The organism is Rhizobium aethiopicum, from assembly GCF_900094625.1.
GTDB classification, from domain to species: domain Bacteria; phylum Pseudomonadota; class Alphaproteobacteria; order Rhizobiales; family Rhizobiaceae; genus Rhizobium; species Rhizobium aethiopicum.
The window spans coordinates 1-57,671 of the sequence record NZ_FMAJ01000004.1 but is presented as its reverse complement, the minus strand read 5'-3'; the positions used below and the strand labels follow the sequence as shown (position 1 = coordinate 57,671).

The 57,671-nt window shown below is 58.3% G+C and carries 46 protein-coding genes and 4 pseudogenes (1 of these 50 running past the window's edge); 26 read left to right on the top strand and 24 right to left on the bottom strand.

What is annotated here, in order from left to right; all coding sequences use genetic code 11:
- Positions 1-589: the start of an ABC transporter substrate-binding protein gene (locus tag GA0061105_RS10055; RefSeq protein WP_245304252.1), read on the bottom strand. Its footprint begins 929 nt before the window's first position; only the first 589 of its 1,518 coding nucleotides appear in the window; it begins with the start codon at positions 587-589; its stop codon lies off the left edge, out of view.
- Positions 590-797: 208 nt separating this feature from the next.
- On the opposite strand from GA0061105_RS10055, the gene GA0061105_RS10050 reads away from it, so the two are divergent.
- From GA0061105_RS10050 to GA0061105_RS10005, 10 genes are all read left to right on the top strand, one after another.
- Positions 798-1,583, top strand: a complete 786-nt coding sequence (locus GA0061105_RS10050) for an IclR family transcriptional regulator (RefSeq protein ID WP_092749855.1) — start codon at positions 798-800, stop codon at positions 1,581-1,583.
- A gap of 74 nt (positions 1,584-1,657) precedes the next feature.
- Positions 1,658-2,380, top strand: a complete 723-nt coding sequence (locus tag GA0061105_RS10045) for an RraA family protein (RefSeq protein WP_064695208.1) — start codon at positions 1,658-1,660, stop codon at positions 2,378-2,380.
- Between the two features lie 477 nt (positions 2,381-2,857).
- Positions 2,858-4,180 (top strand): sn-glycerol-3-phosphate ABC transporter substrate-binding protein UgpB, encoded by a 1,323-nt coding sequence (gene ugpB / locus GA0061105_RS10040; RefSeq protein ID WP_092749853.1) that lies wholly within the window; start codon positions 2,858-2,860, stop codon positions 4,178-4,180.
- A 58-nt stretch (positions 4,181-4,238) separates the two neighbouring features.
- Positions 4,239-5,123: a sn-glycerol-3-phosphate ABC transporter permease UgpA gene (gene ugpA, locus GA0061105_RS10035; RefSeq protein WP_064695206.1), complete on the top strand. Its 885-nt coding sequence runs from the start codon at positions 4,239-4,241 to the stop codon at positions 5,121-5,123.
- A 12-nt stretch (positions 5,124-5,135) separates the two neighbouring features.
- Positions 5,136-5,984 carry a sn-glycerol-3-phosphate ABC transporter permease UgpE gene (gene ugpE / locus GA0061105_RS10030; protein WP_064695205.1) on the top strand — a complete coding sequence of 283 codons (849 nt, stop codon included), beginning with the start codon at positions 5,136-5,138 and terminating at the stop codon, positions 5,982-5,984.
- 1 nt (position 5,985) lies between these two features.
- Positions 5,986-7,032 (top strand): sn-glycerol-3-phosphate import ATP-binding protein UgpC, encoded by a 1,047-nt coding sequence (locus GA0061105_RS10025; protein ID WP_092749851.1) that lies wholly within the window; start codon positions 5,986-5,988, stop codon positions 7,030-7,032.
- Between the two features lie 60 nt (positions 7,033-7,092).
- Positions 7,093-7,842, top strand: coding sequence for a glycerophosphoryl diester phosphodiesterase (locus GA0061105_RS10020; protein ID WP_092749849.1), 750 nt, complete (start codon positions 7,093-7,095; stop codon positions 7,840-7,842).
- Positions 7,843-7,851: 9 nt separating this feature from the next.
- Positions 7,852-8,637: a DeoR/GlpR family DNA-binding transcription regulator gene (locus GA0061105_RS10015; RefSeq protein WP_092749847.1), complete on the top strand. Its 786-nt coding sequence runs from the start codon at positions 7,852-7,854 to the stop codon at positions 8,635-8,637.
- Positions 8,634-9,428 (top strand): HAD family hydrolase, encoded by a 795-nt coding sequence (locus GA0061105_RS10010; RefSeq protein WP_092749845.1) that lies wholly within the window; start codon positions 8,634-8,636, stop codon positions 9,426-9,428. The genes GA0061105_RS10015 and GA0061105_RS10010 overlap by 4 nt, the downstream gene beginning before the upstream one ends.
- A gap of 80 nt (positions 9,429-9,508) precedes the next feature.
- Complete coding sequence (locus tag GA0061105_RS10005; protein WP_092750333.1) at positions 9,509-10,042, top strand: NUDIX hydrolase; 534 nt, start codon at positions 9,509-9,511, stop codon at positions 10,040-10,042.
- Positions 10,043-10,143: 101 nt separating this feature from the next.
- Here GA0061105_RS10005 and GA0061105_RS10000 read toward each other — a convergent pair whose 3' ends face one another.
- The 13 genes from GA0061105_RS10000 to GA0061105_RS09940 all read right to left on the bottom strand — a co-directional run bounded on the left by GA0061105_RS10000 (position 10,144) and on the right by GA0061105_RS09940 (position 22,423).
- The gene (locus GA0061105_RS10000; protein WP_092749843.1) at positions 10,144-11,058 is read right to left on the bottom strand and encodes an ABC transporter permease; all 915 of its coding nucleotides are present in this window, start codon (positions 11,056-11,058) and stop codon (positions 10,144-10,146) included.
- Complete coding sequence (locus tag GA0061105_RS09995) at positions 11,055-12,155, bottom strand: ABC transporter permease (RefSeq protein ID WP_092749841.1); 1,101 nt, start codon at positions 12,153-12,155, stop codon at positions 11,055-11,057. Before GA0061105_RS09995 ends, GA0061105_RS10000 begins: the two co-directional genes overlap by 4 nt.
- Positions 12,152-13,672 (bottom strand): ABC transporter ATP-binding protein, encoded by a 1,521-nt coding sequence (locus GA0061105_RS09990; RefSeq protein ID WP_092749839.1) that lies wholly within the window; start codon positions 13,670-13,672, stop codon positions 12,152-12,154. The genes GA0061105_RS09995 and GA0061105_RS09990 overlap by 4 nt, the downstream gene beginning before the upstream one ends.
- Positions 13,673-13,675: 3 nt before the next feature.
- Positions 13,676-14,776 carry a BMP family ABC transporter substrate-binding protein gene (locus GA0061105_RS09985; RefSeq protein ID WP_092749837.1) on the bottom strand — a complete coding sequence of 367 codons (1,101 nt, stop codon included), beginning with the start codon at positions 14,774-14,776 and terminating at the stop codon, positions 13,676-13,678.
- Positions 14,777-14,795: 19 nt separating this feature from the next.
- On the bottom strand, positions 14,796-16,175 hold the full coding sequence (locus tag GA0061105_RS09980; protein WP_092749835.1) for an amidohydrolase: 1,380 nt from the start codon (positions 16,173-16,175) through the stop codon (positions 14,796-14,798).
- Position 16,176: 1 nt separating this feature from the next.
- Positions 16,177-16,836 carry a glutathione S-transferase family protein gene (locus GA0061105_RS09975; protein ID WP_092749833.1) on the bottom strand — a complete coding sequence of 220 codons (660 nt, stop codon included), beginning with the start codon at positions 16,834-16,836 and terminating at the stop codon, positions 16,177-16,179.
- Positions 16,833-17,681, bottom strand: coding sequence for an aromatic ring-hydroxylating oxygenase subunit alpha (locus GA0061105_RS09970; RefSeq protein WP_092749831.1), 849 nt, complete (start codon positions 17,679-17,681; stop codon positions 16,833-16,835). The genes GA0061105_RS09975 and GA0061105_RS09970 overlap by 4 nt, the downstream gene beginning before the upstream one ends.
- Entirely contained in the window at positions 17,678-18,319 is a 642-nt protein-coding gene (locus GA0061105_RS09965) for a Rieske 2Fe-2S domain-containing protein (protein WP_092749829.1), read from the bottom strand. Before GA0061105_RS09965 ends, GA0061105_RS09970 begins: the two co-directional genes overlap by 4 nt.
- Positions 18,320-18,464: 145 nt before the next feature.
- Positions 18,465-18,743, bottom strand: coding sequence for an acylphosphatase (locus GA0061105_RS09960; protein ID WP_092749827.1), 279 nt, complete (start codon positions 18,741-18,743; stop codon positions 18,465-18,467).
- Between the two features lie 323 nt (positions 18,744-19,066).
- A complete protein-coding gene (locus GA0061105_RS09955; RefSeq protein WP_092749825.1) occupies positions 19,067-19,432 on the bottom strand; it encodes a GtrA family protein in 366 nt (121 codons plus the stop codon).
- Entirely contained in the window at positions 19,429-20,130 is a 702-nt protein-coding gene (locus GA0061105_RS09950) for an HAD family hydrolase (RefSeq protein WP_245304248.1), read from the bottom strand. The genes GA0061105_RS09955 and GA0061105_RS09950 overlap by 4 nt, the downstream gene beginning before the upstream one ends.
- A 2-nt stretch (positions 20,131-20,132) precedes the next feature.
- Positions 20,133-21,119: a UbiA prenyltransferase family protein gene (locus tag GA0061105_RS09945; RefSeq protein WP_092749823.1), complete on the bottom strand. Its 987-nt coding sequence runs from the start codon at positions 21,117-21,119 to the stop codon at positions 20,133-20,135.
- A 362-nt stretch (positions 21,120-21,481) separates the two neighbouring features.
- The gene (locus GA0061105_RS09940; protein WP_092749821.1) at positions 21,482-22,423 is read right to left on the bottom strand and encodes a nucleotidyltransferase and HEPN domain-containing protein; all 942 of its coding nucleotides are present in this window, start codon (positions 22,421-22,423) and stop codon (positions 21,482-21,484) included.
- Between the two features lie 304 nt (positions 22,424-22,727).
- Between GA0061105_RS09940 and GA0061105_RS09935 the strand changes: the two are divergent.
- The 3 genes and pseudogenes from GA0061105_RS09935 to GA0061105_RS09925 all read left to right on the top strand — a co-directional run bounded on the left by GA0061105_RS09935 (position 22,728) and on the right by GA0061105_RS09925 (position 28,173).
- Positions 22,728-23,868: pseudogene (locus GA0061105_RS09935) on the top strand (RHE_PE00001 family protein).
- Positions 23,869-24,391: 523 nt separating this feature from the next.
- On the top strand, positions 24,392-26,800 hold the full coding sequence (locus tag GA0061105_RS09930) for an AAA family ATPase (RefSeq protein ID WP_092749819.1): 2,409 nt from the start codon (positions 24,392-24,394) through the stop codon (positions 26,798-26,800).
- Complete coding sequence (locus GA0061105_RS09925; RefSeq protein ID WP_092749817.1) at positions 26,800-28,173, top strand: McrC family protein; 1,374 nt, start codon at positions 26,800-26,802, stop codon at positions 28,171-28,173. Before GA0061105_RS09930 ends, GA0061105_RS09925 begins: the two co-directional genes overlap by 1 nt.
- Positions 28,174-28,259: 86 nt before the next feature.
- Here the strand turns inward: GA0061105_RS09925 and GA0061105_RS09920 are convergent, their stop codons facing one another.
- The 5 genes and pseudogenes from GA0061105_RS09920 to GA0061105_RS09900 form a co-directional block, all read right to left on the bottom strand.
- Complete coding sequence (locus GA0061105_RS09920; RefSeq protein WP_092749815.1) at positions 28,260-28,697, bottom strand: hypothetical protein; 438 nt, start codon at positions 28,695-28,697, stop codon at positions 28,260-28,262.
- Positions 28,681-29,013 carry a hypothetical protein gene (locus GA0061105_RS09915; protein WP_141130192.1) on the bottom strand — a complete coding sequence of 111 codons (333 nt, stop codon included), beginning with the start codon at positions 29,011-29,013 and terminating at the stop codon, positions 28,681-28,683. The genes GA0061105_RS09920 and GA0061105_RS09915 overlap by 17 nt, the downstream gene beginning before the upstream one ends.
- 247 nt (positions 29,014-29,260) lie before the next feature.
- A pseudogene (locus GA0061105_RS33300) lies at positions 29,261-29,464 on the bottom strand (hypothetical protein); the annotation flags it as partial.
- Between the two features lie 10 nt (positions 29,465-29,474).
- A complete protein-coding gene (locus GA0061105_RS09905) occupies positions 29,475-29,894 on the bottom strand; it encodes a hypothetical protein (protein ID WP_092749809.1) in 420 nt (139 codons plus the stop codon).
- Positions 29,885-30,202, bottom strand: a complete 318-nt coding sequence (locus tag GA0061105_RS09900; protein ID WP_167358535.1) for a PadR family transcriptional regulator — start codon at positions 30,200-30,202, stop codon at positions 29,885-29,887. The genes GA0061105_RS09905 and GA0061105_RS09900 overlap by 10 nt, the downstream gene beginning before the upstream one ends.
- A gap of 305 nt (positions 30,203-30,507) precedes the next feature.
- Here GA0061105_RS09900 and GA0061105_RS09895 point away from each other — a divergent pair, with 305 nt between their 5' ends.
- From GA0061105_RS09895 to GA0061105_RS09885, 3 genes are all read left to right on the top strand, one after another.
- On the top strand, positions 30,508-35,268 hold the full coding sequence (locus tag GA0061105_RS09895) for an ATP-binding protein (protein WP_141130191.1): 4,761 nt from the start codon (positions 30,508-30,510) through the stop codon (positions 35,266-35,268).
- A complete protein-coding gene (locus tag GA0061105_RS09890) occupies positions 35,265-36,692 on the top strand; it encodes a hypothetical protein (RefSeq protein WP_092749804.1) in 1,428 nt (475 codons plus the stop codon). Before GA0061105_RS09895 ends, GA0061105_RS09890 begins: the two co-directional genes overlap by 4 nt.
- An 89-nt stretch (positions 36,693-36,781) precedes the next feature.
- On the top strand, positions 36,782-37,783 hold the full coding sequence (locus tag GA0061105_RS09885; RefSeq protein ID WP_141130190.1) for a DUF4238 domain-containing protein: 1,002 nt from the start codon (positions 36,782-36,784) through the stop codon (positions 37,781-37,783).
- Between the two features lie 285 nt (positions 37,784-38,068).
- On the opposite strand, the gene GA0061105_RS09880 is transcribed toward GA0061105_RS09885, so the two are convergent.
- The 4 genes from GA0061105_RS09880 to GA0061105_RS09865 are packed head-to-tail and all read right to left on the bottom strand — an operon-like array spanning position 38,069 to position 40,303.
- Positions 38,069-38,980, bottom strand: coding sequence for an ImmA/IrrE family metallo-endopeptidase (locus tag GA0061105_RS09880; RefSeq protein WP_092749800.1), 912 nt, complete (start codon positions 38,978-38,980; stop codon positions 38,069-38,071).
- A 4-nt stretch (positions 38,981-38,984) separates the two neighbouring features.
- Positions 38,985-39,476 carry a helix-turn-helix domain-containing protein gene (locus GA0061105_RS09875; protein WP_092749798.1) on the bottom strand — a complete coding sequence of 164 codons (492 nt, stop codon included), beginning with the start codon at positions 39,474-39,476 and terminating at the stop codon, positions 38,985-38,987.
- A 2-nt stretch (positions 39,477-39,478) separates the two neighbouring features.
- Positions 39,479-40,105: a hypothetical protein gene (locus tag GA0061105_RS09870; RefSeq protein WP_092749796.1), complete on the bottom strand. Its 627-nt coding sequence runs from the start codon at positions 40,103-40,105 to the stop codon at positions 39,479-39,481.
- A gap of 3 nt (positions 40,106-40,108) precedes the next feature.
- Positions 40,109-40,303 (bottom strand): transcriptional regulator, encoded by a 195-nt coding sequence (locus tag GA0061105_RS09865; protein WP_092749794.1) that lies wholly within the window; start codon positions 40,301-40,303, stop codon positions 40,109-40,111.
- A 176-nt stretch (positions 40,304-40,479) separates the two neighbouring features.
- Here GA0061105_RS09865 and GA0061105_RS09860 point away from each other — a divergent pair, with 176 nt between their 5' ends.
- The 9 genes from GA0061105_RS09860 to GA0061105_RS09790 all read left to right on the top strand — a co-directional run bounded on the left by GA0061105_RS09860 (position 40,480) and on the right by GA0061105_RS09790 (position 56,547).
- The gene (locus GA0061105_RS09860) at positions 40,480-41,334 is read left to right on the top strand and encodes a multiubiquitin domain-containing protein (protein ID WP_092749792.1); all 855 of its coding nucleotides are present in this window, start codon (positions 40,480-40,482) and stop codon (positions 41,332-41,334) included.
- The gene (locus GA0061105_RS09855) at positions 41,331-42,740 is read left to right on the top strand and encodes a ThiF family adenylyltransferase (protein WP_092749791.1); all 1,410 of its coding nucleotides are present in this window, start codon (positions 41,331-41,333) and stop codon (positions 42,738-42,740) included. Before GA0061105_RS09860 ends, GA0061105_RS09855 begins: the two co-directional genes overlap by 4 nt.
- Positions 42,737-43,108 (top strand): ubiquitination-like system serine protease family protein, encoded by a 372-nt coding sequence (locus GA0061105_RS33295; RefSeq protein WP_342587644.1) that lies wholly within the window; start codon positions 42,737-42,739, stop codon positions 43,106-43,108. Before GA0061105_RS09855 ends, GA0061105_RS33295 begins: the two co-directional genes overlap by 4 nt.
- Positions 43,109-43,490: 382 nt before the next feature.
- Positions 43,491-44,534 (top strand): M48 family metalloprotease, encoded by a 1,044-nt coding sequence (locus tag GA0061105_RS09840; RefSeq protein ID WP_092749787.1) that lies wholly within the window; start codon positions 43,491-43,493, stop codon positions 44,532-44,534.
- On the top strand, positions 44,531-45,136 hold the full coding sequence (gene dcd, locus GA0061105_RS09835) for a dCTP deaminase (protein ID WP_092749785.1): 606 nt from the start codon (positions 44,531-44,533) through the stop codon (positions 45,134-45,136). Before GA0061105_RS09840 ends, dcd begins: the two co-directional genes overlap by 4 nt.
- Before the next feature lie 1,391 nt (positions 45,137-46,527).
- Positions 46,528-51,456: an nSTAND1 domain-containing NTPase gene (locus GA0061105_RS09815; RefSeq protein WP_092749777.1), complete on the top strand. Its 4,929-nt coding sequence runs from the start codon at positions 46,528-46,530 to the stop codon at positions 51,454-51,456.
- Positions 51,457-51,723: 267 nt separating this feature from the next.
- A complete protein-coding gene (locus tag GA0061105_RS09810; RefSeq protein ID WP_092749775.1) occupies positions 51,724-52,842 on the top strand; it encodes a patatin-like phospholipase family protein in 1,119 nt (372 codons plus the stop codon).
- Entirely contained in the window at positions 52,839-55,451 is a 2,613-nt protein-coding gene (locus GA0061105_RS32360; RefSeq protein WP_141130189.1) for a caspase family protein, read from the top strand. Before GA0061105_RS09810 ends, GA0061105_RS32360 begins: the two co-directional genes overlap by 4 nt.
- 10 nt (positions 55,452-55,461) lie before the next feature.
- Positions 55,462-56,547 carry a ComEC/Rec2 family competence protein gene (locus GA0061105_RS09790; protein ID WP_245304247.1) on the top strand — a complete coding sequence of 362 codons (1,086 nt, stop codon included), beginning with the start codon at positions 55,462-55,464 and terminating at the stop codon, positions 56,545-56,547.
- Positions 56,548-56,605: 58 nt separating this feature from the next.
- Here GA0061105_RS09790 and GA0061105_RS09785 read toward each other — a convergent pair.
- Positions 56,606-57,008 (bottom strand): annotated as a pseudogene (locus tag GA0061105_RS09785) (Tn3 family transposase); the annotation flags it as partial.
- 356 nt (positions 57,009-57,364) lie between these two features.
- Here GA0061105_RS09785 and GA0061105_RS09780 point away from each other — a divergent pair.
- Positions 57,365-57,577: pseudogene (locus GA0061105_RS09780) on the top strand (helix-turn-helix domain-containing protein); the annotation flags it as partial.
- Positions 57,578-57,671 lie beyond the last annotated feature (94 nt).

Sequence of the window (57,671 nt, the reverse complement as noted above, 5' to 3'; positions counted from 1 at the left end):
GGCCGGGCGTCCATGCTTCCAGCTTATACGGTCCGGTTCCGGCCGGGCTGCGCGTCTTGCCGTCATTCGGCGTCGCCGGCGAACCGATGTCGACGGCTGACATCTTGTTCGGCAGGATCGGTTCGACGACGTCGGTTTTGATGAGAACGGTCGTCGGGTTGGGAGCCTCTGCATTCAGCTTGACGCCCTTCAAGGTGGCCAGTCCGACTTCGCAGGCCAATACCGGGTCTTGAGCCCGCTTGAGCGCGGCGACGACTGCATTGGAATCAAACAGCTTGCCGTCGTGGAACGTCACGCCCTCGCGCAGCTTGAACTCCCAGGTCAGATCGTCGACCTGTCGCCAGCTGGTGGCAAGGCTTGGAACGACCGATCCGTCTGCCGGGCTGAGGTTGACCAGCGCTTCGGTGATGTTGTTGTGCAGGATGCGGGAATTTCCCGAAAGATCAGTGTCGCAGGGATCCAGCGACTTCGGTTCGTCCGTCACCACAACCGTCAGCTTGTCCTCGCCGGCATAGGCCGATATTGCGACGCCCGCCGCCAAGGAGACTGCAAGCCCAATGCGTAATGCGTGGATAATCCTTGTCGCCATAATAGCCTCCTCCCGTTCCGGCCGAGCGCGTCGCGCGCGCCGGCGTCCACCGCAACAGCCGTTCGGCTGTGCAGGATTTCTTCGGCGCCTGACGGCTTTACTTCCTCCCGCAAGCGCGTAGTGTCAAATACGACACTTGCGGTTGACAACATGGTTGCCGACCCCGGATAAGTCAAGATGATTAATTCTCTAATGGAATTCTAAATTCATGAATGAACCGAAGCATGGTTCTCCGGTGGTGGAAAAGACGGCGCATCTGCTCGAGGCGGTCGCCGATGCCAAAACGGGCATTTCCCTTGGGGCTTTGGTCGATCAGTTGCGCGTGCCCCGCTCAACGGTCTACCGGATCCTGAATTCGCTCACCGCGCACGGCCTGGTCGCGCGGGTCAACGGCGGAGCCTCCTACGAACTGGGCCCGAAATTCGTCGAGCTTGCCCGCAAGATCTCGCCCGGCGCCGACCGGGTGACGCTCATCGAGGCGGCCAGGCCGATACTTGCGGCGGCGGCGGAGCGGATAATGGAGTCCTTCAAGCTGGCCGTCCCCGAAGGGCGTGAAATGATGACGATATTTGCGGCCTCGAGTCCCGGCGATTATGCTTTGTTTATCAAGGTCGGGGGACGCTCACGCAAACACGTTGGAGCAGCCGGAAAGCTCGCTCTCGCCTATTCGGACTATAGCGAAGCTGCAGCCTACTGCGCCGGCGGGCTGGAGGCCAAGACCCCCTATACGATCACCGATCCGGAGGCGTTGAAAGAGGCGCTCATGGAAATTCGCCGCAACGGATATGCCGAGGACAATCAGGAGTCCAACCTCGGTTTGCGCGCTTTCGCCGCGCCGGTATTCGATGATGGGGGTCGTTTGATCGCCACCGTCAGCGTGCCTTTCATTGGTGAGGCAACGCCGGACCGAGCTCGCTCGATCAGGCGCGAGGTTCTAGAGGCGGCCGCCATGCTGACCAAAACCGTTGATGGGCTTCATCCGATGTCCAAATAAGAAGTGCTAAATTCCCAATTGAACTGCGGTGGTTGGTTGTGGTAGTTCTTTCCCCAAATAAGGGGAGGGATCTCATGACGGCTTTGGACTCATCGGTTTACGCAAAACTTCTGCGGACGAATTCGGCGAGCCTCAGCAGTTTGCTGCTGAAGCGGGGGCTCAGGAACACCGCGGTTCGCGGCGTGCGGGCGCTTGCGGCGACCGAAGTGCCGATGATCGGCCCGGCAGTCACCGTCCGTTATATTCCGGCCCGTGAGGATATCGACGGTTCGACCTATAGTTCCGACCCCTCAAACCAGCAGCGCAAGGCGATCGATACGATCCCGGAGGGCCACGTCCTCGTATTCGATTGCCGCTCGATCGCCGAGATCGCGGGCATAGGCGCGGTGTTGGCCCGTCGCCTTGTCTATCGCGGTTGCGCCGGCCTCGTGCTCGACGGAGGCGTTCGCGACACCGCCGATATCGCCCAACTCGGGCTTCCCACCTATTGCCTGGGGCCGGCGGCTCCCGCCAATCTGGTTGCCCACCACGCATCGGATATGAACCAGCCGATTGCCTGCGGTGGCGTTGCGGTCTACCCGGATGACATCGTTTTCGGCGACAGCGAAGCCGTCATCATTATTCCCCGAGAATATGTGAGCGAAATCGCTGATGAGGCCGTTGCGATGGAGGAGCAGGAGGAGTTCCTGAAGCAGGAGATCGAATCCGGCAAGCCAACACTCGGCGTCTATCCACCCAACACGGAGACACTGGCGCGGTTCGACGCATGGCGCAAGGCTCGTGCTCACGCCGTCTGAGGCGCTTGCAGAAGCAAAGTCGCCTAAGCACTTTCTACCGATGCGAAATGCTCCGCTCATGTTTTTCTGAAAGGCGTTGGCACAAGCCGCGCGCATCCGACACCCAGTAAAGCGATCCTGAAAGCGGCGCCGAGCGCTTGGGAACCGCGGCGCAATATTCAACTCCCTTATTTCGCCAGGCCGGCCATCTGACGATGGCCCGGGCTTGTTTTTACGCGTCCCCAACAGAAACCGTATTTCTGCGCCGACTGACACAAGATGTTCATGTGAACATTATATCTCAATATTCGAACGGGATGGCGGGGAAATCCGCAGGTGCCGATCACGCGTCGCGACCGAGATGTTGTTCGCACTCAGTATACGAGCGTTGTTCGATGTTCATTTGAACATCGGTTGTTGCAAAGTGAAACTCGGCTGCTACCATTGCCGCGCGTCTGGAGCGGGAGGCTGCGGACCGAGAGAAAGTGGGAGAGACTAATGAACAAGATCGCTTTTTTCCTGTCCGCAGGGTTGACCAGCCTGTCCTTGTCCGTTCCGGCGACGGCCGCCACAAAGATCCAGTGGTGGCACGCGATGGGCGGCGAGAACGGCGCGAAGCTGGAGCAGATTGCCAAGGGCTTCAACGCGTCTCAGTCCGATTATGAAATCGTGCCGGTTTACAAGGGCACCTACGACGAGACGCTGACGGGTGCGATTGCGGCGTTCCGCGCCAATCAGCAGCCGGCCATCGTGCAGGTCTATGAAGTTGGGACCGGCACCATGATGGCGGCGCAGGGGGCCGTCTATCCGGTGTACCAGTTGATGAAGGACCAGGGCGAGCCCTGGGACCAGAACCAATTCATTGCGCCGGTCGTCGGCTACTACTCAGACACCAGCGGCAACGTCCTGTCCCTGCCGTTCAATTCGTCCACGCCGATCATGTATTACAACAAGGATGTCTTCAAGAAGGCTGGCCTCGATCCGGAGGCGCCGCCAAAGACATGGGCTGATGTGGAAGCCTTCTCGCGCACGATCATCAAGTCGGGCGCTGCCAAATGTGGCTTCACCAGCGCCTGGATCTCCTGGATCCAGACTGAAAATCTCAACGCCCTCCACGATAAGCCCTACTCCACCAAGGCAAACGGGTTCGGCGGTCTGGACGCGGAATTTACCTTTAACAACGATCTGACGATCCGCCACTGGGGGAACTTGAAGAAGTGGCAGGATGAAGGGCTCTTCAAATTCGGCGGACCGGTCGGCGGCGACAACGCCCCGCCGATGTTCTATTCGCAGGAATGCGCGATGTATATGAACTCGTCCGCAGGCCGGGCGGGCGTCATCAACAACGCCAAAGGCTTCAAGGTCGGTTTTGCGCCGATTCCCTATTACGATGATATCATCAAGCAGCCGCTCAACTCGATCATCGGCGGCGCCACGCTCTGGACGCTGAAAGGCCGCCCGGATGCGGAATACAAGGGTGTGGCCAAATTCTACACCTACCTGCAGAAGCCGGACGTTCAGGCCGATTGGCATCAGTTCTCGGGCTACCTGCCGATCACGGAAGCTGCCTATAAGCTCAGCCAGGAACAGGGATATTATGAAAAGAATCCTGGCGCAGATGTCGGCATCAAGCAGTTGACGCGGGTGACGCCGACCGAAAACTCCAAGGGCATCCGCTTCGGCAATTACGTCCAGGTCCGCGGCATCATCGATGACGAATTCGCGGCATTGCTGGGCGGAAAGAAGACCGCCAAGGAAGCGGTTGATTCGGTTGTCGCGCGTGGCAACGAACAGCTTCGCGATTTTGAATCCGCCAACTAAGGGCTCGGGGCAGGGGCCGGTCAACCGGCCCCTGCCTTTCCGTCATTTGTGAGGGCCCATGCAAACCAAACGAACCGTCTTTCCCAATAGGGTTTTGCCTTATCTGCTTATTGCTCCCCAGCTTTTGATAACGATCGTCTTCTTTCTGTGGCCGGCGGCAACCGCCTTCTGGCAATCCTTTCTTCGCCAGGATGCCTTTGGTTTTAAAACGAGCTTCGTCTGGTTCCAGAATTATCGCCGGCTCTTTGCCGACCCGCTCTATATGGACGCCTTCGGCCACACACTGGTCTTCGCGCTTCTGGTAACCGTGTTGTCGACGACGATCGCGCTCATTCTGGCTGCCGCGGCCATGCGTGTGCTGCGCACATCGCGCCTTTACTCGACCTTGCTGATCTGGCCCTACGCCGTCGCGCCGGCGATCGCCGGTATCCTCTGGTGGTTCATGTTCAATCCGTCGATCGGCATCGTCGCCTATATGCTGCGCAGCATGGGGATCAACTGGAACCATCTGATCAATCCCGACGATGCGATGGTCCTGATCGTGATCGCCGCCACCTGGAAACAGATTTCCTACAACTTTCTGTTTTTCCTGGCCGCGCTGCAATCCGTGCCGCGCTCGCTCCAGGAAGCCGGCGCCATCGACGGCGCCGGGCCGGTGAAGCGCTTCTGGACGATCGTGTTCCCGTTGATCTCGCCGACAACCTTCTATCTGGTCGTCATCAACATCGTTTACGCCATGTTCGACACCTTCGGCATCGTTCATGCGACGACGCAGGGAGGGCCGGCGCGCGCCACCGAAATTCTCGTCTACAAGGTTTATTTCGATGGCTTCATCGGCCTCAACCTGGGCTCCTCCGCAGCGCAGTCCGTCATACTCATGCTGATCGTTATCGCTCTCACCGCGATCCAGTTCCGCTTCATCGAACGCCGCGTGCAATATTGAGGAGCGTCAAAGTTGGTTGAAAATCGCCCTTTCCTGAATTTTCTGGCTCACCTCGTCCTGATCCTCGGCGTCACGATCGTGGTCTTCCCGGTCTATATCGCCTTCATCGCATCGAGCCACGGTCCGAACGACTTTCTGTCTGGCGTCGTGCCGCTGGTGCCGGGACCGCACCTGATCGAAAACTATTCGACCATGCTGTCTTCGGGCATGACGAGTTCTGGCGCACCGCCGATCGGACCGATGCTGTTCAACTCGTTGATCATGGCGGTGGGTGTCGCGGTCGGTAAAATCGCCATTTCCATCCTTTCTGCCTTCGCCATCGTCTATTTTCGATTTCCCTTTCGCACGCTCTCCTTCTGGATGATCTTCATCACCCTGATGTTGCCGGTCGAGGTGCGCATCGTACCGACCTACAAGGTGGTCGCCGACCTCGGAATGCTGAACAATTATGGCGGTCTCATCATTCCGCTGATCGCATCGGCGACCGCCACCTTCCTGTTTCGTCAGTTTTTCCTCACCGTGCCCGACGAGCTGATGGAAGCCGCACGCGTTGACGGGGCGGGGCCGATGAAATTCTTCCGAGACATCCTGTTGCCGCTGTCGGTGACCAATATCGCAGCCTTGTTCATCATCCTCTTCGTGCTCGGCTGGAACCAGTATCTGTGGCCGCTCATCGTCACGACCGACCAGAGCCTCTACACCGTCGTCATGGGTATCCAGCGCATGGCCGCGGTCGCGGATGCTGTGCCGCGCTGGAACCTCGTCATGGCAGCGGTCATCCTTGCCGCCTTGCCGCCCGTCCTCGTCATCGTCGCCATGCAACGCCTTTTCGTCAAAGGCCTGGTCGAAACGGAGAAATGAAATGGCCCCGATCAATATCGTCGACGTCAAGAAAAACTACGGTACTGTTCCCGCCGTCAAAGGCATCAACCTGGCTGTCGACGACGGCGAATTCATCGTGCTGGTCGGCCCTTCCGGCTGCGGCAAGTCGACCTTGCTTCGCATGATCGCCGGATTGGAATCAATCACCGACGGCCGGGTCGAGATCGGTGGCCGCAACGTCAACAAGGCGGAGCCGGCCGAGCGCGATATCGCCATGGTCTTCCAGAACTATGCGCTTTATCCGCATATGACGGTGCGCGGAAACCTTGAATATGGTTTGAAGAACCGCGGCACGGCACGGGCGGAAATCGATCGCCGCGTCAAGGAGGCGGCCGACATCCTCGAAATCGGGCCGATGCTGGATCGCAAGCCGCGCGAATTGTCGGGAGGACAGCGCCAGCGCGTCGCGATGGGGCGAGCCATCGTGCGCGAGCCGGCGGCGTTTCTTTTCGACGAGCCCCTGTCCAACCTTGACGCCAAGCTGCGTGTGCAGATGCGGGTCGAAATACGCCGGCTGCAACGCCGCCTGAAGACCACCAGCATCTACGTCACCCATGACCAGCTAGAAGCGATGACCCTCGCCGACCGGCTCGTCGTCATGAATGGCGGGCTGGTCGAACAAGTGGGATCGCCAGTCGAGGTCTATGACCGTCCCGCAAGTTTGTTCGTTGCCGGCTTCATCGGCTCTCCGCCGATGAACCTCGTGCCGATTGAGGTGCTGAGTGCGGCCGATGCCGGGAACATCCTGGCATTGCCCGACGGCACGGACATGGTCGGGCTTCGACCAGACGCCCTGTTCGTCGCAAAACCGGTTGAGCCTTCCGTCCGCCTGAACGCCACAGTCGAATTGCTCGAGCCGATCGGCGGCGAAAGCAATCTGCATGTCAGATTGGGGGAGGGGCAGCAGACGGTCGTCCTGACGGTTCAGGGCCGGCCGAACTTCGCCGAGACTGCCAAGATCGAGATCTTCGCGCGCATTGATCAGATGCATCCCTTCAACAGCAGGACTGGACGACGCACGGACTGAAACGGCCGTATTGCGAGATACGAAGGTCTGCAGCGGACAAAATTGAGGAAAGAGAAGGACATGCCAAACTCAGAGCCGCGATCCGGACCCGTCCCCGGTGAAGTTCAGGCACATCGAGGCGCATCCGCTGTCGCGCCGGAGAACACGATCGCGGCTTTTCGGGCGGCTGCCGACCAGGGCGCCGAATGGGTCGAACTCGACGTCGCCCTTCTTGGCGACGGCACACCGGTCGTCATCCACGACGTGTCGGTCGACCGCTGCTCTTCCTCGACCGGCAAGCTCAGCGATCTCACCGCATCCGACCTTCACAAGATCGACGCCGGCGCGTGGTTCGATCCGCGCTTCAAGGGCGAACCCCTTCCGACCCTTGCCCAGGTGCTGTCCGCATTGGGTGAGCTGGGGCTGAATGCCAATGTCGAGATCAAGCAGCATCCGCACCACAAATCGCTCGATCAGCTGGTGAAAACCGTTGACGACCATTTGAAGGCGCGCGCGCCACAGACCAAGATCATGATATCGAGCTTCGACGCAGCTGCGCTCAAGCGCATGCACGAAATCGATCCCGATTACGAGCTTGCCATGTTGTGGAGCAAATTGCCGGATGACTGGAGTGAAATTCTTCAGTCACTTCCCGCAAGGACGGTCCACCTGGGATACAAGTCTCTCAGCATCGGTTTCCTCGAGGAGGCGGCGCAGCAGCAGATCAAGGTGCGGGCATGGACCTGCAACGATCCGAAGCTGCTCGCATCTTTTTGGCCTGTCGGGCTGACCGGCGTGATAACAGACGACCCGAGTGTCTATCTCTCATAGGAAATAGCGATGAGGCAGCGGGTCATATCGAGCCGGCAACGCGAAATACTTGCGCTGATCGAAACGGAGGGCGTCCAATATATCGATGATCTGGCGCGCCGGTACGATCTGACGACCCAGACGATCCGCCGTGATATCAATGCCCTTTGCGACCTCGGGCACGCCCGTCGCTTTCACGGCGGTGTTGATGTGCCGGTCGAAGGCAGCAATATTTCGCTCAACGCCCGCGCCCAGCTGAACCGTCGGGCCAAGCGCCTGATTGCAAAACGGGTCGCCGCCGATATCGGCCCGGAGGCGACGGTATTCCTTGGGATCGGCAGCACGGTTCAATTCGTTGCCGAGGCGTTGCGCGATCACCAGGGGCTGACCGTCATCACCAACAACATCCATGTCGCGTTGACCCTTTGCGAATCGCCGAGTGTCGAGGTCCATCTTACCGGCGGCCTTCTGCGCCATGACGACCGCGACGTCGTGGGCAGCGATGTGATCAAATTCGTCGAAAAATTCTATGCGACTTATGCCGTCGTCGGTGCCGGTGCGCTGAGCCCGGTGAACGGCCTGATGGACTTCAGCGTTAGCGAGGCGCAGATCACCAATGCGCTTCTGGAGAATTCGCAAACGCGTCTCTTGGCCGCAGACGTCAGCAAATGGACCCGCCATGCGGCGGTGCGCGTCGCGCCTTTCCATAAAATCACCCGCTTTTACACGGACCGGCTGCCGTTCGATCCGTCGGTTGCTGCTGTACTGGCCGAGAGCAGCATGGGGGTGGTGACCTGCGGCGAGGACATGACGTGACGTTCGTAGATCTGGCACCCTCTGCGCATGAATTGCAGCATGTGCGTTATCTCTTCACCGATATCGATGATACGCTGACGACGGAAGGTAAGCTTCTGCCGCGCACCTATGACGCCCTTTGGGAGCTCAGCCGGGCCGGCATCGCCGTCGTGCCGGTCACGGGTGGTTCCGCCGGCTGGTGCGAACACATCGTGCGTGCCTGGCCTGTTGCCGCGGTCATTGGCGAAAGCGGCGCTTATGCCGTTACCCGCCGTAACGGTGAGGTTGTTTTCGATTACTGGGAGAACGCCTCACTGCAGCGCGAGCGTCAAAGCCGGCATCTTGGTGTTATCAAAAAGCTGATCTCGGAAAAAGGCGGCACCTTCAAGATCGCCCACGACCAGGTGTTCCGCTTGGCTGACGTTGCAATCGACATTAAGGGTCATGATACGCAGGAAGTCGAAGATCTCGCATCCAGTATCAGGGCAATCGGCGGGACCGTCGCCATCAGTTCCATCCACATCAACACCTGGATAGGCGATTATGACAAACGCGCCATGAGCGAGCGCGTCCTTGCCGGCATATTCGGGGTCGACCCCGCTGAATTACCTTCCGTTACGGCCTTCGTCGGCGATTCTCGAAACGATGCGCCGATGTTCGGCTTCATCCGGAATTCCTTCGGCGTCGGCAATATTGTTCCCGTTCTTCCCTATCTGCGACATGTCCCGAAATGGATATCTTCAGAGCCCGCAGGACTTGGATTTGCCGACATTGCCAGGACTATCCTGGATGCCAGGGCCACGGGTGATTGAGGCGCCGGCAGCCTGGAAGCAAGCAGGGCCCGCCGATAAAAAGTGGGCCCGGGTCGCAGGATGAGTTGAAGCCGAACGCCATGAAGTCTACGAAAAAACGCAGCAAGCCCCGGCCAGACAGATCTCAGCCATTGCTGCGGCAGCTCGCCGCTGTTCCTGCGAAGCTGTTCGCCGGTGCGTTTCGCCAACAATATGGCGCCCTCTGCTTTCGCTATTGCGATGGCGGACCGAGGATCGAAATCCTGGTCATTACATCGCGCGAGCGGGCGCGCTGGGTCATACCGAAGGGATGGCCGATGAAGGGGAAGAAGCCTTTCGAAGCGGCGGCGATCGAAGCCTGGGAGGAGGCAGGCGTGCGCGGGACAGTGAGGAAGAAACCTGTTGGCTGCTATACTTATCTGAAAGAACTGGACGACGGCGATGTGGCGCCATGCATCGTCGACGTGTTTCAGATCGAAATCACCGAGATCAGCAATGACTTCAAGGAGCAGGGCCAGCGTATTCTCGAATGGGTCAGCCCTGATGAAGCGGCGCGACGCGTCCGAGAGGTCGAACTCAAGTCATTGCTCGTCGAATTTGAAGCTCGCGGTCGCAAGACGCCTGGCCCAGGCTGATACGATTGTTGGGCCCCCAGCTCCGGGTACGACCGACCGTGGTCGCTCTCCGAGAGCAGGGCGACACCGCTCCAACTGCCATTAGCCCGGCCGGGTCGTCATCATGCTCGCTCGAACGGCTCGCCGAGCGAGGCGACGCCATTGAGCTTGAGCAGGCGGCGATCCGCCGAAATGATGCCGAGCACGATGATCGTCACCATATAGGGCAGACACGCGAGCAACTGCGAGGGAACGTCGAGCCCGGTCGCCTGGGCGGCAAGCCCCATAAGCGATACCGCGCCGAACAGACATGCGCCCAGAAAGATGCGGCCGGTCAGCCAGGTTCCGAACACGACGAGTGCAATCGCGATCCAGCCGCGGCCGGCAACCATGCCATCCGCCCATAGCGGTGTGTAGATCGTCGCCGCATAGGCGCCGGCACAGCCCGCCATCATTCCGCCGACGGCTACTGCGGCGAAGCGGATGGCGATGACCGGATAGCCGATGGCATGCGCCGCTTGCGGGTTTTCGCCAACGGCGCGGATGATCAGTCCGACCTTGCCATATGCAAACATCGCCCAGATCGCGACGGTCACGACCAGCGAAAGCCAGACGACGATATCCTGGGTAAACAGGCCGCCGATGACGGGAATATCAGAAAGACCGGGAATGGTGATCTTCGGCAGCGCCCTGACCGTCAGGCTCTCATAGGTTTTGCCGAACAACGCCGACAGCCCCTGCCCGAGAATCCCGATCGCAAGCCCGGTCGCGACCTGGTTTGCATTGAAGCCGAGGACGATTGCCCCAAAAATCAGGGACAAAAGCGCGCCGCCGAGGCCGGCGGCGAGAAAAGCCAGAAAATGACCGCCGCCATGATAGACGATGATGAAGGCGATGACGGCGCCGAATGCCATCAGCCCCTCGACGCCGAGATTGAGCACGCCGGCACGCTCGACGATAAGCTCTCCGAGCGCTGCCAGGAGAAACGGTGTCGCAGCCGCCAGCATGCCGGTCAGAACGAACTCGACGGCGTTCATGTCGGGCTCCTGGTCGATGCGGGCCGCCAGACAAAACGGTAGCGGACGAAGGCGATGGCCACGAGATAGGCAAGGAGCAGGCTGCCCTGGAAAACCCGGACCGCCGCAATCGGCAGATTGGCAGAGACCATGGCGTTGTCACCGCCGATGTAGAGCGCAGCCATGACAACCGCGGAGATAACGATGCCGATCGGGTGCAGCCCGCCGAGATAGGCGACGATAATCGCCGCATAACCGTATCCGGTCGAGATCGAGCGTTGCAGCTGGCCGAGCGGACCGGCGACTTCGGCTGCACCGGCAAGACCGGCTGCAGCTCCGCCGATCAGCAGCGAAAGCCAGATTGCCCAGCTTTCCCGGAATCCAGCATAGCTCGCCGCGCGCGGCGCCAGGCCGCCGACCTGCAATTTATAGCCGATGAAGCTCTTCTGCATGAAGACCCATGCGGCGATCGACAGGAGGACGGCGAGGATGAGCGCGACATTGACGCGTGTTCCCTCGATCAGGATCGGCACCATCGCGTCATATTGGAACATGACGGACTGCGGAAAATTGAAACCGTTCGGGTCCTTCCAGGGACCGAGCAGCAGATAATTGAGGAGTTGCACGGCAACGAAACTCAGCATCAGCGAAACGAGAATTTCGTTGGCATTGAGCCGGACGCGCCAGAAGGCGGTCAGCGACGCCCAGAACGCCCCGCCCAGCATGCCGAGCAGCAGCATTGCCGGCCAGATCCATTGGCCGGTTGCCTCGGGCCACCAGATCGGAATGGCGGAGGCGAAGATCGCACCGTGCACGAATTGTCCTTCGGCACCGATATTGAACACCTTGGCGCGAAAGCCGATCGCAAGCCCCTGCGCGATGAGGAGCAGGGGAGCGGTCTTCAACAGCACTTCGGAGAACGATGCCCACGAGTAAAAGGGCTCGATCAGCATTGCATAGATCACCGCAGCCGGATCGCGCCCCATGGCGACGTAAAGTCCGAGATTGAAAATGACGGTGACGACGAGGGCGATGGGCGGCGCCAGAAGGGTGGCGGCAAGCGATGCTCGCTCCCGGCGGACCAGAGTTGGAAAGGCGGCAAGGAAGGGTCGGCTCATGCGATGGCTTTCTCTTGCTGCGGCAGGGCCCCGATCATGTAGCGGCCAATCTCTTCGGGGTTGGTGTCACGCGTGACCAGCGGCGGGCTCAACGTGCCGTGATACAGGACCTGTATGAAGTCGCTGAGTTCGAACAGTTCCTCGAGCTCCTCGGAAATGACGAGGATCGCCATGCCCTCATTGCGAAGGCGCATAAGCCGCTTGCGGATTGCGGCGGCCGCGCCGATATCGACGCCCCAGGTCGGCTGAGCGAGGAAAAGGAGCTTCGGCGCCAGCATGATCTCGCGTCCGACAATGAATTTTTGCAGGTTGCCGCCGGAAAGCGACCCGGCCTCTGCCCCTGGACCGCGCGTGCGCACGTCATAGTCCCGGATGCAATCATCGGTGAAGGCTCTCGCCCGGACCGTGTCGAGCAGGCCATGCCTGACGAGGTTTAGCGGATGGGCGGTCAGCAGGCTGTTGAGGGTGAGCGACATCTCAGGAACCGCACCGCGGCCGAGCCGGTCCTCCGGCACGAAGGCGAAACCGAGCCGCCGGCGGGCGGCAGAGTCGAGTGCGCCGACGTCGCGGCCCATCATGAAGATCTGGTCGCGCTGATCCCGCGGCAATAGGGTTTCGCCCGAAATGAGCGCTGCGAGTTCGCTTTGGCCGTTTCCGGAAATCCCGGCAATGCCGAGGATTTCGCCGGCGCGTACGGTGAGGCTGACATTCGAAAGCGGCGCGGCCAAAGGGTCCGCCCGGTAATCTAGCCCGACAAGTTCCAGGCGCTTTTCGCCTTCGGCCAACCGCAGCGCAGGCATCGGTTCCGGCATGTCGCGGCCGATCATCATGCGGGCAAGCTCGTGGGCATCATGCTCGCGGGGATCGACATGACCGGTGACGCGTCCGCCGCGCAGGATCGTCGCGCGATCGCAGAGCGACTGGATTTCTTCCAGCTTGTGGGAGATGAACAGGATGGACACACCGCCGTCGCGCAGCCGCCGCAATGTCTCGAAGAGTTTTTCCACCGCCTGCGGCGGCAGCACAGAGGTCGGCTCGTCAAGGATAAGCAGTTTCGGATCGGTCATCAGGCATCGGATGATTTCCACCCGCTGTCTCTCGCCGACGGAAAGCGAATGGACGTGGGCGAACGGATCGACCTCAAGGCTGAACTCATGTCCGAGCTTGCGAATGCGTTGCGCAAGTTCGCTCTTTTTGCCAGAGACGATCAGGCGGATGTTCTCGACGACTGTCAGGCTCTCGAACAGTGAGAAGTGCTGGAACACCATGCCGATACCGGCGCGCCTTGCCTCTGCGGGAGAGGCAAGGCTGAGGGCTTTCCCGTTCCAGGCGACGGTGCCGCTGTCCGGCTGTTCGACGCCGTAGATCAGCTTCATCAGCGTCGACTTGCCAGCCCCATTTTCTCCGAGGATGGCATGGATGGATCGTGGAGCCACGTCGAGATCGATTTGCTGATTGGCATCGACCGGGCCGTAGCTCTTGGTAATGCCGCGCAGCGACAGGAGCGGGCTTGCCATGGCTTACTTCGGCAGCGGCGTCGTGACACCCTTGACGTGCCAGTCCATCGCGACGATCTGGGCGTCCGTCAGCGTCGTACCCGAGGCGGCACCTTCGCTGCCATCGGCCTTGGTGATCGGACCGGTAAACGGCGAGAAGCTGCCATCGGCAATCTTCGCCTCGATTTCCTTGATCTTGATCATCGTATCGGCCGGGATGGCCGGGTTCCAATCGACGACTTCGACCACCTTGTCGGCAACACCGAGGAAGGCATTGGCGCCCTTGAAGGTGCCGGCAAGATGGGCGTCGACCGACGCTTTGAAAAACGGCGACCAGTCGGTTGCGATGCAGCCGAGGTAGGTCTTTTCGGCATATTTCTTCATTGATGAGTTGAGGTTGAAGGCATAGACGCCGGCTTCTTCGCAGGCCGAGATCACCGACGGCGTATCCTGGGCATTGGAGAAGATCACGTCGCAGCCCTGCGAGATCAGCGCCTTGGCAGCTTCCTGCTCCTTGGCCGGATCGAACCAGGAATTGACCCAGACGACAGACACTTCGATATCCGGCGTGACGGCCTGCGCGCCGAGCGTGAAGGCGTTGATCGAGGTAATCAGCTCGGGAATGGCAAAGGCGGACACCGAGCCGAGTTTTCCGGTTTTGGAGACGGCCGCCGCCGCCATGCCGAGCAGGTAGGTCCCTTGAAAATATTTGGCGGCGAAGGGCGAGAAGTTCGGCGCGACCTGGAAGCCTGAAGCATGCAGGACGGTGACCTTCGGATTGCGGCGGGCGATCTGCAGCGCGCCGTTCTGATAGCCGAAGGAGCCGGCGATCAGGAAATGATTTCCGTCGGCGACGGTCTTGTTCATGATGCGGTCGGCGTCCGGGCCTTCGGCGATATTTTCGATGATCGTGACCTTCACCTTGTCACCATAGGCGGCCTTGATCGGGTCGATGCCGGCGGCAAGCGCATGGCCCCAGCCGACGTCGCCGACAGGCGAAGGAACGACGAGGGCGATGCCGAGCGGTTCGTCGGCGGCAAGCGCCGAGCGGCCGGCAAAAGCCGTTGCGAGACCGGCAGCCGCCGCGCTCTTCATCAATGTTCTGCGGGTAAGATCGTTGGTCATGTCAGTTCCCTCTTTTGATTTAAAATTCGACGGTCGCGAGGGCCGCTTCGGCGGCGGCAAAAAGCTGGGCCTCGTCGAGCCCGGTAAACTCCCCGGCCTGCCAGACGATGCGGCCGTTGATCATGGTCAGATCGGTCGGCATGCCGATCCCGACCTTGGCAATCAGGCTCAACGGGTCATGGCGGGTGCCGACATAGTCCATCCGCCTCGTGTCGATCGCGAAGAGGTCGGCGGCCATGCCGGGAGCAAGCCGGCCGATATCGCTGCGGCCAAGCAGACTTGCGCCGCCTGTCGTCGCGTAGTTCAGGAAATCCACCGGCGCTGGAACCGGATGGGCGCGCGTCGATGCCTTCAGGCACTGCAGCAAATAGGCAGAGTGGACGCAGTGCATGAGGTTGGAATTGTCGTTTGAAGCCGCGCCATCGCAGCCGAGCCCGATCCGCAGCCCGACAGCCGACATTGCAGGAATGTCCGTGACTTCGGCGCCGACCAGATAGACCGGCTCGGGGCAATGGGAGACACCCGTGCCGCTGGCCGCCATCTTGCGCAGTTCGTCGTGTGTCAGCTCCCAGCAGTGGGCATAAAAGCTGTCGGGGCCGGCAAAGCCGAGTTCGGCGCAGTAGTCGACCGTCCGCATCCCATGCCGCGCCTCAACGACGGGGCTTTCGCCTTCGCCGACATGCGTGTGCAGCCGGACGCCGCGGTCACGGGCGAGCGCGACCGATTCGACGAAGGTTTCGCGGTAGCAATTGACGGGCTGACAAGGGGCAACCACCACCTGCCGCATGCTGAAGGCGCCGGCATCGTGGTAGCTGTCGATCAGCCGGGCGCAATCGGCGATGAACTCATCGGTGGTTTCCAGCATGGCGTCCGGGATCGTCGAGCCCTCTGACTTCGGCAGCGTATTGCCGCCGCGGCCGGCGTGAAAACGCATACCGAGAAGCTCGGCTGCCTCGAACTGGCGATCGATCAGGCGCTTTCCTGCGTGCCGGGGGAAGCAATATTGATGGTCGAACGCCGTGGTGCAGCCATGCTTGATCATCTCGGCCATGGCGGTGATCGACGAATGGTAGAAGCAATCCTCGTTCAGCCGTGAGAAGATCGGATAGATCTGGTCGAGCCATTCGATGACGGAGAGCTTCGTCCAGTCAAGATCGGCCCGGTTGCGTACGAAGCATTGGAAGAAGTGGTGATGGGTGTTGACGAGGCCCGGATAGATAAACCAGCCGGATGCGTCCTGGATGATCGTGTCTGCAGGCAGAGCCGCTTGTGACAGGTTGGTGCCGATCGCCTGGATCGCCGGACCCCTGGTCAGCAGATCGGAATTCCGGCGCACGGCCGGCCCGTTGCCTTCGTCGACGATAATGGCGGCGCAGTTCTTCAGGAGGTAGCTCGTCATCTCACGTCTCCTCGTTGAGGGGATGAGGGTCGGGCTTCAACTCGTGTAGCCGGTGGATGCCGGGCATTTCGATAAACCCTTCAAGGCTGCGGATGGCGCGCAGCCAGAGCCGGATATTCGGATAGGGATCGAGCGGGATTCCGCCATCGGGCGCCAGAGCCACGTAGGGAAAACAGGCGATGTCGGCGATCGTGGCGCGGTCTGATGTGAGGAACCGCATGTCGCGGAGGCGCTGTTCAAAAAGCCCGGCTTCCAGTTCGCGCAGCGCCGCGATCCCCTGTGCCTGCAGGGCCTCGATATCGCCGGGGCGCAGAAGCATCTGATGCAGTCGCGCGCCGCCGAGATTTGTCGTCAGCCGATGCGAAAACGAGAGCCATTGTTGCATGCGCGCCGTCTGCTGCGGCGCGCCGGTGCCCAGCCATTCAGGGCCGCTTCGCGCCGCGAGATAGCCGAGCATGGCCGAAGATTCTGTCAGTACCAGATCGCCATCCACGAGGATCGGGATCGAGCCTGCCGGATTGAGGGCGAGAAGTTCAGGACCGCGATGTTCCATGCCGGGATGGAAATCGACCGGCCGGATATCCAGCTTGACCCCGAGGATCGCAGCCATCAGGCGGACCTTGTAACAGCTCGGCGATAGGATGTAGTCGTAGAGCTTCATTGTGCGACCAGCTGTGCGCCATAGAGATAGTTGTGGCGCTTCAGCCAGCGCCGGTAAGCGATCGATGTCAGGTCGGCCCTTGTCGGAATTTCCATGCCAGGATCGAGCGGCAGAAGTGCCGGGATCTGGTTTTCGAGGATCGAGCGATCCTGCAGGAAAATCATCTGCTGAAAATGGATGAGGTCTGTCATTGGCGTCACGTCGTCGAAGAGGGCCATCCACGGCCATACGTCGCAAAGATCTTCCGCAAGCGGCTGGACGAACAGGGTGATGACATCCCATTCTCCCGGGCGAGGAGGGCAGGTCTTGTAAAGCACCGAGCAGGTCGGAGCCGGTACGCGGTACATATATTCGGTGGTAATGCCGCCAGTTGCCGACTTTGCAGCCTGCGGCTGGTAGAACTTCACCTGCGTCGCCCAGACCTCATCCTCCTTCTCGCGGATCTCCACCTTATAATTTTGAACTTCGGTGTGCGGTTCGGCGCCGAGGATATCCGTATGAACAAAGGGAAAATGCGCGATGTCGAGGAAATTCTCGACTGCTCTGAGAGGCGAGCAGCGCACCCGAACGACACCGACATCGACGAAGCGGCGGCCGGGCTGATCGGCTTCGGGAATAGCAAACACCTCTTTGAGGGGGGTGCCGAGGGAAGACCAGACATGACCATAGCGGACGCGAACCGGCAGGGCACGTCCATTGTCCGATGTGACCCGCGCCGCGCCATCAGGCGTGCGTATCACCTCTATGGGCTCGCCCATCAAAGCGGTCTTGCTTCCTGCCTCGGTGAGTTGGCTGAAGAGGCCAACCGGGTACCATTCATCAAGCATCGCGCCGGCTTCTTTCATGCGGCATCCTTCTGGCGTGTCTCCGCCCGGCGGCGCACGGCTTCGGCGATGCGCGACGCCGTAATCCGATCTGCGACATTGCGATCTTGCTCGACTAGGACGTAAATGAGGGTGCATCCGGTCTGCGCCGTCGGCAAAAGCCGCATCCACGGACAATCAGCGACGCGGATCAGCCCGTCCGCATCGACTTTCCCGCCGGCCGCGGCTTCGATTGCCGCGATGTCGGCGTTGAGCGTCAGCGAGCGTATCGGAACGAGATGGCCAAGGCGCGGCGGCGGCAGTGCCGGTTCGCCGACTGCCACCCAGACGATGCCATCTGATTCTTCGACCCGCTGAACCGCCACGCGAATCGTTTCCGGCGGCACGAGATCGGGATGGGCAGGAATGCGAACGCATCCTCCCGCCGGAGAATAGCTCCAGCCGTGATAGATACAGGAGAGCGCCTCGCCCCGTACGAAGCCGTGAGACAATCGCATGCCGCGATGCGGACAGCGGTCCGAAGAAGCTGATGCGCGCCCGGACTGACTGCGCCAGAGAGCGATTGATCCCGCCGGTGTCCAGGCCGGGATGACGGTCGCCAGCGGCAGATCGGCAGAAAGTGCGACAGGCGTCCAGGAGCCGGCCGTATCGGAAGGCATGACGGTTAATTCCCTAATCTTACCAGTGGTCTGGCGCTGCGGGTTTGGTGCCGGAGCCAGGATTTGCAGTCCCAGCTTTTGAGGCTTGCATAAAAAATTCGCATTGGCAACAATGGTTAAATAAAGGGCATCAACTCAGATGCCGTTACGACCTCGGTGTAGGGACGGGATCTACAATCCTGCGCTGAATCTGATCGACCCAGACATCGATCGGCCCCAGCGAACATCCCATTTCCAGCATGTCGATCAGCTCGACAGGTCCTGCGACCTCCAGTTCAATCCGGTCGGCGCCGGCATGCAAAAAGTTCTGGGAAAGGCCGAGCTTGTCGGCATGACGGCGAATCCACGGGACGAACGAGGCGGATCTGACGTCGCCAAGAATCGTGAACCGTTCGCGTAACTCGCTCTGCCGTGATCGTGTCATGAAGTTCTCTCATTCTTCCGAAGGTTACAGCATACCGCTTCGTCGCCGTTGTAAAGGCGGCATGAGCGAGGGCTCCTACTCGTTCCACCGATCGATGCCCCATAGCAATCCTGCGCGGCTTGCGTGGAGAAGGTGGCCGGCTTGTCGCCTCCATGGCGTCGTCAAAGGCCGCATCTCAGAAATCGAGCTGGAAATCCTGCAGGGTCGACCAAGTGGTGGCGACAGACCTGCATGACACTTCGCCAAAGACCCGACTGAGTTTCCTCCTATTCTGGCACCATCCTTTGACGGAATGATATGGTCCGCACGTCGCTCGCTGGGCCCTACCTGAAAACCCAGAGAAGGTTGATCAGGAAGTTGAAGGTGAAGGCCGTCCCGATGCCGAAAAACTTTGCCCAAAGAGGCGAGAGCCCGACCTGTTGCGCGAGGATCAATGTTACACAGACATTGATCGACAAACCGAGCAGGGCGCCGATCAGAAACAGTGAGGCGCGCTTGCGGCTTATTGCCTGATTGAAGACATAGCGGCTGGTCACGCTGTAATTGACGGCAGCCGCGACAAGCCAGCTCGATGTCGCCGAGACGGCAAGCGGCACGTCAAGCGCCAGTAGGCCACGAAACACCGTGAGGTCGACGAAGGCAGCAAGACCTCCGGTAAACACATAGCGAATAGCCTTGGACAAGATCATTCGGACGCTTCCTCTGCCCGCAGCGCTGCGAACACCGGGTCCGAATAGGTTGAAAAGGTCAGCCAGCCCTCCCGCGGCCGTTCGGAGCGAATGAGCGGCAGGACGCCGGCGCGCCGGGCCGCAAGGCCATCCCGCTCGGGTCTGTCGCCTATCAGGACGGTTTGCGCCGGGGAGACGCCGGCGCGCTGCATCAGCATCTGCAGTCCGCGCGGATGCGGTTTCTGGATGCCGACGCCGGGATCGCCTGCAGCCAAGATGTAATCGGCTGACAAGCCCATCCTCTGCAGCTTCTCGTCGGCATGATAATCAGAATAGATCCCGATCGCCTTGTTCTGCCGTCTGAGCCCGGCAAACAACTCCGCAAGCCCATCATACCGGCAGGATGCGATATGGGCGAGCGGACGGCGGCCGATCCACTCGCTGACGATTGCCTCTATCCTTTCGGCAGGCTGGCCGGTTCGCGCGACAATGCGCGCCATCAGACTCGCCTGAAAATTGTCGATCTCCTCCTCGCCGATGGTTTCACGCAGGGAGCGGTAAGCGCGCAGCACACGCAGATTGGTTAGACTGCCCCGCGCCACCGCATGAGCTATCAATTCGCCCGCCATCCGAAGGCGCAGCCTCCTCTGGCTATATAGTGTTCCGTCGACATCAAAGACGACGAAACGGATACTGTCCCAGTCGATATCCTTCGCCATGATCATCGGATGGTGATGTAGTGCTGCTCGGTCAAGGTCACTAAGAGCGGAATGTCGACGAATGTCGTGAAGATGAAAGCCGCCACCAAGGCCATGACGATCGCGATCAAGCCAGGCTCGCGGAACAGCTTTTCCGGTTTCTGCGCGGTCGAGCCCGGTTTCGTCGCCATCACGAAATAAGCCGTGAACAGGGCAACGACGAAGGGCAGGACGAGGATGTACTCGATGCGATACTTGACCAGAAAGACGGACAGGAACGCAATCGAAAACAGTGAATAGGCAATGCAGGAGGCGGTCAGCGAGACCTGCGTATACCGGGCGAAGCTTGCCCGATAGCGCGACAGCAGCTCCTTGCCATGTGACGCGACGATCTCGTCGTATTCGGACAAGCGCTTGGCCGCCATAAGGAACGCACCGCCGAACCAGTAGGCCAGGATGATCGATCCCGGCGGCAGGCTCGTCGGGTCGATCATCGACCAGCCGATCACCAGGCGGATCGGATTGTTGATCGATTCCGAGATGACGTCGAGATACGCCTTGTCCTTGCTTCTGATCGGGTCGAGATTGTAGAGGATTCCCTGAATCGCAAACAGACAGGCGACGCAGAAGAGAAGTTTGCTCGAGAGGATGGCGCAGCCGAGGCCGACGATGAGCAGCACCGTCCATTCGAGCTGGACCAGCCTGCCGTTCATCGCGCTTTGCACCGCTGATCGCTGCGATTTCGTTGGATGATGCCGGTCAAACTCGCGGTCGAACCACTCGTTGATGCAGTAGTTCGCGGATGCGATGCAGATTGCAGTCACAACTCCGAGCAGGACTGACGAGGCCAGGTCGTCGTTTCTGACCCCCCGCAGAAGGTAGGCGAGGATGATGCCGGGAACGATGAAGACGTGCTTCGTGCTGTGATCGAGCCGCGCAATGGCGATATAGTCGCGCAAGCCCGCCCGGACTGATGCGGGGACGCTGCGGTCACTCGAGCCCGTGTTCATCCCGGTTGCTTCCTGATCTTTAGTCGGTCAATTTCCGATCACCACCCAACAGATACACGTCATAGGTTTCGAAATAATTCGCAGGGCCGAGTGTATGCTTTCACCGCCGGCCTATACCGGGTGGGAAAAGAGCGAGAAAAGAAGCGAGGCAAGGCCGCGGCGAACGCGGCGGGCGGCGGAGGTGAGCGAGCTTGAGTGCGAGCGCGCCGCATGGAGCCACGATCACGCATTTTGGACTTGTGAGGAAATGGGGCGGTCCTCCCGCTGAGGAGCGTAGAGAACTGCTCGATTGCTGGAACGGCTTTGCAAACAGCTTGATGGCTCAACTGAAACCGGCCGGTTTCTCAGCCGGTCTCGGAAGCCTAAGTGGCGCTGGCCGCGCGCGCAGCGATGCTGCTATCCGCTTTCCGTCGCAGTACCTCTAAGTGCTCAGAGCAGACTGTCTTGACGATTTCAAGAAGCAGCGCTGTTTGCTTGGCCAGCCATGCCAATGCCTCTTCGCTGATTTCGAAATGTTTGGAATATCGCGCTTTAACATAAGCCTCGTTCAGCGTATTGAACCAGGCACGCTCGCGATGCTGATCACGGGGGAAGGCTTCGGCGAGCCGTCTGTCCTGCTCCTCGGCGAGCGAGCGGAGAAACTTGATGTTGTGGGATGGGGGTCCGTAATTGGTCAGCGTGAGCAGGATGCACTCGTACGCTTGCTCAACAGTCTGGTGCAAATCGAACGCGGCGACATCAAGGTTACCTCTGGTGATGTGAAAAGCTGCCCCTTCGGCAAACTGTTCCAATAACCTTATCCGATTTGAGAAATGCTCCTTCGCCACCCGCAGCCGATCAGCTGGTGAGAGCGGCTGCGGCTCCGCCAAGGGCTCATCGTCGAGTTCGTAGAGAATGATGCCTTCCTTGCGGATATCAGAGAAGAAGTACTGCCCTTCTTTGAGGTAGGTATTCACCTCCCGCCTGGAGTGGACAATGAAGCTCACCGGCGTTTCGATCGCCTTGTCGTGGATCAGCCGGTCTGCGGCCTTGTGCCAGTACTCGGCAAACTCACAGAGCTTGCGGTTGTTGACGATGATGAGGAGATCGAAATCCGAACGATAACCCTTCATCGTGAAGGGCTCATCCACCCAGCCGCCCTTGGCGTAGGAGCCGAACAGGATGATCTTCAGGATCCGGCCGCGCTTCTTGAATTCCGCCGTGCCGTCCTTCAGCGCATCCTCGAATTCCTCGTGGATGATCTCCAGAACGCGGCCGATCTCGCGTTGTTTGCGGAGCGGCATATGGTTGAGGGACGACTTCATAACACCATCGATATGCGAGACAGCGTCCGTCGTCCACCTTCAGTTTTGATGGGGCGAGTTAGGCCGCCTTGGTCGAGCCATAGGAAGAAAAGATATCAACAAAAAGGTAGTAATAGAAATCGATTGGTCAATTGCAGGTATATGTTAGATTATCCGCCACAATGAATGTTAAAACATGAATCATCGCCAATATTTCCTCACTTCCGATAAGCATTACTTATCGGTAGTGAGAGCCGCAACTCACATCCGTCATGAACAGCGGAAGTAACGGGAACTATCGCTTCTGGTTAATGACGCGTTTACCATGATTTCAATGTGTTGTGATCTCGCCAAATTGTCCGTCCGGAGCCTGCTCCGATCGATTACGGACGCCGGCATCGCGCTGGCGCGGCTCGATGAGCGCATCGCCAGCTCGCCGGTCGGCGCGGGCAGGGTTAAGCGCACGCATTTCGCCGATGCCTGCGCCTCGCCGTGGATCGACGGCGAACTCGTCCACCTCGAGGACCTCGTCCTGCATGACGCCACAAAGGATATTCGCACACCGACACATGAGCTGACCATCGCCCGCGACGTGCTGCGCAGCCGCCGGCGTATCGCCGCGCAACCGGCCGGTTGGGCGCTGTCGGCTGACGGGCTTCGCACGCTCAGGCAAACCGCGGATGTGACGTCGGTCAGCGCCGACGATGGTGAGAGGCGCGGCGGCGCCAAGCGGCATGTCGTCGTCGAGCTGATAGGGAAGGGGGCGGAGGATGCTGACGGTGACGAACGCCTCGCAGGTGTCGACTATGCCGCCATCGATGCAGTGCTCGCCCGATCGGAGGCGGCGATCGAAAACGCAACACGGCCCGGCCGCGCCGGCGCGCAAGAAAAAGATCCGATGATTTACGATCTCGATTGGGACGAGGACGCGCGTCTGGAAGAGTGGCGGGGCGTTCTCCGACAGGCCTAAGACTTGCCGGCGGTGTTGCAGGGATTCGTCGCCCTCGATGCCTGGAACGAACTTTCCGTCCTGCAGCACGCGCCTTGGCTCGGCAGGCTGTTGGCCGTGTCAATTCTGCGCCAGGCCAGCATCACGTCGGGGGCGCATCTCGCCGCGCTTAATCTTGGTCTTAAAACCATTCCCGTCGACCGGCGCCGGCATGGCGATCGCGAGGTCCGGCTGCTCGCCAGTCCTCGGGTTGACTGCGGCTACCGAGATCGGCCTCAAAGAGCATAACCGGCTGGCGTTGGCGCGACAGATGATGGAGCGGAAGCTGGAGGGGCGCCGCACCTCGTCGAGGTTGCCGGAGCTAGTCGAGCTGGTCATGGCGAAACCGCTGGGGTCGGCCGGCATGGTGGCGGAAACGCTCCAGGTCACGCCGCAGGCGGCGCGGCGGATCGTTTTGGAGCTCGGCTTGCGCGAGATGACGGGCAGGGGGAGGTTTCGGGCGTGGGGCGTCGTGTAGCCAAGAACTTCAAACTTGTTGAATGGTTCGTCGGTCTCGGCGTCGGAGAGGCGCCGTTTACCCTCAGCTTGGAGCCTACATTCTTTTGAACGGCACGCTGCGCACCGGGACGAGTACGAACCCGTTGGATTGGGAGAAGCTTCGCTGGGAGCCGAACTAGGAGCGCGTGACGTACGATGGCTCGCCTTTCCGCAATCCCTAGCTTATGACGCGGGCTCTGCCTGCCGCCGCGGACGGCCAGGCAGGCGTGCGCCTGGACCTTGAGGTGCAGTATATTCGGAATTAAGGGATGGATGCTTGGTCGTGCTGAAGAGGTGAGGTTCACCGGTAGGACAGTGACAGCGGTTCTCACCATTCTACTACGATTCCGGTCGTTCGGTCTGTCGGTAAATCGGGCGGTACTTAAGAAGCAGGCCTTATTGCGGACAATGGCAAATTACGCTTCTGCGGTGACATCTTTCGTCTTGCAAAGAGCAAGGGGAACCGAGGAGCGGCGTCCCGAATCTGCAACTACTGCTATAAGATGATCGATAGTCAAATCGATTCGCGCCGCGCAGGATTCCACAAGTTGCAGACGTTTTCTTCACAGCACTTTGCCTTGCTCAGGGAATGGCAGGGTCGGAAATATGACCGAGACAACCCCGATCACCAGCGCGTTTATCAAGAGCTGAAAACCGCATACGACCTCACCAAGCAGTGGGCTGACGGTGTTCTTGCCGCCCTTTTCCCATCGGGAACCATCACCTGTCGACGGCGGCCGACCAACCAGGGCAACAATTTCGAACGGTACAATTGGGCCCGGATATACCCGACGAAAAATGCGCCTGAACGATTGGCCTACACGGTCGGAATCGAGGCCAAAGGTTGGTTCGTGGTCAAGATCGACACGGTCCATCTCAGCGACAACGACCCAATCCGCAAGAAACATGCGGCGATGCGCGGCACCTATGACAACGCTTCCCCGATCGTGGCGATGCTATCGGCGGCAGATGGGGTGGATAGGCCCATTTCGGACCTTGTCGCCTGGAGCGTCGGAGAGATCAACAACTTTTCTCCGGGTTACGATGAATTGGCTAAAGCGCTGGGCCTTGGATCCCTCGACGATGGGGAAATCCTTCGCCGGTTCGACGGAAAGGCCGCCTTCAAAAGTGCCCGCGCGTCATGGACGCCACAGGAGACCGAACTCTTTTGCCGCCTAGCGCGCCTGGTGCATGAGCGCGACCTTGATTGGTGGCATATCGACACGGACATCGAGGTCCGGTTCGGCCGCAAGGAGCCAGGCAGCGAGCGCGCCATTGGCGTTCTCGGCACTGTTCACGGTCGCGCGTCTCGGACGTTAAGCCTCAGGCACGACTTAGGAGACCTGTCGAAGTTCACGCGGCAGCCAGTGACAGCAGATCTCATAACGCAGCTTGAGGCTGCCCTCTCGTCGAGCAGCGCCGTGCTCCTCGATTGGGCAGCCCCCAGCCAGGACCGCCCCGGCTATTGGCCCGATGAAGCGTCGTTTGAGAAGGCCGAGGGCAACGTCGAGAGTGCGGGCGATGACATACGGCCCTCCGCTAAGGCAAGCTCGCCGTCTCCACGGAATATCATCTACTACGGCCCGCCAGGGACCGGAAAGACCTTCGCAGTTCGCCGTCTAATCGAGGCCGACTATCAGGAGACAACGGCCTCACACGACGCCGACGAATGGCGCAGAAGCTTCATTGCGGAGAAATTCAGCGAGCTCCGGTGGTGGGAAGCGATTGCTGCCGCGCTCTACGACCTGGGGAAACCTTCGAAGGTAACCGAGATCCGAGACCACCAAATCATTCGAACAGTAGAGGCCGCGAACAACAACAACCATGTGCCGTCGACGATCTACCGTGTGCTTGCATCGCATGCGGTTGCCGCGGTGCAGGGCCAGACGCACGCGCCAATCATTTTCGAGAAAAGTGAAAACGCGCTTTGGAGTCTTGCGGGCGAATGGAACGAGGCCTGCGGCGAGATCGTCAAGCTCGTCGACGAGCTCCGCCGCGGTCCTCCTGCTGGCAGTGTTATCAAGCGATATGAGTTCGTCACCTTTCATCAATCCTATGGCTATGAGGAATTCGTTGAGGGTCTGCGACCGCTTCTCGACCAGGAAGGCGAGGGGAGTGGCGTCTCCTACAGGATCCGCCCGGGCGTCTTCCGCGTGCTTTGCGAGGCAGCCAGAGCCGCACCGGATCACCGTTTCGCGATCATCATCGACGAGATCAATCGTGGCAATATCAGCAAGATCTTCGGAGAACTGATCACTCTCATCGAGGTCGACAAGCGCCGGGACATGAAGCAGGAGATAACTGTGACGCTTCCCTACTCCGGCGACAAATTTTCCGTGCCGGCAAACGTCGACATCATCGGCACGATGAACACGGCTGACAGGTCGCTGGCCCTCCTCGACACGGCGCTGCGGCGCCGGTTCGATTTCAAACCGGTCTATCCGGACAGCCGTGACGAAGCGGGCGCCCCGCTACAGGGTCTAAGAGTACAAACGGAAGAAGCGACGATTGATATTCCGCAGATGCTTTCCGCCATTAACGAACGGATCGAAGCGCTCTATGATCGTGACCACACGATCGGCCATGCCTACTTCGAGCGTTTGAAGGATTGGCCGGATGGGCTTGAGCGCTTTGAGGCGCTTTCGGCAATTTTCCGAGCGAATATTGTACCGCTGCTCGAGGAATATTTCTTCGAGGATTGGCAGAAGATCAGGCTTGTGCTCGGCGATAATCAGAAAGATGCCCCGGAGCAGTTCGTGGCTGAGGTCGGTGATGCGCAAGAGGAATACCGTAGGCTCTTCGGCGCGAATTCGTCGATAGATTCGTTCGCCGCCAAGCCCAGGTTCGCTCTTCAGCCCGGTGCGTTTTCGATGCCATCGGCTTATGTTGGCATATACAAGATCTTCCGCTGATGGCCTATCCGATCCCCGGTCGCACGCTCACGATCCATGAATTTGACATCCTGGTCGGTGAGGGCCCGGCTGGGACAGTCGAGAACGCAGCAGCGGTAGTTCCAAACCATGTTTTCGAATGGCTTCAGGAACAATGCCTCGCGAAGACGGAGGGTAAGGGAGCAAGATGGGCGCGGCTGGCGCAGCGCGGCGGCCGGCTGGTCGTGCAGGTTACAAACTACGTTGGCGTGATCCGGACGCCAGGCGGCCTGCAGATCGAGGTCTTGCCGAAAGTCGGCCGCGCTGGTGGTGTCGACGAAAATTGGGCAAGGCGCCTGCTTATCCGCATGCTCTCCTGCCTGGGTCCGTTTCGGCATATCAGGACCGCCCGCGCAGAGCTCGCCGCGACCAGGATGTCGCTGCTCGAGGTTTTCGTGGGTGAATTCCTCCACGCGGTCTCCGCCGTCGTCAAACGCGGACTCCGAGGGGCCTATGTGACACGCCAGGGCAATCTGCCGTTTCTGCGCGGCAAGCTCATGATGTCGGATCATCTCCGATACAACCTTGTTGGCGCTGACGCCTTTTTCACAGAACACGACGACTTCTCAACCGATCGCCCGGAGAACCGGCTCATCCACGCAGCGTTGAATGAAGTGATCGCTCAATCGGTTTCGCTTGAAAATCAGCGGCGAGCGCGGGAACTGCGCTTCGTCTTTTCCGATGTCCCTCCAACCGGAGACGTCATCAGGGATATCAGGAAGCTGCAGCCCGACCGGAGTATGATCCACTATGGCGACGCACTTGCCTGGGCCGAACTGATCCTGACCGGCTTCTCTCCTTTGACGGGAGCCGGCAGCAGATCAGCGGCGTCGCTGCTCTTTCCCATGGAATCGCTTTTTGAGGCGTATGTCGCCAAACACCTCGAACGTGCAATCGATCCGGCCTTGCGGCTGAAGGTTCACCCGGCGACCCATTATCTCGTCGAGCACGAGGCGGAGCAATGGTTCCGGCTGGAGCCTGACCTTGTCGTCCGGAAGGACGGTCGAAACATCATGGTCCTTGACACCAAATGGAAGCTACTCAACGTTATCGAAACAATGCGGAAAGAAAGGTACAATCTTTCGCAAGGTGATTTCTACCAACTCCACGCATATGGTCACACCTACCTGAAAGGGGAGGGCGACCTGGTGCTCGTCTATCCGAAGACAGATGTCTTCCGTCGCCCACTCAAGCCGTTCATGTTCCCGAACGCACAAAACCTTCGGCTTTGGGTATTGCCGTTCTGCCTCGACACTGAGACACTGCTATGTCCTGCTAACCAGCCAGATCAAGCTTCCTTTCCGATGATCCTGCGAGTTCATCGCGACGCCGCCTCTATTTCAGGAGCGAGATAGAGCCGTGCCCGCCGTTGTTTAGCGGTCAAAAAGTGAGAAATAACCCCGTATATCGCCGTGGGCACGTCCGCCAAACGATGATTGGGTTAAAATCCCTCGGCCTCGCCTCGCTCTGGAAAGATCCCGATTGCGCGTCGGTGGGTGTGCAGTGCAGCCTTCCAGTCGTTCAAGCGTGCGAGGAATCGTGAGACGTCTTCGGCGAACTCGGTCTCCTGTACATGCAGAAATCCCCGGAAACACATCCCTATTACCCATAGCATTCCCATGAAGAAATAGCGGAAATCGTTTGGATCATCCATCGGTTGGAAGCCGCTATAATTGATCGACCCGTCCGGCAGTTTATTTATACGGTTAGCCAGGGCGACCGGATCCGCATGTGCATGGCTACTGTGATCCGATCGAACCTGCCTGATCGCCAGAAAGATTGGCGGAAATGTATCGCCGGCTTTGATGCGTTTGCCGAGGAGTTTCACGGCATCGTCGCGGGCGCGGCGGCTCGTCAGATAGTCATTTTCCGAAAGCATTCCACGAGACATCAGCAACGAAAACAAGGCAGCATCGGTCGCAAGTCTCGTTGGCCGCAAAGGCATCGCCGACGTGGTGGCGCAACATGTTATTGCAAGATTTGATCAGCTGGGTCCTGACCAAGGAGCATAATGCATAGTGCTTCGACTCTCCCGGCAGAAGCTTGTCGCTTCTATTCAAAAAGTCGAGGATCAGTTGGTCGATGCCATCGAAGAAGCCGAGTTCGTCCGCGAGGAGCGAACTGGACTCTTTAGCGTTGGTCGCCTCTTCAAGGCGATATTCAAGCAATCTTCTACCGTTGCCCATGTGCGCCAACTGATCACTTCAATATTATTGCCGACAGGCGCCCTAGGTAGGCCACCGCTCCTTCCGACCAATAACGGAGCACCATCCCGATGACTTGCCGCCACAAGAGCCATTTCGCGCGATTGACGCCATAGCGTGGAATCCAAATCTCGGCGGCCACCTCATCCAGGTTCTCAAGGAAGTCGGCTGCTATCGAAACCGGCAGAAGCTTCAAGATGAAATGGACACATCTTCGATTCAAGTAAGGAAACGGTTGATAGTTACCTTCAACGGCGACAATCGCGCTTTCCAGCTTCTGCATCTGCCGGAAAAGAAGAGCCTGGGGCGGGCTCGGCTTCATGCTCCGCAGCTGACGTCCCACAGCGCGTCTCGCTCTATCATAGACAACCCGGCGTGTTGCGGGGGATGATTCCGCAAGCCCATCAACCGCCCTTCGGATTACAGTCTCGAAATCCGCCACGCTCATTCCCTTACCAAATAACCTTGCGGATACGCTCGGCCGCTAACATTACAGTGTCGAACCAATAGTAGGCCACCAGGCCCCAGCAATTGCGGTGCCATAACCAGCGGGATTTTTTGTAGCCATAACGGGGAACCCAGGTCTCCGTGAATATGGTTTCGAGATTCGTGAGGAAGTCGCCAGCGAGGCGAGCTGGCAGCAGCGCAAAAAAGACATAGGTGTGCGGACGCCGCACCTGCTTCAGCTTGAGTCTCGCCTCCTTCATCTCGGCCGCCTCTCGCTCAAATCTCTCGGAAAGCTTCTCCAGGCGGGCCGACGTCGCTTTGAACTTTTGGTGTTCCTGTCGTGCCCGGGCTAGTAATACTTCGTCACTTCGCTGATCGTGCCAGGGCAAGCGACGAGAGATTTTTGTCAGAAACGCTATGCCCAATTGCGGCCTCCGAAGATGATCTTGCCGCCGTAGGCATTCAAGGCTTGCGTCGCGTTTACGGCCTCGTCCAACGCCCGCCGCCCCTCGCCAGTGATGGTGAACAGGCGCCGCGCGCGCTTGTCGCTTTCATCCTTCGTCTCGGAAATCATGCCCTTCCTCACCATGCGATCGAGGGCAGTATAAAGCGCAGCGAACGGCGCGACCTTTTCCTGCGTCGCCTCCAGTACTCCATAGACCTTTGCGGCAGGGGCCTCCGATCCGGCCTTGATGAGTGCTAGGAGCGTCAGTTCTTCGAATTTTCCGATCACGGCGGTCTTTCCTCGCGAATCGTGACGTATGCATTGCATACAACAGCAGGTTTGCGCTGCACATGTCAACGGCTTCACAAGCCCCCAAACCATTTGAGCGTCGATCTTCCGGCTGGGGGTCGATCCGGGTGGACGCGAGCCCAGATACTTCTTCGTTTGCTATGGAACCTCAGATTTATTAACTTCAGATTGAATCAAGAATTGGAAACCTGCCTTTGCCGTCGCGACCTATCATTCCATCACTTGCCAGAGGCGGCGGGGCCGCCACAAGCGGAGGCGTCTATTTCCAGCAGCGGATCGGCGCGTTGTTCGCAGGCTGGTTACTGGCGGACATGCAAATTGATCGCAGCTTCAACCTTGGCGAGGCAAAGCCAAAATGGCTGCGCTTTGAAACAGAAGCGCCGGTCGATGATATTTTGGTAGCGACCACGAACGATGGTTTCGTGGCGATCCAGGCTAAGACCACGGTATCGTCTTCGCAGGATATTGCTTCGCCATTTGGAAAGACCATCGAACAGTTCGTTCGCCAGTGGTTTGTTTGCCGAGATGGGGATGGCAGCCTAGAATGGAACCGGCCGCTGGATTGGACGAAAGATCGGTTGGTCCTGGCGACCGGACCGGAGAGTCCTGCAGCCATCCGGACCCATTTGCCGGCGGCCCTCGCTCTTGCGCGGGGACCCGGCCAGCCCTTGTTTTCCAAGAACCAGCGGGATGCATTCGACGATTTTCGACAGTGCGTCCAAACCACCTGGCCGCGGCTGACGAGTGAGCCATTCGATGACCGGATCCTTCAAGAGCTGGCGCAGCTCATCTGCATCTTCACTTTTGACCCTGCCGCTGTCGCCGCGATGCTTACCTCCGGATCTCAGATCGTTGAGGGGGATGCGATCGACGCGCTACAAACGGCCCTTTCGGACTTCTGCGAAGAGTTGATGGTTCGCCGTGGTGGCGCCGATCTCCCAGCGCTCCGGCAGGCCTTGATGACGCGCAACGTGCCGCTCAAAGCCGCGCCTCGGTTCAGCGCCGACATTGCGGCGCTTCGGCGCCATTCCAGCGATGTTAGCCAAGCGCTGTCTCGGTACGAGTCGATCCAGAGCGGCGGCGAGATGGTCGGCATCGCACGAGATTGTCAAGTCGACGTCGAGCGGGCGGCGATGGATGGTTCGCTCCTGATCGTTGGGGAACCAGGGGCCGGGAAAAGCGGCGTCCTCAATGCTCTCGCGACCAAGCTGAAGGACGATAAGTATGACGTTGTCGTTTTGGCGGTGGACCGCTACTCGGTCGAGAGCCTCGAAGGTCTCTCGAAAGAGCTCAGGTTGGACCATGGGCTGATTGAAACACTCGAGGCCTGGGATGGCCGAGAGCCTGCTTTTCTGATCATCGATGCACTCGACGCTACCCGCGGTGGAAGGGGGGAAGGCGTCTTCCGCTCGCTCATCGAGACCATGGTGAAGAAGAACGCGCGATGGCGGGTTATCGCCTCAATCAGAACTTTCGACCTGCAGATGGGCCAGCAGCTGCGCGCCCTGTTCAAGGGCACGCCGCCGAACGCGAGCTTGTCGGAGCGCGCATTCGCCGCGGTTCGCCATATCAAAATTCCGCTATGGTCTTCATCTGAATTCGAACGTTTGAGACGGCTGGCCCCGGCACTCGATGACTTCCTCAAGCAGACATCCGATAATGTGCGGGATCTTGCAACCGTCCCCTTCAACACAAGACTGTTGGCCGAGCTGATTGCCGACGGTGTCGTATCGAACGACGTCGCTGGCGTCGTCTCGCAGACTGGACTGCTGAACTTATATTGGGATCATCGCGTCCAGACCCATGGTCTCGGCGCTGAGTCCTGTCTCCGACGCATTGTCGACGCGATGGTCGCTTCGAGAAGCCTACGGGCGGCCCGGCTCGAAGTCGCGTCTCCCGATCCGGACACCCTCCAACGCTTGATGCGTGACGGCGTCCTCATTTCCGTCGAAGGCGAGCGCTGGATCCAATTCAGGCATCACCTTCTGTTCGACTATACGGCCAGCCGGCTCTTCATCGATCCCTATGAAATAGCCGCCGGTCGCTCGCCGTTCAGTGGCGAGCGTGGCCTTGGCCTGATGCTGTCGCCGGCAATGGCCTTCGCTTTGCACGAGCTCTGGTCGCAGGAGCTCGATCGCGACAGGTTCTGGCAGGCAGTTGTCACTCTTCTCGGCGACGACACCCAGGACACGATAATCCGCAGTATCGCCAGCAGGGTAGCGTCCGAGCTGCCGGAATTCGGCGACGATGTCATGAGGATCGCGGCCGTTTGTGCTGAGGGCGACAAGAAGGCGTTGAAGGCGCTCTCGCATGTGGTCGGGGCACTCGCCGTGCGCGCGGAAGATGGCCTCTCGATTGCGGTTCCTGCATGGGCGACGGCTGTCGCTATACTCGCAAAATCGGCTGAGGTAGCAGAATGGCCGCTTCGGGTATTGATCTATCTCCTCATCAGCAGGCCTGCAGCTCAGGATGACCGGGCGAAGATAGGAAGCGGCTCGAGGGCGCTCCTTCGCTATGGTCTTGGTGTGGCGGAGAACAACAACGTTGTAGTCCTGGCAATCGGTGCGGTTGCAGACACCTATGCGACCAATCCGCATGAGAGCCACGCCCTGCTTTCGGAAGTCTTAGCGCCTGAACGTCTCGCCCGCTTCGCTTCCAGCGAGGCGCCGGCCGTGGCGCGGAAAATCAAAGCCATCGCACTCTCAGATCCCGAGTTCGCGGCGCAAATTTATCGCATTGTCTATAGCCGCGAGATCGCCGAAGACCAGGAAACGGACCTGTCCCGCAGTCAAATCCTCGCGCTTCGTTCCAGTTCGAGACAGGATTTCGAAATGGCGCGCTATTCGCTGAGTGAGCATTTTCCAGAGTTTCTGGTGCGGTCGCCGTCATGGGCAGTGAAAGCATTCGTCAGTGCTGTCTGCGGCTATGTGGACCGCGAGCATCCCGGCTACAGGGACTATCCTGCTCATCCGGTCGAGGTTGCCGGCAAATCCTATCTGCTGCAGGAGGATCATAGCTATATTTGGGCGCACGATCCGGAGGCCAGCTACGGCGGCGACGGTGAGACGCTGGTAGCGAGTTTCCTGAGGCGTTTGCGTGACGCTCCAGAGGCCGAAGCGCTGGTCTTGGCCGAAGAGGTTATGAAAACCGGAGCGCTCGGCATCTACTGGTCGAGGCTGTTCATGGCGGCTGCCGGCCGACATGACGCGTTGACGCAGCTATTGTGGCAGTTCGCGATCCTCGAGCCTTTTCTCGTCAGCCCCGATACCCGGAAAGATGCGATCGACCTCGTCAGGAGCGGTCTTGACGGCCGACCTGATTTCGAGCGCGTGGCATTTGAAAAGGCCGCCCTTGATTTCGGATTTGCTGAATATCCTGAACCAGAGCGTGCCCGGGCTGCTTTCCTAGAGCGGCTGTTCCAAAGCATCGGCGCCGAGCGCTTGCTGACGGCCGAGGCCAAGGAAATCGCAAGCCACCTTCCCGATGACGCGGACACCACCAATGGCAACCCGAGGATTTTCCGCCTGACGACCTTCTCCGAAGCCGTGCCAAGATATCATTGGCTGGACGGCTTTGACGAAACCAAGCCGGACAACGCCGCTTTGGCCGAAGCAACTGACGTCGTGAAAAAACTTTTCGACTTCGACAAGAAGGATGGAGCGAAACGCGAGCCGCCAGCCGCCGATTTCCTGGAAGCCCTGACGAGATTCGACACAATCGTCGTCGGCCTTCCCTCGGCGCATGCCGGATTGCGCGAGCATGCCGAAGCCGTTCTCGCTGAATGTCTCTCCAAGCTTATCGACTGCGGATTGGCACCGCAGGCGGGCGACGAGGGAGGAACGCGCGAAATGCTCCGGCTGTTGCAAAAGGCATCCGCATATAAAAGTCCGAGCGTCGATACAGAGACAGAAGCACGGTTCGAGGACTCCAATGGTTGGGGCTCACCTGCGGGACGTCTCGAAGCGGCGGAAGCATCCCTCGACTGGCTTCAGCAGCGTCCGGATCTTTATGACGTGCTTTTGCACCTGGCGGACGGATTCATCCGCGATCCGCATCCCGCCGTACGCCTTCAAACGGTTCTTCGCTTGCCGCGACTGCTGCCGCTAAGCCCGGACGCGTTCTGGGAAAGGATCGGCCATGTTGCGCGTACGGAAGAAAATCTTGGTGTCCTGGACTTCGTTGCGTCCAATCTTCTCGGACATCTCATCTCTCATGACCCGGTCAAGGTAGAGGTTCTGGCGACGGCGATCCTCGCTCGTTTCGACGAACCCTCCGCGCGGGCTGACCGTGTTCGTGAGCATATAGCGCCCTTGCTTGCGATCCTCTGGGTGACCTACCAACGATCAGAGTCGAAGGCGATCATCGACGGCTGGTTGCTGCAGCCGCGCTGTCTTAAAGCCAGCGCAAAAGTCCTGGCCACGCTGCGAGGGGCGCTCGTCCATGGTCTCCAAGGCGAGGCTGCGGGCACTGCAGACATAAGACAGCGCGCCCACGGCATCTTCGTAGAGAGTGTACACGCGGCGAAGGCGGTTCTGGATCCGTACTTCGATGCGACCGACGCGAAATCCGCGGATTCCGACCGTCTCAAAGCCTATGCCGAACTCCTCGACGTTGCTTCCCGAGAGATCTTCTTCTCGGTCAAGTCAAGACGCGACGATGCGATCGTCCTTGGCGAGGGCAACCGGACTGCGTTCTTCCGGGAGATCGAGCCAATTCTTGTAGTTATCGGCAGTGTCGGCACCCCGCACACGATTTATTATCTTCTTCAGCTGTTGGAGGCATTGATCCCCACCGATCCCGCTCGGGTTTTTGACGTGGCAGCAATCGCCATTCTCCAGGGCGGCCGGCGGACGGGCTATCAGAATGAGTCGATGGGCGCAGATCTCATGGTGCGAATGGTCGGGCAGTTCCTTGCGGACCATAAGGAGATTTTTGAGGATGACGACCGCCGTATGGCGCTCATCAAGTGCCTGGAACTCTTTATGGATGCGGGATGGCCTGCGGCCCGCCGACTTCTCTTCAGGCTTCCCGATCTTTTCCAATGAACGATCTGAAAGCACAAAACGATTTCAAAAGTGCCATCGAATCGCTTCTCGCGGAAATGAAGCGGTCGGTTGGTCCAGGCAGTCCCGTCGCCTATGCCGGCGAAGCCGACGGCGACGTGCTAGAGCATACGACACGCAAGTTCTTCCTCGACAGATTGCTCCAGGCCCTCGGTTGGGAGCTCGGCCCTGCCGGCAACATGTCGGAAGAAGCCCGGATCAAGGTAGAAACCACCATCTTCATGGACTATGTTGGAGTTTCGAATGACTCCCGCTTGCCTCTCTTCATTATCGAGGCAAAGGGCTGGGATAAGCCATTCATCTCCGCCTCGGATGCCGTCAGGGCGAGGGAACAACCAAGCGAACTGATCATTCGTGCGATTGAACACGTCAAAAAAGGAGGAGAGAAGGAAAATTCGCCGGTTATCGGTGCTTGGCACGACTATCTGTGCCAAGTATTCAAATATGTAAAAAGCCTGAAAGATCAGCATGGCCATGATCTGGTGCGTGTCCTGCTGACCAGCGGCCAGTGGATGGTCATCTTCGAATACCCGAGCAGGACCTTTCTTGGGACTAGTAACGCGGATCCTGCCGATATCATACTGCTGCGGGACATCGACTATGTCGCGCGCTCGACGGATATTCTGGATCTGCTGGGGCGGCATAAGATCGTTGCCACCGTCCCGTCGACGCTGAGACCGTCGCAATTGCCAACATTCGTGAGGCCGGGCGATGTGGCTCGCCTCTATCACGGGCTTCACGTCAGATATGAGGCTTCTGGAAGTTCACGTTTCGAGCAGCGGCCGCGAATCCTCGTCTATCCCGCGGTCATCGTTGAGCGCAACGACGGCATTCTGCTTCAGGTTCTTCGTGAAGGGGATGGCATGCCCTTGCCAACCAGTGATGATGACGTCGTGCCTCATCTTTCGGACGTTGAACGACATGCCGATGAGCTTCTTCTCCTGTGCCACGGGCATCTGGGCGTGACGGTGTCCGTGTCGGCCATCGACCAGTTCCCCGGATTTCAGCCAAAGGGAAGGCGGGCACAGGCGGCTCCGGCCGTTCCTCTTCTCTTGGACGATCAAGCAGAGGCACCCAATGAATGGATGCTTCTGACGGGACAATTCAAGCACTATCTTCGTCCGATTCCTGTGAAATCGCCCTGCGCTTATCATAGTTTCGCTGGTTGTTTGGCCGTTAGGCAGCAGAGCAGCTACGGCGCAATCAGCATCCGGAGAGTGAGCAATCCACGGGTTTTCTTCATCGATACGCAGGACCATCATTGCGCCCATCTGGCGATGAGGGATCAGAAAGACGAAAGATGCCGAATCCTGGCAATCGATGAGATGACCTGTTGCCAAGCCTGCATCTATATGGACAGCTGCTGGACGCCGGGAGAGCTAGCCACGCTTCCATGTGGTCTTTGAGAACGTCGAAGCTGAGAGTTGAGGCCATGGCAAGCTACACTGGGCTTTTTAATAGGTCGCTTTCATAGTAATCGAGCAATGGAGCCAGTTTGAACGCCAGCGGCAACGTGAGCGTTGGATTTTCCTGTTATCTTCTTTCTTTCTTTTTCCTACTGGTTCTAGAATATGCCTTCTGTCAGGCAAAGGCTACAAGCGGGATGAGCAAAAACGTCACGAAGAACTGCCATTGGGTTCCTCAATCCTATCTCCGTTACTTTGCAACTCCCCCGGAAAACGCCGAGAAGATTTGGCGCCTGAGCAAAACGACGCTCCTCGCGGAACAAAAGCCCATAAAGAAGGTGGCGGTTAAGTTCCATCTTTACTCGTCCTTGAGTGAGACCGGCCGAAGAGACGATCGTTTTGAAAAGAAGCTAGCTGATCTCGAACAGTGGTTTTCAAGCCCTGCCTGGAAAGCACTTTGCTCAGATTTTCCCGACTACTCAAAGAGCTGGTATCGAAAGATGATTTCGTTGCTCGTCGCGACGATGCATTTGAGAAACCCGGCCGTGCTCGATTGGACCAAGGGCTTTCATAGATCGCTGATCGCAGGTGTTCCCACCCACGGGCTATCGCCAACACACGTCACAATCGGCAGTACGACCGCTGCGATTTCGGAAGAAACCTGGGCGGAGTGTATCGGCGCGGACGATGGGGAGCTAAAACGTGCATGGATCAGCGTGGTTGAGAAATGTAGTTGGTTTGCGGAACAGCTTATGGGTCTCCGATGGGCCATCGTCGTTTCAGAGCGGCCGATATTCGTGACCTCGGATAACCCGGTCGCTTTTCACCACCCGTCACTTCAGTTCAAAGAAATCCGGGATCCACAAACTTTCGTTTCCTTCCCTCTATCGCCGACGCGCATTCTGATGATGGATCACCGGCACGATCAACCAAGCGGCCGATACTACTCGCTCAACCATAGTGGCGCGAGCACGAACACGTTGACGTGGCGTAATTCGATCGAGCACATGTTTTCATCGAGACACCCCGATGAGGTTTGTCAGGAAATGGTCGACGACGCAGAGACGGCCGGCTTTCTACAACCAGCTTAAGACGACCCTCTAGGGGGTCAAGACAAGATTCGTGCGAAATCCTACGCTAACCGAATTCGTGCATGTTTTCCGCAGTTTGCCGCCTATGCTAATATAAAGTTTCAGGGCGAAATGCTATTTATTCCCCTTTTTTTGGAACGGATATCGATCTCGGGCACCCCTTCTCGGCTAAAAGTGCGATTTCGCAGGAATCTTGTTTTGATCCCTGCCATGGACGTGGTCCGGCGATGACATTGATCAACCGCTGAAATTTACGGGCGCTTGAATGCAATAGATCGCTTCTGATCAGAAGCCGACGACGCGTGCGTAAGGCCGTTGGTACGTTCCCAACGTCAGGCAACCGTAGGTATTGCTGAATGTTTCGAACAAGAAGACATGGGTCTCGCCCCGGCTGTCGATCAAGTTAACCTCGCCTGCGCCGAGCGGCCCACGTTTGCGGTATTCGCAGTAAGTCCGGATCACCTGCGCTAGACGATCCGCGGGCAGACTTTCAAACATCGCTTTATAGGCAGGCGACTCGATTATGTGGCGAAACTCCGATTGGTTCGCAATTGGAAAACGCGGGTGTTGTCCGATCAACCCGATCATCGGAACATCCCGGTGGGAGTCCTCGATGAACCTCCAAAACGTGGTCGTGTAGGTGTTTCCGAATGCTGACTTAAGAGCGCGAACGGCATCGAGACCCGGCGCAGAGCCGTTTGCAGCTGCGCCGAACCGCGATTGCAAAAATAGCAGTTGGCCAGCTGCATAGTTCGCCTCAGCTTCAATCTGTTGGTGACAACCCGGCGTCAGGGTCTGCTCGTGATCGCCGAGCATTAAATCTTCATGCCAAGGCAAAATGCTGTGCCCGATCTCATGCGCCTCATTCCAACGCTGTTTTGCGTCAGGCTGGGCTCTGTCGAGCAGGATTCTCTTTCGATCGGGCAGGTATAAAGCGCGAAGATCGAGCTTCCGCACCGCGTCCAGGATGAGGCCGGGGCGCTTCATGATTTGCGCCCCGGCCACTGTAAGTTTGCTTATCGTCTCCCGAAGAGCGCTGTCGTCTGTCGTGGAATAGTATCGGCGATCAAGCCTCAAAAGCTCACGTACATCTTCTAGTCGCAGTGGTGGCTCCGGATTCCCCAGCCCTTTAAGAACCTTATTGACCTGACGCTCAATGTCGGATGCCGTCCCACGGCTGAGAATGATGTTACGCACTTCGTCAGCCTTGTTGCTTTTCCAGATACGCGATGAACTCTTCGAGTGCCCGCTGCTCATCGCGGGACAGCTTTTGCGGAGAATCTCCCGATCGGGCAGCGAACCGGAGCGCTTGCTCCTGCAAACCTGGGCGAGGGACCGTATTTCCAGAAAGTTGCTGCAGTGCCTTGCCTGGCAGGTCGAAGGTCTCCGCCAATCGAAAAACAACGCGCGGCTCGGGCGTGAAATGGGCGTCACGCTCAATCCGCATGATATCCGTCGCGTCGAGATCGACGCGCTCGGCAAGCTTTTCGATCGACATTCCTTTCCGTCGACGCATGGTTTCAACGAATGAACCAAACGCCATACGGATTGACCCGGCGGCCTCAGCCGCCGGATCTGTATATTCGTCTTGGTCTAGGGTCGGGTCCCTGGCAAGCCCGCCGGCGGAGACTTCCAGGTCTCCTTCAAGCTTGGCTCTACGTTCGAACCATTCCCTCGTGATTTCGAGTTTCATGGCTATGTTCCTGTCGATATCGAGAATGTGTCAGCCTGAGCCGCCGTCATCTCGAAATATTTTAGTCCCTGATAGGTTCCGTCATGGCCGAGATCGGTCATAACGCAAACGTCCTTGTAAAAGCGCTCGGCAGCAGGAAGCGAATGCAAGCCGATGCGGCCTTGCAGATCTTGCTCCCTGCTCACCTGGATGGCAGCGCGGATCATCATGGTTCCAACGCCGCCAAAGCGAGGTTGCGCGACGATGGATTTCAAATTCCAAGGAGCCGATTCGAGATAGTCGACATAAACCAGGTCCTTCCTGGCCTGCTCTGCAATGCGGCAGGTATGGCCTGCCATCGCGAGCATCATCAGACCCTGCAGCTGACCCTCACAGATCAGCGCCATCGTCCTGAACGCGAGATATCCTCGAACCCTGTCAACCTTCCTGCGCCAGTCCCAATGACTGCTTTCAGGCCATGCCGATCGATCGGCGCCTTGCGCCATCAACTCTCGAAGCCTTGTTTCCAGCACCGGCCTCCAATCGGTCTCCACCGATTGCAAGTCAGTTTCGCTGATGCCTTCGACGAGTAGAGCGTCCACCGTTTGGCCAGAACGCTTATCAATCAGAAACGCAGGATAGGAGATCACGATTTAAAGCACCATAAGTTCCGCTTTCTCCTTCTTGGCTTCATCCTCGAAGAAGAGCTTTCCACCTTGTTCAATGCGCCCGTCAACAAGCTGATAAAGCCTGAGTGCCTGACGTAGCACGGCTGTCTTTGAGAGATCCTTTTTGTCGCAGAGATCCTGCAGTGCCTGCATCTCAGCGTCGGTCAGATTGAGTGTCATGGTTTTCTTCACGGGGTGGCCTCCTGTGCAAATGGACTCTACGAAAATAGATATTTTACTGATCTAGTCAACAAAAAAGATTTAAGCGCTGGCCATTGCATAGCTAAAAAATAGCTATTAATTATGGATGCAGATGGAGCGACTGGCGCTCTGTCGTTCATCGGAGAAATCCACGCATGACTGACAATATCCAACAGCGCCGTCACACCTTCGAGGTCAAGATCGACGGCAATCCCTTTACCTTTGATGATGCGATCGTTATCGGCGCTCAGATTCTTCAGAAGGCAAAGCTCTTCCCGACGGACGAATTCCTCCTGTTTCAGGAGCTCGAGGACGGTCAGCTCGAAGAGATCCGGCCGGATGAGAGCGTCGATCTGCATCGCGACGGCCGGGAGCAGTTCATCACCTTCAAGAGCGATCGTTCGTTCCGCTTCGTGCTCGATGGCCGGAAGTTCGAATGGGGCCTGCCTTTCATCACCGGTCTTCAGTTGAAGCGGCTTGCTGGCGTCGACCCAAACTCTTACGGCGTCTGGCTTTCGCAGCGCGTCGGCGATGACAAGCTGATCGGCAACAAGGAGAAGGTCGACCTCCAGGGGGGTGGCACCGAGCGCTTCTTCACCGGTATCGACACCACCACCGAAGGCGCGGGAGCAGCAGTGCTCCCGCCCGAGGACCGCGATTACCTTCGCGAACAGGGTATTGAATACGAAGAGGTGATTGAAGGCGCGACAAAAGCCGTGGTGCTGAAGGGCTGGAGCCTGCCGCCGGCGCGCTTCGATGCGGGTGCTGCAGACATTCTCATCCTACTGCCGCCCGCCTATCCCGATTGTGCCCCCGACATGTTTTACCTGATGCCCTGGGTCCGCCTTGCGGCCAGCCAGCGCTATCCCACGGCCGCCGATCAGCCCCATGCCTATGCCGGTAAGACCTGGCAACGCTGGTCGCGCCACAACAATGCATGGCGCCCTGGCGTCGACGGCATCTGGACGATGGTGCGCCGTATCGAACGCGCGTTGGAGATCGCAGCATGAGAGCCGACCTCGCAATCAACGAACTGCATCTCGGCGTGCTTCGCGCCGAGCTCTGCCGCTTTGACGACACAGAGCATGCAGCCTACGTCCTCTTCGGACTTTCCCGCATCGAGCAAGATCCGTTCGATGGGCAGCCGCGGCTTCGCCTGATGGTCAAGGACGTGCTTCGGGTAGCAGACGACGAGATCAAGTCTGCGGACCACCAGCACATCTCGTGGAGCACCAAGCGTTTCGTGGAGCTTCTGGCCCGCGCCGACCGTGAAGGCCTCCATGTGGGCATCGCCCATTCCCATCCGCGCGGTCCCGATCATTTCTCTTCTCAGGATGATCGCAACGAGGCGGAGCTTGCCCGCCTCGCGCAAAATCGAAATGGCGAGACAGCAGTGCTGCCGAGCTTGCTTTTTGCCAACGACAAGCTCGTCGCCGGCCGCGTATGGACGTCTCCGGATATCGTCGTCAATCTCGGCTACGCTCGCACGATCGGCGGCAATTGGCACACGACATTCCTTGCCACAGAGCCCACCCTTGCCTCGCCTGCGCTTGCGCGACAGGAACTGGCGTTGGGAGCCGGCTTCAACCGTCTGATGAGCCATATGCGGATCGGCGTGGTGGGCGCCGGTGGCACGGGAAGCCCTCTTCTGCAGCAACTGCCGCGAATGGGCGCCGGGCACATCGGCATCTTCGACCCTGATCACATCGAGCACTCAAATCTCAATCGCCTTTATGGCGCCACTTGGGACGACGCGGAACGCAAGGTCAAAAAGGTCGAGGTCGCAAAGCGCGAGATCGAGAGAATGGGCCTTGGAACGCAGGTGCGGACGTATGACAGCTGGATCGGTTCAGCCGAATGCCGCGACGCGCTAAAGTCAATGGACCTGATCTTTGGCTGTACCGACGATCACGACGGCCGCCTACTGCTCAATCGACTGGCCTATTACTACCTCATCCCGGTCATCGATATTGGCCTTGCGCTTCGCGTCACCGAGCGCTTCGCAATCTCGTGCTTGGAAGCCGACGGCCGCGTGTCTGTGCTGGAGCCGGGAAGCAGCTGCCTCGTCTGCCGGCGTGTTGTCGACGCCCGGATCGCAGCAGAAGAGGCGCTGCGTCGCAACGAGCCGGAGGAATATGAACGCCGCAAGACAGAAGCCTATGTCCGCGGTGAGGGCGATCCGTCGCCCGCTGTTATTTCCTTTACAACCTCGGTCGCAACAATGGCTGTCGAGGAAATGATCCAGCGCATGAACCAGTTTCGCGGTGAAGATGGCTCCATCGCCAACCGGGTTCGCAAGTTCAATCTGGTTGAGGACTTCCGGCCCGGGGCAAAACAGGAGCCGTGCCGCATCTGCACATCCGACCGTATCCACGGCCTCGGCGATGTTCAACCATTCCTGGGGAGAGCAGGATGATATTGCGTACCTCGTTTGCCAGGATGCTTGCCTGGCTCTGTATCATCGAACGTCCGGCGTTTCTCGCTTCGACGGCGCTCGATATGCCAGGTCCTGATGAACTTCTTCCAGGCCGCGCCGTCATCGTCGGTCCAGCCGATCGGCCGAAATGGGTGACGTTTACCTGCCCGTCCGGCTGCGGGGCTCCAATCCTTCTCTCGCTCAATCAGGAACGGCGTCCGCGTTGGTCAGTCAGTTCCGACTGGCTCGGCCGGCCAAGTCTCGAGCCGTCCGTGCGCCGGACCGACGGTTGCCGTTGCCATTTCTGGATGCGCGGCGGTCGGATAGAATGGTGCAAAGATAGTGGGGATATATTACCGGAAAATTAGTATGTCTTGTTCCACTCTCAACTCTGCCGAGTTATTCTCGCTTCGATTCGGCGCGAGTTGGGGGACGATATGCTTGCAGCCATGCCATCCGAAAACAGTAGGCGATTGGAGCTATTTCGACTGGCATTGGTTCTAATCGATCGCGGGAACAGCCCAGTTTCCAATCCTTTATCGCTCCACTTTGACTGTGTATTGCACCAAGCGAGACTACTTTCTGACAACCCGCATGCGATCTCTCCAGATGTCACGCCGCAAGCGGTGCAGCTTGCCAACGATCTCTTGGCGTACAAGGGTCTGCGTGACGCTCTAGACGGGGTCAATTCGCTCGACGATGTCAGCCAAGCCGTTGCTCATAAGGTGCTCCGAAATTTGGAGCCGAGAATTGCATCCGCGGACTGATCTTGCACTACTGGCCGAAAGCCTGACACAGCTCTCCAAGACACCCTATTTCAATCGCGCGATTGAAAAACATGCTAACGCGCTGATCGATGTCATCAAACACGCGCTTGAGGTGTCGCCGGCCTACGATGAAGAAATCCTCCGGTCTTTTACGGAGAAGGTCTGGACCTGTCATCGCTATCTTCAAGGTTCAACGACGAAAGAGGCGCCCTACGAGATTGAATATTGCATGCGCCACGCGATCAACGAATGGTTGCCAGGCAAGTGCATCATCACGACCGCTCTGACCGACGAAAAGGACTTCCATCTCAAACCGGGGGACCCTTGGGAGTTTGTGGCGACTGCAATGGACCGCTATCAAGGGAAATTGCCTGAGGAGAAGCTCATCTTCATCGGCGTTCCCCGAATCTACAAGCACATGCCGCTCTTTTGTGCGGCACTTTATCACGAACTCGGACACTTCGTTGATCTTGCGCGCAACGTTTCTGGCTCAACCCTTCTGACGCATCCACAGCCTAAGGCCACGCCCGAAGTGCTCGAGCTTTTGCTCGTCCATCGACGCGAGCATTTCGCGGATCTTTTTGCAGCTTGTTATGTCGGGCCGGTGATCATTGATACGCTCTACGCGATCAACCCAAACGCGGAGATCAGTCTGACCCATCCTTCGACGGAGAAACGCCTCGGCACGATCCAGTCTTTCCTGGACGGCGACAAATTCGAGGAACTGGAGATGTATCAGGCCGCCTTGAAGAGCCTTGGTCTCCCAACGCTCCAGTCCCGTTATGCTGTGCCTCCGTTAGAAACGGCGTTTGACGACATCCGCCCATACGCAATCTCGAACGACGAGGAACTTCACGGCATGTTTGCCGCCGGCTGGTCCTATCTTGGAAAGGTCAAATCGGGTGGCGGACCGAATTGGGCGACCGGCGGGGGCCACCTCGATGCGACCCGCATTGTGAACGACCTTGTCGAAAAGTCGATTAGAAATGCGTCCATTCGAGAGATATGGAAACGGGGAGCCGCATGATAAAAAAAGACGTTCTCGCCCGGCTCGGCAAAAACGATCCCACTGGCCTATGGATTGATCCTCTTCTTGACGACGGTCAGATCGGCGATTTGACCATTGATCTCCGGCTGGGCTACGACTTTCTCGTCTCCATCGTGACCCGGCGGCCCTATATAGGCATCGCGCGGGACGACGAAAGGTTTCGCGCGATCTCGTCCTATTTCCAGCCGACTCGTCGTGAACTCGGCGAGCGGTTCATTCTCTATCCGGATCAGGTTGTACTTGCGACGACACTTGAATACATCGCGCTTCCAGGTGACTGCTATGCGGACGTCCTAACGCGGAGCAGCTACAACAGGCTTGGGATCGCGGTGAACACCATGGTCCAGCCGGGATTTCGGGGCTGTTTTTCCATCGAGCTCTTCAACCACGGCAACAATCCAATTGAGCTCGTCGTTGGAGCGAAAATGTTTCAGATGCGGCTGACCCAGTTGCCGGAGAGCATCACCTATGGTGGTTTAGAGCGGAAATATTTCGGCAATGTTCGCCCGACGCCTTCGCGGGCGGCAGACGACGAAGATTTGCAGCGCCTTCGATCTATTTCGGACAACCACCGCGAATAAGACAATGAACGGTCGCGCATTAGTTCCCCCTTTCTCGTGCTACACTTTATGATGACGGCTTGTATGACGCTGGCGAGCCCAGCCGCCGCTAGCGCTCAGACATCGCAAGAGACGGAGTTCCCAGTTCCCGTCCGCATAGTTCCGGACAAGTTGTCGTTACAAGAAGATTTACGGCAGCGTTCGGCTGCTGAACGTCACGATGCATTGGATCTCGAAGCCCAACAGCGTTCGGCGATTGCTACGGAAAGGTCCGCTACCGCGAGCGAAACGCAGTTGTGGATCGGGTGGCTCCAACTTATCGTCTCGGTAATTGGCGCCTTGGGACTCGTCGTCACCCTATTGTTGACATGGGCGTCGACAAAGGCCGCTGCAGCAGCAGCGAAAGCTGCTCTTAATGCCAACCAGCTAGCGCGAGAGAACTTCATCCTTGATCAACGGCCATGGATCAGGCTGGAGCGCCCCGTCATACAGCTTGCAGAACATCGGGGCACTTTCGCAATCCAGTTCAGCGTTGAAGCCGCCAATCTGGGAAAAACACCTGCGAAGGAAACCGAACTCCATCTTCAAATTTCGTTCGGAAAGATAGTGACCCCAAGCGTCGAGGGCGTAGAAGTTAATGCGCACTCAGTTGCCAATCCCGGAACGTGGCGCAACTCACATAAGATCGTATTTCCGATACCTTCGAGCGTAGTTTTCAGGTTTCGAACGGTGCCTACAACGAGTGGCGGGTCCGTGAGTCAGACGTTGTCGGGATTTATTTCGAGAATAACGACGCTATGATATATGCTAAGAAACAGAAATTATGACTGATCCGGACACTGGAATTCCGCTCTCGCAAGAGATCTGTATGCAGTCGATCCCACTCTCCGAGTTGCACGATGCTTTTCCGGATCTGCCAGTTTACACCCGCAGCGGCGATATTATAATCGCGACGAGAATCCCGAGCTCGGTCATCTACCCATGGCACCTAAGTGGCGCGTGCGGTTGATAGCGTTCTCTTTAGCCTACAGCCAGCTATGTCTTCGCCCGTGCTTTGCGGCGGCTCTGTCACTCCGGCTTCCAGGACCGAACGCTCTGCAACCGGCCCCATACCGGCCATTCCCGAGAGCAAGCAGCTGCCCGTGCAGGGAGATTCGGCGCGAAAATATCGGCCAAACGACGGGGTCGGCGGTTCGATTCCGCTCAAGAGCCTCGCTAGCGCGGACAATGATATCCATCTCGATGGTTTGCTTCCAGCGACGGCCTTCAGGCCCTTAACCGATGAGGTTCGAGCTGCCAGCAACCACGACAACCTTGCAACTTTGTCTTATGCGTTTATCGTCTGAAGTGCTTTCGGTTGTGCAGCTCGAAGGGAACGGGCGCGCCGCTGCTGTTTCATTGATTTCGGAATAATGGGGGATGTGGTGGAGGGCTTTCGCCGAAGTGTAGCGATTCTCGTGGCGATTGACCGCTACGAAAATGGCGTGCCTCCACTTAGGACACCGGTCGGCGATGCAGACGAACTTGCGAAGGTGCTTTCCGAGGAGCACTTCTTCGAAACTGAAATCATCGTGAACGAGGAGGCGAAAGCGGAGAGCCTACGCGCTCGGCTTCTCGCGCTTCAGTCGCAGATATCCGAAGACGACAGGGTGGTCTTCTACTTCGCGGGGCATGGTATCGCACTGGAAGGCGACAGCGGACCAGAAGGCTACATACTTCCACAAGATGCCAAGCACGACGAACGCCAAACCTTTATTTCTATGGTGGAATTGCAAAGCGCCCTATTAGCGTTGCCATGTCGGCATATGCTAGTGGTACTAGACTGTTGCTTCGCTGGCGCTTTCCGTTGGGCTAACACTCGTCAAGTCGCGCCAGCAGCAGCACAACTTCACAAGGAACGTTTTCGATGGTTCGTTCAAGACGCCGCCTGGCAGGCCATCGCCTCAGCAGCGCATGACGAGGAAGCAATCGACATTGCCGGCGCCAAGCCCCTGGGCAAACGCGACGATAACCATGCTCACTCTCCTTTCGCCGCAGCTCTGATCCGCGGGTTAAGGGGCGCGGCCGATCTTCCGGCAGGCGCCGCCGCTGGAGACGGCGTTATTACGGCGACCGAGCTATACCTTTACATCGAAGCAGAGTTACGCCCGGACGGTCAGCGAAAATCTAAACAAACTCCGATTCTGTGGCCCTTGCAAAAGCACGACAAAGGGCAGTTTGTGTTTTTGGCACCGAAAACCGAATTATCGCTTCCGGACGCGCCACCCCTCGATGAAAAAACCAATCCGTGGCGAGGCCTGACGCCTTACGACGCCGAGCATCATGATCTCTTCTATGGGAGGGGAGAGGTCAGCAAAAGCCTCGTCGAATTTGTCCTGAGTAAGCATCTGGTGGTGGTGACCGGTCCATCAGGCATAGGGAAGTCCAGCCTGGTCCGAGCAGGACTGGTACCGCGGCTGAGGAGCGATCATCGCTTTCAAAATAAGCTCACTGATCCCATCATTGTTCGACCGGGTCCTGACCCTTTCCAAAGCCTGGCAAGGGCCCTCCGGAGCGCCACTTCAGAAGAAACTTACACGCCCGATGGGCGGGTGCTGAGATCGGACCCGGCCGCGCTTAAGAATTGGGTAGAATCGCTCTCTGGCGTTGGCGAGGTTTTTTTGGTGATCGATCAAGCGGAGGAACTGATCACCATGAGCCACGACGGCGCTGTGATGCGGGATTACTTGACGCTGATTGAACGAGCGATTGTTGGAGACAGCGGCGTTGGGCTTCGAGCGCTCATAACGGTGCGGTCCGAGTACGAACCGCAGTTCGCGCAATCGCCATTGAACGACGGTTGGGCGCAAGCACGCTTTCTTGTGCCCCCTATGACGCAAGATGAACTGCGCCGGGTCATCGAAGGACCGGCGGCGGTCAAAGTGATGCGGTTCGAATCGAGTGATCTGGTCGAGCAGCTCGTCAACGAAGTTGTACAAATGCCCGGCGCATTGCCGCTTCTCTCTTTTGCGTTGAGCCAAATGTACCTCAATTATCTTCGGCGCCGGAGCAGCGACAGAGCCCTGACCGCGGCGGACTACGAGGCCCTCCAGGGTGGTGTAGTCGGATCATTGAAGGCCCGGGCGAACGACTTGGTCGGCGCGTGGGATGACGCGCACAAGCGCACGGTCCGTAGACTACTCAAGAGGCTGTTGACGCTTGGGACCGGCGAGCAACTAGCCGAAAATAGTCTCGCTTCAGAAGATCCGGCGGACCGCGCCCGCATCGACAGAATCATCTCGCTGATGGGAGATGCCGGACTAGTCGTCATACGGAATGACGGTCACCAGCGATCCCTACAACTTGGCGCTCGGTTATCGTCTCGCCATCTCGACCATCTGATGCAGCAGGCCGAGCGCGCTTTCCATTGGTACCAGGAGAGTGCGCGGAGGGTTCTGGAGCGCTTCGTTTCTGTTGATGTTGGCCAGTTTGCGAGACGAAGGGTACCGCGGCGGGAATTTGTCGTCAGTGATTCAGCTGAACAAGTCAGGGTCGACAAAATCCTTGACGAGTTCGACTCGGCACGGTTGATTGTCAGCGACAAGATTGATGACGAGCCGTTTCTCGAATTGGCGCATGATGCTTTGATTCTCGGCTGGGACCGGCTGCTGTCATGGGTGCGAGGTGACGCGCTGCTGATTGCCGACCTTCGTCGCCTTACCTCTGACGCTGCGACCTGGATCATGGCGCCAAAGGAGCAGACCGGGCGACTTTGGTCGGATCCCGCGCGTCTTTCCGGGCTGAAGACGTTGACTGCCTCGGCCGCGCCAGGCCTCAATCTGGAAGAGACGCGGTTCGCCTTAGCGAGTTTCAAGAGAGCGCGGCGGAACCAGATCATACGCTGGTCAACGATATGCATTTTGATCGCGCTGACAATCGGACTAGCTTTTTTGGCCTGGTTCGCAGACGACCGTCGACAGCTTGCTGAGGTGCGTGCGCGTGAGGCCAAGAGCCAGCAGCTCGCCGCTGAAGCGAGCGTGCGCAACGTCGGCGACATCGGCGTCCCTGAAGAGTCCGTCATCCTCGCACTTCATAGCCTGTCGCTTCGATATTCGCCGCAAGGGTTCAACGCGTTGATGGAGGCGCTTGATTTTCTCCCAAACGCTTCAGGCAAGGTCGACATAGCCAGCCCGCCGCAACAATTGCGCTTTATTGACAGCGGGCAGCTCCTGGTCGGGGTGAGAGACACGATTGTTGATGTGATCGATGCGAAGACGAACCGACGGAAGAAGGAGTTGCCGCACAAGGGCCGTGTCTTACAGACGTTCTTCAGCCCGCCTTCAGGACAGCTCTTGACCATTGGCAGCAGGTCGGTCTCCGTCTGGGACATCAAAGAACTATCGTTCGTCAGGACTATCGAATTCGATAAAGAAATTACCGGCGTATCTATGTCGCCAGACGCCCTAGATATCGCCGTCGGTTTTAGTGGGGGGGCTATTACGATCATTTCCTGCGACAATCTAGACGAACGTTGGCAGCTTAAGGTTTCCTCGAGTCCGCGGTCGATCAGCTTCCTCGACACCAACCGCATCGCCGTGGCTGTCGAAAACCCAAAAGGCGAAAGTGCCTTGGCAACCAGTGATATTCCCGCATTCGCCGGCATACAGAGTGTCTTTGAAGACACGAGATCGAATGTGTTTGTCTTGAATTTCCGACAAAATACCTGGGAAAAAAAATTGCCGGTCGAGGCTGCCGCGTCGGTCTTGGAAACCAGCCCGGACGGCACCATGCTAGCCGTCGGCCTTACTAACGGGAAGGTCAATCTTTTCAACAGCGTCGATTGGGCCAATATCGGCGAAGTGGCACAAAGGGCGCGTGTCGTGAGGTCGATGCGATTCCTGACGGATGATATTCTCGCCATCGCCAGCCAGAGCGGAGTTATAACCCTTTACTCAGTTGCGGCCAGGAAGGTGTTCCAGACTCTGCCGCACAGCGGCCTCGTTCGCGACATGGCAGTCGACGGCAAACGTCAACACATATTGTCGCTGTCGGCCGATGGGATTGCGTATGGATGGAACCTTGCCGCAAACTCCATGCTCGTCACGAAGCGCGGAAGGACCGAGCGATTTCGATTCAGGGGTGTTGGTGCAGTTCGTTCCATTGCACTGGACACCGACACCGGAATGGTTGCCATGGGGGATGCCGGCGGAAATGTTTATTTCGCCTCATTCGATGCCAAGTCACCGTTCGAGGCGGTCAACACAGTGCTAGGCGGCCTGGGGAGTGCTTTGGCGCTGGACAAGACGAGATCGATTGCGGCGTTCGCGACCAACGCTTTCAATAAGGTAGTCGCGTGGCCGGCGGGATCCGAAAAAGCAAGCTGGATTGGCCTGCCGAGCATTAATGGGCAAGCCAATATAGGCGCTTCGTACGATATGGATCTGGAGGCTGACGGGAGCCTGGCTCTTACCGCAAATGGAAATGGACTATACATACGCTCGACAGCGTCGCCTAGCACCGCGCAGAAATTGGAAGGTGGGCCTGTGGCCAATGATTGGGTCTACGCTCGATTCCAAGGCGGGGGGGCAAATATCGTGGGCGCGACCACCGACACAGTGGCGATCTGGCGCGAGAAAAACGGTGATTACCAGCCTGTCACCTCCTATCCGGCCGACGACACAATTTTTGCTATCGCGGGTCACCCCACGCGGCCATTCTTTTTTACCGCCGGCAATACGCTCTCGATTAGAAAGATAGCGGATGGCACGGAAATAGGAAAGCGGGACCTCGGGGACACGATCGAAGCGATCGGGCTTGATCAATCCGGCGAATGCATTGCGGTGGGAACGGCGTCGGGCCGAGTTGTTCTTTTGCGGGGAGCTGATTGGGATGAGCGCCTCGAATTAGGTCACCATGAGGAGGCGGTCACATACCTAGCCGTTTCATCAAATTGTCAGTTCATCGCTTCGGTCAGCGGAAAAATTGATCGATCCGTGGTAATGCAAGGAGATCAATCGCTGCGCTTGTGGAGCGTGAGCGAACACAGGGAACTTCTCCGTTTGCCGGTCGCAACACCTGCCGCTGTTCAATTCGATGCACAAGACGATCTCGCCCTGCTTGAGGAGGGCCGGCTCTTTCGCGTGAATTGGAGTGTGCCAGGACTTATCGCTCGTGCATGCGGGAGCGTGCAGCAAGATCTTTCCCCCGAGATACGGGCACAATTTGATCTGCCGCCGAGCATATGCCAAGCCGGCAGCAACGACGCAGCTATAACCAGCCTGCCTGATAGACTTTCTCAAATAATGAATAACGTGGCCGATTGGATATTAGGGCTAACTCATTTCATAACAGAACGTCATTGACGATATTTTCATTCTCTCCCTGCGCCGTTAGCCCATCGGGAATCCGTCTTTCTATGGCGCTACTCCAACGTTACCATTTTGATTCATCCATCCTCGTTTACGCAGTCTATCGCTAGAACAAATTGCTTGTTTGCAGCGATATTTCGTAGTTATCATTAAACCCTTCGTTGCATCACATGGACCTGGGCCGGTGATCGTGGCGCATGGGGCGATCATAGACTTTGTACTAGAGTATGAGCGCGGTCGCCAAAGAGCGAGGAAAAGCGGATGCCGGAACCAAGGACTGTCGAGACCGATAGAAAGACTCCCGCGCTTGCCCTTTCGGGCGGTGGGTTCCGGGCAACACTGTTTCACTGCGGTGCGCTTTTACGATTAAACGAGCTCGGTTACCTATCGCGGATCACCCGGATTTCCAGCGTGTCGGGGGGATCGATTGCGAGTGGTATGTTGGCGGCCGCCTGGCCGCGGCTCAGATTCGAGAACGGCGTCGCGGTAAACCTCACGCAAGAGGTAGTCGAGCCGTTGCGTGCCTTTTGCCGACGCTCCATCGATACAATGGCGGTCGGATGGGGGAGCGTCCTGCCTGGTCAGTCGATCGGTGACGTCCTAGCCAATGCTTATGACGATATGTTCAACGGTATCAGTCTGCAGGATCTCCCGGATAGCCCGCAGTTTATCTTCAACGCCACGAATCTCCAGACGGGGCGGCTGGTGCGGATGGAGAAGCGGCAGCTGGCGGATTACACCATCGGGAAAATCGCGCGCCCGCACATTCGGCTGGCCGTAGCGGTCGCCGCCTCCAGCGCGTTTCCACCGATCCTGTCTCCGGTCGAGATAGACCTCGACCCGGTCGCGTGGGAGGCGCTTGACGGTACGGTTCACACCGGTGATCTCCAGTTTACACAGCGACTGGCACTTACCGACGGCGGCGTCTACGATAATTTGGGCCTGGAGACGGTCGACGACTTCGACCCGGTCATCGTCAGCGATGCAGGCGCGCCATTTGGGACTGAGGAGACGGCAAGTGCGCTTTGGCCCAAACAGGCGTTGCGGGCTCTAGACATTGCTACGGACCAAGCGAGGGGGCTGCGCAAACGTCTATTATTTGCGCAGACGCGGGCAACGGGGCGAAAGACGGTGTTTGCCGGCATCGAGGGTGACTTGCGGGAATATTCCGCGCCGCAGGTACTCGGCGCCGCCCCGGGCATAATTGCCTGGATGGCCGCACTGCGAACGCGTCTCGACCCATTTTCGGAACGTGAACAGGGCCGTCTAATCAACTGGGGTTGGCTGATGATGGATGTGGCCTTGCGGAGTTATCTGGCGCCAGACGTGCCGCCGCCCGATACTTTTCCCATTCCGACTGAAAGCTTGGCAGATCCATGATCCTTGCTGCGGACGACCCAGGCCGTCCGGTCGGCCTTGTGTATCGGGACGATGTCGTCCCCGACGGCCCTGCGACCCATGCGCTGATTATTGGCGTTGGCGCTTATCGCTCAGCGCGGTTCAAGAGACCGCTGACGACAACTACGGTTTCTGCCCGCGCCCTTGCCGACTGGTTCGTTGATGGAGGTGAGCTGGGTTTCGATAATCCGGATTGCCCTCTTGCCAGTGTCGCGCTTTTATTATCCGAACCGACCCCGGAAAACGAAGCCCGCCAAGCGACGTACGGCGAGGGTCCTGTGCCCCGTGCAGATTTTCCCAATGTACAGGCGGCCGTACGGGCGTGGGTAGAACGGATCAGCTCCCATAAAGATAATCTCGCCATCCTCTACGTCGCAAGCCACGGCGAAAGCTTCTACGGCAGCACCGCTTTTCTTCTGGAGGATTTTGATACCGACCCTCTCGATGTGACGGCGGGCATGTGCGAGATAGAGCAGTTGGTGGGCGCATTGGAAAATGCCGTTCCGATTCATCAACTGCTGCTTTTCGACTGCTGCCGCACCCCGACCGATGCGCGGTTGCCCCTGGTGGGCACCTTTGGCACGAAAATTATCAACCTCGTCCGGCGCGAGGATGATCATGGTGAAAATCGCAAGCAATCCGTCATAACGTCCACCTCCTTAGGAGAGGTAGCGATTGGGCGTACGAACAAGACGACGCTTTTCGCGGAAGCACTGATGACCGCTCTTGCAGGTGTAGCTGGAGAGCGCGCGAATGCGAAATGGCGGGTCCAGCCCGGAAATCTCGCAGATAAAATTGCTCTTCTCATGTCCCTGCAGAGGGTCGCAGGGGAAAAGGCCCAACTTCCAAATAGCCGACTAGCCGGTAATTTTCCGATCACCTATCCGCGTGATTCACGCGACGTTCCCGTCTACATCTCGTTCGACGATCCTGCTGATTGGCCAGACAGTATCATCAGTGTCGTGGTAAAGCCTGATCTCACGACCACGATTGTTGGGAAAGAAAACGAAGCGGCCTTTCGGCTGGTCAGGGTTCCGCCTTCCACAGACATTGCGGTAACGGCCAAGAATGGGGATTTGGATTTTGGTGTAATCGAGGACAAGATCGTCGCGCCAGCCTACTTCATGCAGTTTCGAAAGAAACCGCCGCCACGCGCGCAGGTGATCGGGCACCTCGATCCAGCGCGCAGTCTTGCAGGGCGAGCCGAAATTGTGATTGGCCTAGTTGGTGCAATTGACATTGAGGCTGGCGCGGTTGCTGAGATTGTACGCCGCGACGAGCCGACCAAAAATCCTAAGCAGATTACCGTTCCAATCCGCGGCACGGCTGCGGTCGATGTTGGGCCAGGCGAACATCACGTGACGCTGCGCACGCCTGACGGGAGGGTCGAGACGCGGGATGTTTCCGTAGCCAAAGACCAGATCGTCGAGATCAAGTTTGCGATGCCGGATGCGCCGCAAGACTGGCTGAAGGCCGCGGCAACGAGTGGCGCTATACGCGCCGGCTTGGGGCGAGACGAGCCAGTTGTCGCCGTTCCTCCTCCTCCACCGCCTCCGGAAATGCCGTCCCCCTGGCGACCAAGCCTCGGCTCACGGATAAAACGACAGGCGATCGAAGCCTTGGGACGCAGCCGGATATTGCGCGATCTACTGACGAGCACAACGGGGTTGGAGCTGCCAGCGCCCGCGCTTCCCTCACCTGATGACGGTGGGTTCATGGATGATAGAGGAAGACTTAAAACGTCAGATAGGCTGCCCGATCCAATCTTTTCCAATTCTGCGTATCATGTAGATATCTCCCTCGAGCGTCGGCCACCTTCTGGCCCGATGATCGAGACAGCCGAGTGGGAAGATGACGGTCGCTTTGTTCGGCTCGATTTTGTGGAACACGCGCATTTTCGCTTCGAAGGATTTCAGGAGGCTGCTCTGTCGCGGCCGCTGTTTGCGCTGGTTGAAGGCGTGGGACGCAGGGAACTCGCCGTCATTCCCAGTCTCGGTCTTTACGGAGCCGAAACCCAAGGGAAATGGCGGCCTTATATCTTGGCGGACCGGCTCGCGCCGGAGAACGAAGCGCTGTCTACCGTCGTCGTCGAGGACACGGTGTGGGGCGGACTGCTTGGTTTTCTTGCCTCGCGCGATATGGAGGCGAGCGGAATGCTGCTCAGCAGTGCGCTTGGGACCGCCGTCGTCGATGCCATTCGCGAAAAATTGGGGAACCCGCTCGCTGCGATCGCCGGCGCACTCGTCGCGGTCGCGTCCGCCAATCCGGATCTCGAACAGAGCTGGGATCCATGGCTGACGAATATTTCGGATTGGTTTCGCGGCATTTCCGATGGACCGATCATTCTCGCACGTCGAAAATTGCTGCGCGCGCGGAACGCCGATGAAATCACAATCGTCAGACAACTCCTGTTTGAAGGCTTCAACCGCGGTGTGCCGATCTATTCGCTTTCGGCTGAATGGCTGGCACGCGGCCTCGAAAGCCTTCCGGGAGAAGACGCCGAACTGCAAAGCGCCAGGGTGGCGGCGCGCAAACTGATCGGTCGCATCGATGTCATGCAAGCTTTCACGGTCATCCGCGTCGAGCAATAAAGGAGCAAACATGTCAATCTTCCGTCTCGCGATGCATCCGGCTTCGGAGGGTGATGCGCTGATCCTGTCATGGGGACCGGAGGACCGCCCGCACCGCGCATTGATCGACCTCGGAAGGACGGGTGACTACAGGGCTTTGAAACCGCTGTTGAGCATCGTTGAAAAGTTTGACCTGTTCTGCCTTACGCATATCGACGCCGACCATATCGAAGGCGCCCTACCGCTGTTCAAGGAGGCAAAATTGCCTTTCACCGCCGAACGGTTGTGGTTCAATGCGCATGCGCAGCTGGTGGCAGCCAATGACCGCTTACCACCACTCGGGCGCGAGGCACTTGGCGCCGTACAGGCGGAAAAGGTGTCGGCCGGTATCGTCAAAATCGGCTGGCGCTGGAATCCCGAATTCGCAAGTTCCGTGGTTTCGATTGACAGTCCGGAAGCGGCGGAACCGATATCCCTTGATGGTGGGCTAACTCTGACTATCCTCTCACCTTCCGATCGTAAGCTGGCACAACTTCTTCCTGTGTGGGATCAGGAGCTTGCAAAGGCGGGTTTGCGAACCACCGATCCAGACGAAGTCGAACGCGCGCTCATTGACAGTCGGGAAGTGCTTGGCGATCTCAACGTCGATGTCCTCGCCGCGACGCCGTTCAAGATCGACACGACCAGACCCAACGGTGCGAGCATTGTGTTCATCGCGGAATTCGACAAAAGGCAGGTGCTGCTGGCCGCCGACTCTCACCCAGACATTATTGAAACAGCTCTACGGGGACGCGGTTATTCCGAAACGAACAAGCTGAGACTGGATTGTCTCAAGGTCTCCCATCATGGAAGCAAGGCAAACACCTCGCCCGCCCTGTTGAAAATTATCGACTGCCAGGTCTTCGCGTTCTCGACGGATGGTTCCCGACACGATCACCCTGACCGCGAAACTATCGCGCGCATCCTGAACAACGATCCAGATCGGGCAAAGACGCTGTACTTCAACTTCCGGCAGCCCAATACTGAATGTTGGGATGATGATACGTTGAAACGTCGCTGGCGCTATGAATGTGTTTTCCCCCACGAAGGCACAGAGGGCATCGAATTTGGCATTTAGGGGCCAGAACAAGAGCAGTCCTAAATCGTACGCCGCTAAGGGCGAACGGAATGAGAACTTATGCGACCCGCCGTAGCCCGGCTGGCAGAAGGAGCGATCGAAATCCGTTGGGCATCTGAGGTTCGCATCCCAGGTGTAGATGCCGGTAAGGTTGATATGCTCCCAACTGAGCGGCGAGATGTGCTTCAACAGAGTATCAGGAATATCTCGACCCGCTCGCTTCAGCTGTGTGATTGGACGGTCGAGATAGACTGTATTCCATTGGACGATCGCACTGACGACGAGGTTGAGACCAGAGGCGCTGGACAGTTTCTTGAGTATCGTAGACGGCACCACGGACCGCGCCGTGATCGACGCCGCGAGATGGAGCAGATCGTCCCAATGATCGGGATCAAACTGGCATTGATTGGCGCCCCTATGTGGTTCGACAGCGCCGGATATGCATCGGCGGATTGAGCCGTCCTCGTCGACTGGGATATCGACAAGCTTCCGGCGATCTTGATCTTTGAGAAGCTTGCGCTTTGCCATCGCCCGACTCCATTCATGACCAATCTGCGTGAAGCGTTGTCGAGTCGGGCCGGACAAATCAAAACTGGCGCATGTCGATGGCAATCCACAGAGATCGGATATTGCACATCCGATCTACCGTATCGTTCCTGTTTCGTTCGATCTTGGCGTACTATTTCGGACTGCTCTTGTTCTGACCCCTACCTCGCAATTGGACTAGAGCGGATCATTTCTTATCGGAATCGGTGCGGGATTCCCAAATCAGCAGATTTGTGATTCATGATGGATGCTGGAATGGAGGCCAGCATCGATGACGCGACCCTATTCGAATGATCTTCGCGAGCGAGTCATTGCAGCGGTTGTGGACGGTCAGAGCTGCCGGGTGGTGGCGGAGCGGTTCGACATAGCTGTCTCATCCGTGGTGAAGTGGTCGCAGCGTTATCGGGCCACCGGTAGTGTGTCGCCCGGCAAGATGGGCGGCCATCGCCGACGTGTGCTGGAGCCGCACCGCGCCTTCATCGTTGTGTTTCGGCGTGCAAATTTGACCCCCTTGGCGGGGTAATCGGCGTCCAATTTTGACCCCCCTCAGATTTCATCTGACCATCCGGCTTTTGGCG

Coding starts and splice junctions, on each gene's coding strand:
- GA0061105_RS09995 (WP_092749841.1), bottom strand. CDS start 12,155: ATGAGCCGACCCTTCCTTGCCGCCTTTCCAACTCTGGTCCGCCGGGAG.
- GA0061105_RS09855 (WP_092749791.1), top strand. CDS start 41,331: ATGAGAGCCGACCTCGCAATCAACGAACTGCATCTCGGCGTGCTTCGC.
- GA0061105_RS09945 (WP_092749823.1), bottom strand. CDS start 21,119: ATGAACACGGGCTCGAGTGACCGCAGCGTCCCCGCATCAGTCCGGGCG.
- GA0061105_RS09890 (WP_092749804.1), top strand. CDS start 35,265: ATGAACGATCTGAAAGCACAAAACGATTTCAAAAGTGCCATCGAATCG.
- GA0061105_RS09985 (WP_092749837.1), bottom strand. CDS start 14,776: ATGACCAACGATCTTACCCGCAGAACATTGATGAAGAGCGCGGCGGCT.
- GA0061105_RS32360 (WP_141130189.1), top strand. CDS start 52,839: ATGATCCTTGCTGCGGACGACCCAGGCCGTCCGGTCGGCCTTGTGTAT.
- dcd (WP_092749785.1), top strand. CDS start 44,531: ATGATAAAAAAAGACGTTCTCGCCCGGCTCGGCAAAAACGATCCCACT.
- GA0061105_RS09925 (WP_092749817.1), top strand. CDS start 26,800: ATGGCCTATCCGATCCCCGGTCGCACGCTCACGATCCATGAATTTGAC.
- GA0061105_RS10005 (WP_092750333.1), top strand. CDS start 9,509: ATGAAGTCTACGAAAAAACGCAGCAAGCCCCGGCCAGACAGATCTCAG.
- GA0061105_RS09960 (WP_092749827.1), bottom strand. CDS start 18,743: ATGACACGATCACGGCAGAGCGAGTTACGCGAACGGTTCACGATTCTT.
- GA0061105_RS09965 (WP_092749829.1), bottom strand. CDS start 18,319: ATGCCTTCCGATACGGCCGGCTCCTGGACGCCTGTCGCACTTTCTGCC.
- GA0061105_RS09990 (WP_092749839.1), bottom strand. CDS start 13,672: ATGGCAAGCCCGCTCCTGTCGCTGCGCGGCATTACCAAGAGCTACGGC.
- GA0061105_RS09860 (WP_092749792.1), top strand. CDS start 40,480: ATGACTGACAATATCCAACAGCGCCGTCACACCTTCGAGGTCAAGATC.
- ugpB (WP_092749853.1), top strand. CDS start 2,858: ATGAACAAGATCGCTTTTTTCCTGTCCGCAGGGTTGACCAGCCTGTCC.
- GA0061105_RS09790 (WP_245304247.1), top strand. CDS start 55,462: ATGTCAATCTTCCGTCTCGCGATGCATCCGGCTTCGGAGGGTGATGCG.
- GA0061105_RS09815 (WP_092749777.1), top strand. CDS start 46,528: ATGGGGGATGTGGTGGAGGGCTTTCGCCGAAGTGTAGCGATTCTCGTG.
- ugpA (WP_064695206.1), top strand. CDS start 4,239: ATGCAAACCAAACGAACCGTCTTTCCCAATAGGGTTTTGCCTTATCTG.
- GA0061105_RS10000 (WP_092749843.1), bottom strand. CDS start 11,058: ATGAACGCCGTCGAGTTCGTTCTGACCGGCATGCTGGCGGCTGCGACA.
- GA0061105_RS10025 (WP_092749851.1), top strand. CDS start 5,986: ATGGCCCCGATCAATATCGTCGACGTCAAGAAAAACTACGGTACTGTT.
- GA0061105_RS09930 (WP_092749819.1), top strand. CDS start 24,392: ATGATCGATAGTCAAATCGATTCGCGCCGCGCAGGATTCCACAAGTTG.
- GA0061105_RS10020 (WP_092749849.1), top strand. CDS start 7,093: ATGCCAAACTCAGAGCCGCGATCCGGACCCGTCCCCGGTGAAGTTCAG.
- GA0061105_RS09810 (WP_092749775.1), top strand. CDS start 51,724: ATGCCGGAACCAAGGACTGTCGAGACCGATAGAAAGACTCCCGCGCTT.
- GA0061105_RS09920 (WP_092749815.1), bottom strand. CDS start 28,697: ATGCTTTCGGAAAATGACTATCTGACGAGCCGCCGCGCCCGCGACGAT.
- GA0061105_RS09875 (WP_092749798.1), bottom strand. CDS start 39,476: ATGAAACTCGAAATCACGAGGGAATGGTTCGAACGTAGAGCCAAGCTT.
- GA0061105_RS33295 (WP_342587644.1), top strand. CDS start 42,737: ATGATATTGCGTACCTCGTTTGCCAGGATGCTTGCCTGGCTCTGTATC.
- GA0061105_RS09970 (WP_092749831.1), bottom strand. CDS start 17,681: ATGAAAGAAGCCGGCGCGATGCTTGATGAATGGTACCCGGTTGGCCTC.
- GA0061105_RS09865 (WP_092749794.1), bottom strand. CDS start 40,303: ATGACACTCAATCTGACCGACGCTGAGATGCAGGCACTGCAGGATCTC.
- GA0061105_RS10050 (WP_092749855.1), top strand. CDS start 798: ATGAATGAACCGAAGCATGGTTCTCCGGTGGTGGAAAAGACGGCGCAT.
- GA0061105_RS10045 (WP_064695208.1), top strand. CDS start 1,658: ATGACGGCTTTGGACTCATCGGTTTACGCAAAACTTCTGCGGACGAAT.
- GA0061105_RS09940 (WP_092749821.1), bottom strand. CDS start 22,423: ATGAAGTCGTCCCTCAACCATATGCCGCTCCGCAAACAACGCGAGATC.
- GA0061105_RS09950 (WP_245304248.1), bottom strand. CDS start 20,130: ATGGCGAAGGATATCGACTGGGACAGTATCCGTTTCGTCGTCTTTGAT.
- GA0061105_RS09980 (WP_092749835.1), bottom strand. CDS start 16,175: ATGACGAGCTACCTCCTGAAGAACTGCGCCGCCATTATCGTCGACGAA.
- GA0061105_RS10015 (WP_092749847.1), top strand. CDS start 7,852: ATGAGGCAGCGGGTCATATCGAGCCGGCAACGCGAAATACTTGCGCTG.
- GA0061105_RS09975 (WP_092749833.1), bottom strand. CDS start 16,836: ATGAAGCTCTACGACTACATCCTATCGCCGAGCTGTTACAAGGTCCGC.
- GA0061105_RS09955 (WP_092749825.1), bottom strand. CDS start 19,432: ATGATCTTGTCCAAGGCTATTCGCTATGTGTTTACCGGAGGTCTTGCT.